52 protein-coding genes (1 of these 52 running past the window's edge) are annotated in these 56623 nt (G+C 66.2%); 19 read left to right on the top strand and 33 right to left on the bottom strand.

Features of this window, described 5'->3' with window-relative positions; all coding sequences use genetic code 11:
- Positions 1-137: 137 nt before the first annotated feature.
- The gene (locus tag KHP16_RS24015) at positions 138-1181 is read right to left on the bottom strand and encodes a rod shape-determining protein (RefSeq protein ID WP_011296266.1); all 1044 of its coding nucleotides are present in this window, start codon (positions 1179-1181) and stop codon (positions 138-140) included.
- A gap of 770 nt (positions 1182-1951) precedes the next feature.
- Between KHP16_RS24015 and gatC the strand changes: the two genes are divergently transcribed.
- The 5 genes from gatC (at position 1952) to gatB (ending at position 6939) form a co-directional block, all read left to right on the top strand.
- A complete protein-coding gene (gatC, locus tag KHP16_RS24010) occupies positions 1952-2251 on the top strand; it encodes an Asp-tRNA(Asn)/Glu-tRNA(Gln) amidotransferase subunit GatC (RefSeq protein ID WP_109582406.1) in 300 nt (99 codons plus the stop codon).
- A gap of 101 nt (positions 2252-2352) precedes the next feature.
- Positions 2353-3858: an Asp-tRNA(Asn)/Glu-tRNA(Gln) amidotransferase subunit GatA gene (gatA, locus tag KHP16_RS24005; RefSeq protein WP_109582407.1), complete on the top strand. Its 1506-nt coding sequence runs from the start codon at positions 2353-2355 to the stop codon at positions 3856-3858.
- Positions 3859-3879: 21 nt separating this feature from the next.
- The gene (locus KHP16_RS24000; protein ID WP_109582408.1) at positions 3880-4341 is read left to right on the top strand and encodes a hypothetical protein; all 462 of its coding nucleotides are present in this window, start codon (positions 3880-3882) and stop codon (positions 4339-4341) included.
- A gap of 8 nt (positions 4342-4349) precedes the next feature.
- Entirely contained in the window at positions 4350-5399 is a 1050-nt protein-coding gene (locus tag KHP16_RS23995; RefSeq protein WP_373561919.1) for a dienelactone hydrolase family protein, read from the top strand.
- Positions 5400-5475: 76 nt separating this feature from the next.
- Positions 5476-6939: an Asp-tRNA(Asn)/Glu-tRNA(Gln) amidotransferase subunit GatB gene (gene gatB, locus KHP16_RS23990; RefSeq protein ID WP_211961281.1), complete on the top strand. Its 1464-nt coding sequence runs from the start codon at positions 5476-5478 to the stop codon at positions 6937-6939.
- A gap of 5 nt (positions 6940-6944) precedes the next feature.
- Here gatB and KHP16_RS23985 read toward each other — a convergent pair whose 3' ends face one another.
- From KHP16_RS23985 to KHP16_RS23935, 11 genes are all read right to left on the bottom strand, one after another.
- Positions 6945-7853 (bottom strand): transglutaminase family protein, encoded by a 909-nt coding sequence (locus tag KHP16_RS23985; RefSeq protein WP_109582411.1) that lies wholly within the window; start codon positions 7851-7853, stop codon positions 6945-6947.
- Entirely contained in the window at positions 7850-10504 is a 2655-nt protein-coding gene (locus KHP16_RS23980) for a circularly permuted type 2 ATP-grasp protein (protein ID WP_211961280.1), read from the bottom strand. The genes KHP16_RS23985 and KHP16_RS23980 overlap by 4 nt, the downstream gene beginning before the upstream one ends.
- The gene (locus KHP16_RS23975) at positions 10488-11168 is read right to left on the bottom strand and encodes a tetratricopeptide repeat protein (RefSeq protein WP_115954102.1); all 681 of its coding nucleotides are present in this window, start codon (positions 11166-11168) and stop codon (positions 10488-10490) included. The genes KHP16_RS23980 and KHP16_RS23975 overlap by 17 nt, the downstream gene beginning before the upstream one ends.
- Positions 11169-11427: 259 nt before the next feature.
- Positions 11428-12123 carry a two-component system response regulator KdpE gene (gene kdpE, locus KHP16_RS23970; RefSeq protein ID WP_109582414.1) on the bottom strand — a complete coding sequence of 232 codons (696 nt, stop codon included), beginning with the start codon at positions 12121-12123 and terminating at the stop codon, positions 11428-11430.
- A 1-nt stretch (position 12124) separates the two neighbouring features.
- On the bottom strand, positions 12125-15118 hold the full coding sequence (locus tag KHP16_RS23965; protein WP_211961279.1) for a sensor histidine kinase: 2994 nt from the start codon (positions 15116-15118) through the stop codon (positions 12125-12127).
- Positions 15119-15213: 95 nt separating this feature from the next.
- Positions 15214-15840 (bottom strand): potassium-transporting ATPase subunit KdpC, encoded by a 627-nt coding sequence (gene kdpC / locus KHP16_RS23960; RefSeq protein ID WP_109582416.1) that lies wholly within the window; start codon positions 15838-15840, stop codon positions 15214-15216.
- Between the two features lie 15 nt (positions 15841-15855).
- Entirely contained in the window at positions 15856-18102 is a 2247-nt protein-coding gene (gene kdpB, locus KHP16_RS23955) for a potassium-transporting ATPase subunit KdpB (RefSeq protein ID WP_415831287.1), read from the bottom strand.
- Positions 18103-18115: 13 nt separating this feature from the next.
- Positions 18116-19945: a potassium-transporting ATPase subunit KdpA gene (gene kdpA / locus KHP16_RS23950; RefSeq protein WP_179593049.1), complete on the bottom strand. Its 1830-nt coding sequence runs from the start codon at positions 19943-19945 to the stop codon at positions 18116-18118.
- 14 nt (positions 19946-19959) lie between these two features.
- The gene (gene kdpF / locus KHP16_RS23945) at positions 19960-20049 is read right to left on the bottom strand and encodes a K(+)-transporting ATPase subunit F (RefSeq protein WP_109582419.1); all 90 of its coding nucleotides are present in this window, start codon (positions 20047-20049) and stop codon (positions 19960-19962) included.
- Positions 20049-20186: a hypothetical protein gene (locus tag KHP16_RS23940; RefSeq protein ID WP_167468472.1), complete on the bottom strand. Its 138-nt coding sequence runs from the start codon at positions 20184-20186 to the stop codon at positions 20049-20051. Before KHP16_RS23940 ends, kdpF begins: the two co-directional genes overlap by 1 nt.
- Before the next feature lie 140 nt (positions 20187-20326).
- The gene (locus tag KHP16_RS23935; protein ID WP_109582420.1) at positions 20327-21298 is read right to left on the bottom strand and encodes a magnesium and cobalt transport protein CorA; all 972 of its coding nucleotides are present in this window, start codon (positions 21296-21298) and stop codon (positions 20327-20329) included.
- 178 nt (positions 21299-21476) lie between these two features.
- Between KHP16_RS23935 and minC the strand changes: the two genes are divergently transcribed.
- The 4 genes from minC (at position 21477) to KHP16_RS23915 (ending at position 24917) form a co-directional block, all read left to right on the top strand.
- A complete protein-coding gene (gene minC, locus KHP16_RS23930; protein ID WP_211961278.1) occupies positions 21477-22301 on the top strand; it encodes a septum site-determining protein MinC in 825 nt (274 codons plus the stop codon).
- Between the two features lie 54 nt (positions 22302-22355).
- Positions 22356-23171, top strand: a complete 816-nt coding sequence (minD, locus tag KHP16_RS23925; RefSeq protein ID WP_109582422.1) for a septum site-determining protein MinD — start codon at positions 22356-22358, stop codon at positions 23169-23171.
- A 13-nt stretch (positions 23172-23184) separates the two neighbouring features.
- Positions 23185-23439, top strand: coding sequence for a cell division topological specificity factor MinE (gene minE / locus KHP16_RS23920; RefSeq protein ID WP_109582423.1), 255 nt, complete (start codon positions 23185-23187; stop codon positions 23437-23439).
- Between the two features lie 401 nt (positions 23440-23840).
- Positions 23841-24917, top strand: coding sequence for a porin (locus tag KHP16_RS23915; protein WP_115953939.1), 1077 nt, complete (start codon positions 23841-23843; stop codon positions 24915-24917).
- Between the two features lie 10 nt (positions 24918-24927).
- Here the strand turns inward: KHP16_RS23915 and KHP16_RS23910 are convergent, their stop codons facing one another.
- Entirely contained in the window at positions 24928-25692 is a 765-nt protein-coding gene (locus tag KHP16_RS23910) for a response regulator transcription factor (RefSeq protein WP_211961277.1), read from the bottom strand.
- Between the two features lie 188 nt (positions 25693-25880).
- On the opposite strand from KHP16_RS23910, the gene KHP16_RS23905 reads away from it, so the two are divergent.
- A complete protein-coding gene (locus KHP16_RS23905; protein ID WP_211961276.1) occupies positions 25881-26621 on the top strand; it encodes a response regulator transcription factor in 741 nt (246 codons plus the stop codon).
- Between the two features lie 59 nt (positions 26622-26680).
- Here KHP16_RS23905 and KHP16_RS23900 read toward each other — a convergent pair whose 3' ends face one another.
- Together KHP16_RS23900 and KHP16_RS23895 are read right to left on the bottom strand one after the other, a co-directional pair.
- A complete protein-coding gene (locus KHP16_RS23900) occupies positions 26681-27697 on the bottom strand; it encodes a Bug family tripartite tricarboxylate transporter substrate binding protein (RefSeq protein WP_211961275.1) in 1017 nt (338 codons plus the stop codon).
- Between the two features lie 85 nt (positions 27698-27782).
- Positions 27783-28091 carry a hypothetical protein gene (locus KHP16_RS23895; RefSeq protein ID WP_109582426.1) on the bottom strand — a complete coding sequence of 103 codons (309 nt, stop codon included), beginning with the start codon at positions 28089-28091 and terminating at the stop codon, positions 27783-27785.
- Positions 28092-28254: 163 nt separating this feature from the next.
- On the opposite strand from KHP16_RS23895, the gene KHP16_RS23890 reads away from it, so the two are divergent.
- Positions 28255-29541 (top strand): M20/M25/M40 family metallo-hydrolase, encoded by a 1287-nt coding sequence (locus tag KHP16_RS23890; RefSeq protein WP_109582427.1) that lies wholly within the window; start codon positions 28255-28257, stop codon positions 29539-29541.
- Between the two features lie 39 nt (positions 29542-29580).
- On the opposite strand, the gene KHP16_RS23885 is transcribed toward KHP16_RS23890, so the two are convergent.
- Positions 29581-30807 carry an MFS transporter gene (locus tag KHP16_RS23885; protein WP_211961274.1) on the bottom strand — a complete coding sequence of 409 codons (1227 nt, stop codon included), beginning with the start codon at positions 30805-30807 and terminating at the stop codon, positions 29581-29583.
- A 113-nt stretch (positions 30808-30920) separates the two neighbouring features.
- On the opposite strand from KHP16_RS23885, the gene KHP16_RS23880 reads away from it, so the two are divergent.
- A complete protein-coding gene (locus tag KHP16_RS23880) occupies positions 30921-31775 on the top strand; it encodes an AraC family transcriptional regulator (protein ID WP_373561920.1) in 855 nt (284 codons plus the stop codon).
- Positions 31776-31807: 32 nt separating this feature from the next.
- Here KHP16_RS23880 and KHP16_RS23875 read toward each other — a convergent pair whose 3' ends face one another.
- The 8 genes from KHP16_RS23875 to KHP16_RS23840 all read right to left on the bottom strand — a co-directional run bounded on the left by KHP16_RS23875 (position 31808) and on the right by KHP16_RS23840 (position 39892).
- Positions 31808-33082 (bottom strand): M20 aminoacylase family protein, encoded by a 1275-nt coding sequence (locus KHP16_RS23875; protein WP_109582430.1) that lies wholly within the window; start codon positions 33080-33082, stop codon positions 31808-31810.
- Between the two features lie 253 nt (positions 33083-33335).
- Positions 33336-34184: a fumarylacetoacetate hydrolase family protein gene (locus KHP16_RS23870; RefSeq protein ID WP_179592647.1), complete on the bottom strand. Its 849-nt coding sequence runs from the start codon at positions 34182-34184 to the stop codon at positions 33336-33338.
- 32 nt (positions 34185-34216) lie between these two features.
- Positions 34217-34849: a glutathione peroxidase gene (locus tag KHP16_RS23865; protein WP_109582432.1), complete on the bottom strand. Its 633-nt coding sequence runs from the start codon at positions 34847-34849 to the stop codon at positions 34217-34219.
- A 76-nt stretch (positions 34850-34925) separates the two neighbouring features.
- Positions 34926-36416: an MDR family MFS transporter gene (locus KHP16_RS23860; protein ID WP_244836003.1), complete on the bottom strand. Its 1491-nt coding sequence runs from the start codon at positions 36414-36416 to the stop codon at positions 34926-34928.
- A gap of 277 nt (positions 36417-36693) precedes the next feature.
- Positions 36694-37134, bottom strand: coding sequence for a CBS domain-containing protein (locus KHP16_RS23855; protein ID WP_109582434.1), 441 nt, complete (start codon positions 37132-37134; stop codon positions 36694-36696).
- 167 nt (positions 37135-37301) lie between these two features.
- On the bottom strand, positions 37302-38696 hold the full coding sequence (gene dbpA, locus KHP16_RS23850; RefSeq protein ID WP_109582435.1) for an ATP-dependent RNA helicase DbpA: 1395 nt from the start codon (positions 38694-38696) through the stop codon (positions 37302-37304).
- Between the two features lie 6 nt (positions 38697-38702).
- Positions 38703-39560, bottom strand: a complete 858-nt coding sequence (locus tag KHP16_RS23845; RefSeq protein WP_211961272.1) for a DUF72 domain-containing protein — start codon at positions 39558-39560, stop codon at positions 38703-38705.
- Between the two features lie 11 nt (positions 39561-39571).
- Positions 39572-39892 carry a nucleotide pyrophosphohydrolase gene (locus tag KHP16_RS23840; RefSeq protein ID WP_109582437.1) on the bottom strand — a complete coding sequence of 107 codons (321 nt, stop codon included), beginning with the start codon at positions 39890-39892 and terminating at the stop codon, positions 39572-39574.
- 85 nt (positions 39893-39977) lie between these two features.
- Between KHP16_RS23840 and KHP16_RS23835 the strand changes: the two genes are divergently transcribed.
- The 4 genes from KHP16_RS23835 to KHP16_RS23820 all read left to right on the top strand — a co-directional run bounded on the left by KHP16_RS23835 (position 39978) and on the right by KHP16_RS23820 (position 43757).
- Positions 39978-40922, top strand: coding sequence for a LysR family transcriptional regulator (locus KHP16_RS23835; protein WP_121492106.1), 945 nt, complete (start codon positions 39978-39980; stop codon positions 40920-40922).
- Between the two features lie 87 nt (positions 40923-41009).
- Complete coding sequence (locus tag KHP16_RS23830) at positions 41010-41789, top strand: aldolase (RefSeq protein ID WP_109582439.1); 780 nt, start codon at positions 41010-41012, stop codon at positions 41787-41789.
- A 34-nt stretch (positions 41790-41823) separates the two neighbouring features.
- On the top strand, positions 41824-43149 hold the full coding sequence (locus KHP16_RS23825) for an MFS transporter (protein WP_109582440.1): 1326 nt from the start codon (positions 41824-41826) through the stop codon (positions 43147-43149).
- The gene (locus KHP16_RS23820) at positions 43146-43757 is read left to right on the top strand and encodes a 2-hydroxychromene-2-carboxylate isomerase (protein WP_109582441.1); all 612 of its coding nucleotides are present in this window, start codon (positions 43146-43148) and stop codon (positions 43755-43757) included. The genes KHP16_RS23825 and KHP16_RS23820 overlap by 4 nt, the downstream gene beginning before the upstream one ends.
- A gap of 63 nt (positions 43758-43820) precedes the next feature.
- Here KHP16_RS23820 and KHP16_RS23815 read toward each other — a convergent pair whose 3' ends face one another.
- From KHP16_RS23815 to KHP16_RS23805, 3 genes are read right to left on the bottom strand one after another with little or no spacing between them, the layout of a single operon-like run.
- Positions 43821-45209 (bottom strand): sensor histidine kinase, encoded by a 1389-nt coding sequence (locus tag KHP16_RS23815; RefSeq protein WP_211961271.1) that lies wholly within the window; start codon positions 45207-45209, stop codon positions 43821-43823.
- Positions 45206-45871 (bottom strand): response regulator transcription factor, encoded by a 666-nt coding sequence (locus tag KHP16_RS23810; protein ID WP_109582443.1) that lies wholly within the window; start codon positions 45869-45871, stop codon positions 45206-45208. The genes KHP16_RS23815 and KHP16_RS23810 overlap by 4 nt, the downstream gene beginning before the upstream one ends.
- Position 45872: 1 nt before the next feature.
- Positions 45873-46316: a PepSY domain-containing protein gene (locus KHP16_RS23805; RefSeq protein WP_244835989.1), complete on the bottom strand. Its 444-nt coding sequence runs from the start codon at positions 46314-46316 to the stop codon at positions 45873-45875.
- A gap of 457 nt (positions 46317-46773) precedes the next feature.
- Here KHP16_RS23805 and KHP16_RS23800 point away from each other — a divergent pair, with 457 nt between their 5' ends.
- The gene (locus KHP16_RS23800; RefSeq protein WP_211961270.1) at positions 46774-47778 is read left to right on the top strand and encodes a DUF3108 domain-containing protein; all 1005 of its coding nucleotides are present in this window, start codon (positions 46774-46776) and stop codon (positions 47776-47778) included.
- A gap of 80 nt (positions 47779-47858) precedes the next feature.
- Here the strand turns inward: KHP16_RS23800 and KHP16_RS23795 are convergent, their stop codons facing one another.
- From KHP16_RS23795 to dnaA, 6 genes are all read right to left on the bottom strand, one after another.
- Positions 47859-48317: a DUF2846 domain-containing protein gene (locus KHP16_RS23795; protein WP_109582445.1), complete on the bottom strand. Its 459-nt coding sequence runs from the start codon at positions 48315-48317 to the stop codon at positions 47859-47861.
- Positions 48314-48715, bottom strand: coding sequence for a hypothetical protein (locus tag KHP16_RS23790; protein ID WP_211961269.1), 402 nt, complete (start codon positions 48713-48715; stop codon positions 48314-48316). The genes KHP16_RS23795 and KHP16_RS23790 overlap by 4 nt, the downstream gene beginning before the upstream one ends.
- Before the next feature lie 70 nt (positions 48716-48785).
- The gene (locus KHP16_RS23785) at positions 48786-49058 is read right to left on the bottom strand and encodes a hypothetical protein (RefSeq protein ID WP_211961268.1); all 273 of its coding nucleotides are present in this window, start codon (positions 49056-49058) and stop codon (positions 48786-48788) included.
- Positions 49059-49530: 472 nt separating this feature from the next.
- On the bottom strand, positions 49531-52056 hold the full coding sequence (gene gyrB / locus KHP16_RS23780) for a DNA topoisomerase (ATP-hydrolyzing) subunit B (RefSeq protein ID WP_109582447.1): 2526 nt from the start codon (positions 52054-52056) through the stop codon (positions 49531-49533).
- Positions 52057-52213: 157 nt separating this feature from the next.
- Entirely contained in the window at positions 52214-53329 is a 1116-nt protein-coding gene (gene dnaN / locus KHP16_RS23775) for a DNA polymerase III subunit beta (RefSeq protein WP_109582448.1), read from the bottom strand.
- A 388-nt stretch (positions 53330-53717) separates the two neighbouring features.
- Positions 53718-55421, bottom strand: coding sequence for a chromosomal replication initiator protein DnaA (gene dnaA / locus KHP16_RS23770; protein WP_109582449.1), 1704 nt, complete (start codon positions 55419-55421; stop codon positions 53718-53720).
- Positions 55422-56240: 819 nt separating this feature from the next.
- Here dnaA and rpmH point away from each other — a divergent pair.
- Positions 56241-56375 (top strand): 50S ribosomal protein L34, encoded by a 135-nt coding sequence (gene rpmH, locus KHP16_RS23765; RefSeq protein WP_008650850.1) that lies wholly within the window; start codon positions 56241-56243, stop codon positions 56373-56375.
- A gap of 154 nt (positions 56376-56529) precedes the next feature.
- A protein-coding gene (rnpA, locus tag KHP16_RS23760) for a ribonuclease P protein component (RefSeq protein WP_208648262.1) crosses the window boundary here: on the top strand, positions 56530-56623 show its 5' portion. The gene runs 293 nt beyond the window's last position; 94 of the gene's 387 nt are visible here — the first part of the coding sequence; it begins with the start codon at positions 56530-56532; the stop codon falls past the right edge of the window.

The raw sequence follows: 56623 nt of genomic DNA, 5'->3' as shown, positions 1-56623 counted from the left end.
GCGGGCACAGCCGGCGGCGAAGGATGGGGTCGTATCGGAGAGCCTGACGGCGAGGAAGACCCGGCGCGGGGGAGACGCCGCCCCCGTCGCAAGCGCCGGCAGGCCGCGTATCGCCACGTCAGGGTCCCCGGCTCGCGTTATTCGTACGAGAAGATGCTGCCGAGCTTGTCCATGCGCTCGAGCGCCATGCCCGAGCCGCGCACCACGCAGGTCAGCGGGTCTTCGGCGACGAGCACCGGCAGGCCCGTTTCTTCGGCCAGCAGACGGTCCAGGTCGCGCAGCAGCGCGCCGCCACCGGTCAGCATCATGCCGCGCTCGGCGATGTCCGCGCCCAGTTCCGGCGGGGTCTGTTCGAGGGCGATCTTCACGGCGGACACGATCTGGTTCAGCGGATCGGTCAGCGCTTCGAGGATTTCATTCGACGACACCGTGAACGCGCGCGGAATGCCCTCGGACAGGTTGCGGCCCTTGACTTCCATTTCGCGGACTTCCGAGCCCGGGAATGCCGAGCCGATTTCCTTCTTGATGGCCTCGGCGGTCTGTTCGCCGATCAGCATGCCGTAGTTGCGGCGGATGTAGTTGACGATCGCCTCGTCGAACTTGTCACCGCCCACGCGGACCGAACCCTTGTAGACCATGCCGCCCAGCGAGATGATGCCCACTTCGGTGGTGCCGCCGCCGATATCCACGACCATCGAGCCGGACGGCTCCGAGACCGGCAGGCCGGCGCCAATCGCGGCCGACATCGGCTCCTCGATCAGGTACACCTGGCTCGCGCCGGCGCCCAGCGCCGATTCACGGATCGCGCGGCGCTCCACCTGGGTGGAGCCGCACGGCACGCAGATGATGATGCGCGGGCTCGGACGCAGCAGCTTCGAGTCGTGCACCATCTTGATGAACTGCTTGAGCATCTGCTCGGTCACGGTGAAGTCGGCGATCACACCGTCCTTCATCGGCCGAATCGCCTCGATATTGCCGGGGACCTTGCCGAGCATCTGCTTGGCTTCCTTGCCGACGGCCTGGATCGTCTTCTTGGCATTGGGGCCGCCTTCCTGACGGATCGCCACCACCGACGGCTCGTCGAGCACGATGCCCTTGTCGCGCATGTAGATCAGCGTGTTGGCCGTGCCCAGGTCGATGGCCAGGTCGTTGGAGAAATAGCTGCGGAGAAATCCGAACATCAGGAATCCTGTCTTCTGTTGGTTCGCGGGTATGCGAAGCGGCCAGCGCCACATGTCGATGCTGCATGCGGCCCGGCCACGAATTTGGTCGTCACGATAGAGGGTTCACGGCCCCCGGGGGCGCGGTAATGGTGCGTCGCACCTGACCTACGGGAACCTTTGATTAGACTCTGCGCGAAAGTTCGCCGGAGACACATGACAGGTCGAAAAATAACCTGACGGTGGCAGAAGCCTAATCGGAGGTACCTGATTGTGACAGCGAAAAATGCGATCAAAACTGGCCGCTAATCCACCGGTGGGACGTGCCGTCGCGTCACCTACCATCGGTGTCGGCCTGCCATCGGTGTCATGCCTGCGGGCCGTCCATCCCTGCCGCGCGGAGAGCGGCGGCGAAGGGGCCGGTCAAACCAGCGGCTGACGTGCACGTTTCATCTCATCCTGCTCCGGCGCGTCGGCACTGGGGAGCGCCTCGGCTGACACATCGGCTGGCACATCGGCTGGCACATCGTTTAGCACATCAATTAGCGCATCGGGGGCAATGTGGAGAAGACGTGGCCGGGGGCCGGCAGCGACGCGTAATGATACCTTATAATTCCCGGTGTTTCGGGGCGTTTGGCCCCGGAAAAACTTGTAACTTTGACGGTAATTTCGGTAACTTCCGGGACACTTCCCGGTGACCTCCCTCCAGCGGACCCGATGGACCGCACAAGGGGCCGCCCACGGCCGCGCACCTCCGCGCGCCTCCGCGGCACCGTCTGTCATTCCACGCCATGGCCCTCGATCTGAACGACGTCAAGCGCATTGCCCATCTGGCCCGCATCGAAACCAGCGATGAAGAGGCCGCGCACATGCTTGGCCAACTGAACAATTTCTTCTCGCTCGTCGAGCAGATGCAGGCGGTGGATACCACCGGCATCACGCCGCTGGCGCACCCGCTGTCCGCCGTGCGCGACATCGCGCAGCGGCTGCGGGAAGACGCGGTCACGGAAACCGACCGCCGCGCCGACTACCAGCGCCCCGCGCCGGCCACCGAGGACGGCCTCTACCTGGTGCCGAAGGTCATCGAGTGAGCGCACGGGCCGCGCCGGTACGGTGACCACACACCGCCCGCGCCGCCCGGACGCCATCGAGCCCACCTTCGCCGCCATTACCAGACGCCCACCCGACCGACATGTCCTTTTCCGCTGAATCCGTGATGTCCCTGCGCCAGATCGCCGATGCCCTCGCGGCACGCACCGTCTCCGCCGAGGAACTCGCGCGCGACTACCTGACCCGTATCGAAGCCGCCGGCGCGCTCAACGCGTTCGTCGATGTCAAACCCGAACTCACGCTCGCGCAGGCGCGCGAGGCCGACGCACGCCGCGCGCGGGGCGACGCCACGCCGCTGACGGGCGTGCCCATCGCGCACAAGGACGTGTTCGTGACGCGCGGCTGGCAATCGACGGCCGGCTCGAAGATGCTCGCGGGCTACGAGAGCCCCTTCGACGCGACCGTCGTGGCGCGCCTTGCCGCCGCCGGCATGGTGACGCTCGGCAAGACCAACATGGACGAGTTCGCGATGGGCTCGTCCAACGAGAACTCGTTCTTCGGCCCCGTGCGCAACCCGTGGGATGCCGCGCGCGTGCCCGGCGGTTCGTCGGGCGGCTCCGCTGCCGCGATCGCGGCCGGCCTCGCGCCTGCCGCCACGGGCACCGATACCGGCGGCTCGATCCGGCAGCCCGCGTCGTTCTCGGGCATCACCGGCATCAAGCCGACGTACGGCCGCGTATCGCGCTACGGCATGATCGCGTTCGCGTCCTCGCTCGATCAGGGCGGCCCGATGGCGCGCAGCGCCGAGGATTGCGCGCTGCTCCTCAACGCGATGGCGGGCTTCGACGAACGGGATTCGACGAGCCTCACGCCCGCGCAGGGCGGCGTCGACGAAGACTTCACGCGCCATCTGGGCCAGCCGCGCCAGGGCGCCAGCGCGGACCGTCCGCTGGCCGGCCTGCGCATCGGCCTGCCGCGCGAGTACTTCGGCAAGGGCCTCTCCGCCGATGTCGAGCAGGCCGTGCGTGCCGCGCTGGCCGAGTACGAGAAGCTCGGCGCGACGCTTGTTGACGTGTCGCTGCCCAAGACCGAGCTGTCGATCCCCGTGTACTACGTGATCGCACCGGCCGAGGCCTCGTCGAACCTGTCGCGCTTCGACGGCGTGCGTTACGGCCATCGCGCGGCCGAGTACCGCGACCTGCTGGACATGTACAAGAAGAGCCGCGCCGAAGGCTTCGGCGCCGAGGTCAAGCGACGCATTCTCGTGGGTACCTACGTCCTCTCCCATGGGTACTACGACGCGTACTACCTGCAGGCACAAAAGATCCGCCGCATCATCGCGGACGACTTCCAGCGCGCGTTCGCGCAGTGCGACGTGATCATGGGCCCGGTGGCGCCGACCGTCGCGTGGAAGCTCGGCGAGAAGAGCGCGGACCCGGTGCAGATGTACCTGGCCGACATCTTCACGCTGTCCACGAGCCTGGCCGGCCTGCCCGGCATGAGCGTGCCGTGCGGCTTCGGCGAGGGCAACATGCCCGTGGGCCTGCAGCTGATCGGCAACTACTTCGACGAAGCGCGGCTGTTGCAGACCGCGCATGCGTTCCAGCAGGCCACGGACTGGCATCTGCGCCGGCCTGCGGCGGCCTGACGGACGAGGGACCCCACACCGATGACACGCAACCGGATGCTGACCCGCGTATTGGCCGCCATGGCACTCGCCCTGACGGTGAGCGGCTGCATCCAGCTGCCGTTCGGACGTCCCACGCCGATCGCGAGCCGCGACATCGACCTGGCGGGCAACTGCCAGCGCACCGAGGAAGACGGCTTTCGCGAGGACGCGCAGCTGAATGTCGACGACAACACCGTGCGGCAACTGTCGTGGAAGCTGTGGGTCGGCAAGCGCGGCTCGTGCAGCTTCGACCTCGCCGACTTCCGGCAGGTCCGCAAGTCGCCGCATATCGAATTGCGCGCCAACGATGGCAGCGGCTGCAAGCTCATGGTCTGGCAGGATCCGCGCCGCGTCACGCTCGCGCATGCCAATTGCCAGCAGCGCTGCACGCCCGGGATCTACGAGCAGGCCTGGCCGGTGATGTTCGATCCGGGCACCGGTGCGTGCGCGGCCACACGATAGTGACAGCCATGGACGACGCCCCACGCCTTGCTCCGCTGGCACAGCCTGCCTGCCCTTCGCGGTACCGGGCCGGCCATGCGCGGCTGGGCGTCAGTCGCCTGCCACGCGCGGCGATGCGGGCGTTGGCTGCGCTCGCCTTCGGCGCCTGCGCGCTGTCGGCCACGGCCGTGCCCGCGATGATGCCGTCGTCGCCTGCGAGCGCGGCGCTGACACCGCCCTCGCCCGCCAGCGCCGCGCTCGCGCAGCCGGCGCCCGCGCAACGCGTGACGGTTCCGGGCGAGCCCGGCATGCCGACGCTGACCGCGTACTGGTTCCTGCCGCGCGAAAGCAGCACGGCGCGCGCGACGGGCATGCCCGTGGTGGTCGCGCTGCACGGCTGCAATGGCCTCGACGAGCCGCGCAAGACGGGCGTGCTGCAAACGCGCTATCGCGAATACGCGCACTGGCTCAACGAACGCGGCTACGCGGTGCTCATGCCCGACAGCTACGGCCCGCGCGGCAAGGAAAGCAGCTGCAACGAAGCGCCGGACGCGCGCACCCTCGACGACAAGACGCGCCGCGCCGACGCGCTGGCCGCGTTACGCTGGCTCGCGGACCAGAGCGGCATCGATATGCGCCGCGTGGTGCTGCTCGGCTGGTCCAACGGCGCGCAGGCCGTGCTCGCGACCATCGACGCCAGCCGGCCGTGGCCCGCCGCCACACCGAACGTCGAGCGCGCGGTGGCGTTCTATCCGGGCTGCCGGCGCGCGGTGCAACAGCATAATTTCCGGCTGCGCTCGCCCCTGCTGGTCATGATCGGCGGCGCCGACGACTGGACGCCCGCCACGCGCTGCGCGATGCTGCAGAGCGCCGTGCAGGCGCGCCAGCCGAACGCGCGCTTCCGCCTCGAGATCTATCCGGGTGCGTATCACGGCTTCGACGGCACGAGCGAACTGCATGTGCGCCGCGACGTCGCTTCCACGCGCCGGGGCGGGCACGTCACCGTGGGCGGCGATGCCGTCGCCCGCGTGGCCGCGCTAACCCAGCTCGATTCGTGGCTGTCCAGCACGGAACCCTGATGCCCGCAGGGACGAACATCGCGAATCACTGCGACACGCAACATACAAGACACGGAACACGTACAGGAATACCGCCATGCAATCCACGCAATGGGAAGTGGTGATCGGCCTGGAGACGCATACGCAGCTCTCCACGGTCTCCAAGATTTTCTCGGGCACCTCCACCGCCTTCGGTGGCGAGCCGAACACGCAGGCCTCGCCGGTGGACCTCGCGCTGCCGGGCGTGCTGCCCGTGCTGAACAAGGGCGCCGTCGAGCGCGCGATCGAGTTCGGCCTGGCGATCGGCGCCACGATCGCGCCGCGCAGCATCTTCGCGCGCAAGAACTACTTCTACCCCGATCTGCCGAAGGGCTACCAGATCAGCCAGTACGAGATTCCGGTCGTGCAGGGCGGCGCCATCACGATTCAGGTGGAAGGCAAGCAGGGCGTGTACGAGAAGACCGTGCAGCTCACGCGCGCGCACCTCGAGGAAGACGCGGGCAAGTCGCTGCATGAGGACTTTGCGGGCATGACGGGCATCGACCTGAACCGTGCCGGCACGCCGCTGCTCGAGATCGTGACCGAACCCGACATGCGCAGCGCCGCCGAAGCCGTGGCCTATGCAAAGGCCCTGCACTCGCTCGTGGTGTGGCTCGGCATCTGCGACGGCAACATGCAGGAAGGCAGCTTCCGGTGCGACGCCAACGTGTCCGTGCGCCCCGTGGGCCAGCAGCAATTCGGCACGCGCCGCGAGATCAAGAACCTGAACTCGTTCCGCTTCCTGCAACAGGCCATCGAATACGAAGTGCAGTGGCAGATCGCGGAGATCGAGGACGGTCGCGACATCGTGCAGGCCACCGTGCTGTTCGACCCGGATACCGGCGAGACGCGCGCGATGCGCACGAAGGAAGACGCGCACGACTACCGCTATTTCCCCGATCCGGACCTGATGCCGCTGGAAATCGACGACGCGTGGATCGAGCGCGTGCGCGAGAGCCTGCCCGAGCTGCCCGCATCCATGCAGGCGCGCTTCGTGTCGCAGTACGGCCTGTCCGCGTACGACGCCAGCACGCTGACCGCGAGCAAGGCGCTCGCCGCTTACTACGAAGCCGTGGTCGGCGAAGTGGGCGCGGCCAGCGCGAAGCCCGCGGCCAACTGGCTCATGGGCGACGTGGCGTCGCAGCTTAACCGCGACGGCATCGCGATCGATGCGGCGCCGGTGAGTCCGGCACAGCTGGCGAAACTGCTTGCGCGCATCGCCGATGGCACCGTGTCGAACAACACCGCCAAGAAGGACGTGTTCCCGGCCATGTGGGCGGGCGAGTCCGGCGGCGACGCGGATGCGATCATCGCGGCCAAGGGCCTCAAGCAGATGTCCGACACCGGCGAACTCGAGAAGATCATCGACGACGTGCTCGCGGCCAACGCGAAATCCGTCGAGGAATTCCGCTCGGGCAAGGAAAAAGCATTCAACGCGCTCGTGGGCCAGGCCATGAAGGCCACCAAGGGCAAGGCGAACCCCTCTCAGGTCAACGAGCTGCTGAAGAAGAAGCTCTCCTAAGCGGATCAGGTCTGGGGCACGACGCTGACCTGCACGTCCACCTCGTGTTCCCCGCCCCCCACGATGACCCCATGCAGCAGCGGAATATCGCTGTAGTCGCGCGCGATGGCGAGGGTCACGTGGCGGGTGTCGGCCAGCACGTCGTTGGTGGGGTCCAGGTCGATCCAGCCCAGCAGCGGGCACCACACGCCCGCCCACGCGTGCGACGCATCCGCGCCTAGCAGCCGCGCCTCGCCCGGAGGCGGGTCGGTCAGCAAATAGCCGCTCACGTAGCGCGACGCAAGGCCGAGCGACCGCAGGCAGCCGATCATCACCTGGGCGAAGTCCTGGCAGACGCCGCTGCGCAGCGCGAAGGCTTCCAGCGCCGGCGTATGCACCTCCGTGGTTTCGCTGCGATACGCGAAGTCCTTGTGGATGCGATGCATCAGGTCGATCGCCCCCGCGGCTACGGTCACGCCCGGACCGAAACTCTCCAGTGCGTAAGCGCGCAAATCCGGATGCAGCGCCACGTTCGGCGACGCGTACACGAACTCGGTCTCGCGATGGAACGGCTGGCCCACCGTGAAGCGCAGGCATTGCGCGGCGTCCTCCCACGGCATGCTGCGCGCCGCGTCGAAGCCTTCCCACCGCGGCAGCACCGTGACGAGGCTCGATGCGGTCAGGCACATCTCCTCGTGCAGGACATCGAGCATGAAATGCAGCACGCGATTGCCGAACGCGTCGGTCCGCATATGCTGGTGCGCGGGCTCCGGCTGGATCGAAATGCTGTGCGCATGCACGGTCTGCCATGGATACGACGACGGCGATGCCACTGCGCGCTGCTGCGCGAGCTCGACGGGCTGCGTGTAGCGATACGTCGTCACGTGCTGAACAGCGAGCGTGGTCAATGTGGCAAGCGCGACGGGCCCGGTCATGACAACTCCCTCCCCGGCGCCGCGCCCGCATGACTGAAATAGCGCGACGCGATCTCCTCCGAGATGCGCGCCATGCGCTCGCCGAGGTGATCGCACAACGCGGCGAGCTTCGCATGGCGGCGTTGTTCGGTCACCCCGGCGTCGGCCTCGACAAGCCGTGTGAGCGACGGCAGCGCGGACGCCGGCGGCAGCATCTCGACGAGCGGCACGCGTGCCTGGCCGCTGCTTCCGGCGGGAATCTGCGCGAGCTTGTCGCGCAGGCGCTCGAGCACGCCATAAAGGCCGCGCGGGTTGGTCGGCTCGATCACGAGCAGTTGCACGAGCGCGGCGAGGTCCGTGCGGCCCGGGTAGCGCGAACGGAACGTCAGCGTGCTGTCGAACAGATGCAGCAGCAGGTCGAAGCCGCCGCGCGTGAGCAGCGCGCCCGTTTCCACGGCGGTTTCCAGCATCGGGGCGAGACCGCCGATGCGTTCGATATGCCGGCCGATGAAGACGAGCCGCCACGCTTCGTCGCGCGTCATGCGGTCCCCCTGCGCGCCGCTGATCGCGCCGAGCTGCATGCTGAGGTAGTCGAGCGCGGCCAGCACGCGCGCGCGGTCGTAGACGACACCGCCATCACCGCTACCAGCGCCGCCACCTTCTGCGGGCGTGACCGCGTCGGCCATGGCCGCGCGGAAATCGTTACGCGCCGCGAGGATCGTGCGCCAGTGATCGTTCGAAAGCCGGTTGCGGATCTGGCTCGCGGCGCGCGCGTGGCCGGCGAGCGCGTACATCACGCCCGAGCGGCCGGAGGGATCGGCCAGCATCATCACGAGGCTGCGCTCGAACGCCGCGAGCGATGCGGGCGAGGACGGCGGTGCCGAGGCGTCAGGCGTCGGCGCGTCTTCCGGCACGAGCCCGAACCATCGCGCGAGGCTGCCGATCATCGCGAGCGCGCCTTCATCGGTTTCCTCATGCCGTTCGATCGAACCGAGAATCTGGCGGCAGAGGCGCACCGTGTTCTCGGCGCGCTCGGCATAGCGGCCGCCCCAGTAAAGATTCTCCGCCGCGCGGCTGGACACCGTGAGCGCCGCCTGCGCCTGCGCGGCGGGCGCGGCAAGGCCCGTGCGCGCCGTCAGCGGCGTGGCGCCGATCGGATGCGTCGATAGGACCCACGTATCGGCGCTGGTGCCGCCCGTGCGCATCGACACCGCGTCCGCGCCGGGGGGAGCCAGCCGCGTGAACCCGCCGGGCATGACCTGCCAGCCGCCATTGCCATCGGACACCGCATAGACGCGCACCATCGCCGCGCGCGAGCGCACGCGGCCATCGGCCGATTCCCAGCAGGGCGTGTGCGAGAGCGCGAGCGGCGCCTGGATCGTGTAACGGTCGGGCATCCCTTCCACGCGCGCGCGCCAGTCGCGCAGCGCCTGTATGCCGCGCTCCTGCCCCGGCACGTAACCCTCGTCGTCCATACCTTCCGCGCCTTCCGCACTGTCCACACTCTGCGGATAAGTCGGCATGACGTACGCCTCGGACAGCGCCTCGAACACCCGCTCCCGCGCGGCCGCTTCGCCGCACCACCACGTGGCCACATCGGGCAGCCGCAGCGGCTCGCCGAGCAATGCCTCCGCGATGCCGGGCAGAAAGCCATGGATCGCCGGCGATTCGATAAATCCGGACCCCGGCATATTGGAGATCAGCACATTGCCCGCGCGCATCGCCTCGAGCAGCCCAGGCACGCCGACCATCGAATCCGCGCGCAGCTCGAGCGGATCGCAAAGGACGTCGTCAACGCGGCGCAGGATGACATCGACGCGTTCGAGGCCGCCGAAGGTCTTCAGGTAGACCACATCATTGCGCACCGTCAGATCGCCGCCCTCGACGAGCGTCACGCCGAGATAGCGCGCAAGAAACGCATGCTCGAAGTACATCGCGCTCGACGGTCCGGGCGTCAGCAGCACGAGATGGCGCTCGCCCGAGATGCCTTCCAGTGGCAGATGCGTCAGCGTGGAGATCAGTTGCGCGAAGGCCGGCGGCAGGCGACGCACATGCTGCGCACGGAACGCCTCGGCCAGTTGCCCCGCCACGATCAGCCGGTTCTCGAGCGCGTATCCCATGCCCGCGGGCGTCTCGGTGCGGTGCGCAAGCACGGTCCAGCCCGCCTCGCCATGAACGAGATCCACCGCGACGATCTGGAGGAAGCTTCCGCCCGGCGGCCGGTAACCCTTGAGCGCGCGCAGATACCCTGGGTGGCCGAACACGAGCCCCGGTGGAAGCAGCCCGCGTTCGAGCAGTGTCTGCGGCCCGTAGATGTCGCCCATGATCGCGTTGGCGAGCACCGCGCGCTGCGTCACGCCCGCTTCGATCGTGGCCCAGTCCTCTTCGGTGATCAGGAACGGCAGCAGTTCGAGCGGCCAGTCGCGCGCGCTGTCGGCTTCCGCATGCACGTTGAAGGTCACGCCATTGTCGCGCACCTGCCGCGCCACGGCTGCCGCGCGCGTGACAAGCGTCTCAGGACCCGGGCATCCGAGCGTCTCGTAGAAATCGCCCCATGCCGCGCGCATCGCACCGTCATCGGCGCGCAGTTCGTCGAAGTGGCCGGCCGGCACGGGCGGCGGCAACAGCGCGTCCGCCACGGATGGACCGTCGGTGCTACATCGCTTTGGCATTGGCTCCCTTGTTGTTGCCATTGGCGCGAACCGTCTCTTCGAGCAGGGACCGCAGCTTGGCCAGCGCGCCCGGATCGCCATGCGCGGCCGAGCGTGCGTACCAGATCTTGGCCTGCTCGATGTCCTTCTCCACGACGCCCGGTTCGCCCCGCTCGTAATAGCTGCCGACGATGTATTGGGCGCCGCCGTCCCCCGCCGTAGCGGCTCGGCTATACCACGTGAACGCCTTGCCGTAGTCCAGATCGACGCCACGACCGGTGAAGTAGTTCGTGGCCAGCGCCATCTGGGCCTGCGTATGGCCGCCCTGCGCGGCCAGCGCGTACCAGCGGTTGGCTTCCGCGAGCGACTTCGGCACGAGGCCGCCGCGCTCGTAGAGATCGCCGAGCGTGTACTGCGCGTGCGTCATCTGGTTATCGGCAGCCTTGCGCAACCACACGAGGGCTTCCTCGGGTTTCGCGGACGTGCCCTCGCCGCGCAACAGCATCATGGCGTAGTTGAATTGCGCGAGCCGGTTGCCCTGCTTCGCCGCGGCCGCAAAGCCTTGTAGCGCGGCGTCGTAACGGCCGGCGTCGTAGTCAGCGACGGCGGCTTGCGTCTGGGACTGAGCGGGGGCGGGCCGCTCCGCGGCCACCGCGCGGGTGGCCGCGGCTGCCGGCAACGCCATGGTTGCGGCGAAGGCGAAGGCGAGCGCCGCGTGCGAGACGCGGGCGCCGGAGGCGCGGCGCGTCAGCACGAGGGAACGCGTAAGGGGTGAGGCAGGCATGGAGGGCTCCGGTTCGCCAGTCACCTGCCAGTGTAGTGGGGAAGGCTTCCCTCCGGCGAGCGCCGGGACGGCCATCGGCGCGCCCTCTTCGATCCATAAACCCGAGAAATAACGTATCGCGCCTATGGCGGACGGTTATTTCTCCGGCATATACCGGAAGCTAGCCGGCGAAGCGATATCCCACGCCCACCTCCGTCAGCAAATGCGCCGGTTGCGCGGGGTCGGCTTCCAGCTTGTGCCGCAGATGGCCCATATAGACGCGCAGATAATGGCTGCTCTCGGAATGCGACGGCCCCCAGACCTCACGCAGCAGTTCGCGGTGCGTCATGACCTTGCCGCGATGCGCGATCAGCACCGCGAGCAGCCGGTATTCGATGGGCGTCAGATGGATTGCCGCCTCGCCGCGCGTCACCCGCCGGTTCGCCAGATCGACCGTCACATCGCCGAACGCGATCTGCGGCGTGCCCTGCGGGTTCGCCTTGGCATGACGGCGCAGCAGCACGCGCACCCGCGCAACCAGCTCGCCGACGCCGAAAGGCTTGGTCAGATAATCGTCCGCGCCCGCATCGAGCGCGGCGATCTTGTCGGACTCCTCGGTGCGCGCGGACAGCACCAGCACGGGCACCTCGGTCCACGTCCGCATCTCGCGGATCAGCGTCATGCCATCGCCGTCGGGCAGGCCGAGGTCGAGGATCACCACATCGGGCTGACGCGTGCCGGCATCGATGAGGCCGCGCTTGAGGGTGTCCGCTTCATGGACGGTGCAGCCCTCCGCCTGCAGCGATTCGCGCACGAACCGGCGGATATGCGGTTCGTCTTCGACGAGCAGAACGGTGGGAGAGTAATCGAAGGGCATGTCAGTGATCGTTGCCGCCGCGCATGGCATGATGCGCGGCGTGGTCTGTGTGCGTGGCGGTGGTGGCGGCGGCAGCAGCAGCGGCAGGAAGCGGAGCGGTATCGGCGGAGTGGGCCGTATCCGCATGGCGTTCCAGCGGTTCCGGTTCGGGTTCGATCGCAGGCGGGTTGCCGCGCGGCAACGCCAGCGTGAAGCGCGCGCCCGCGCCGTCGACCGCGTCGGCCCAGATACGGCCGCCATGCGCCTGCATGATGGCATCGCATACGGCAAGGCCAAGGCCCACGCCGGCCGTCGCCGATTCGCTGTCGCCGCGCACGAATTTTTCGAAAATTTGGCGCTCGCGCCCGCGCGGCACGCCTGGGCCGTCATCCTCGACGACCAGATGCACTTCCTCGCCGACGACGGCGCCCCGCACGCGAATCTCCGTGCCCGCGGGCGTGTACTTGGCCGCGTTCTCGAACAGGTTGCACAGCACGCGCTCCATCAGCACGCCATCGCATTCCACGAGCGGCAGCACCGACAGATCCGCAACGCGCACGCGATGCCCGCCCAGCGCATCGCGCAGCGACGCGAGTGCCGCGCCGACGAGTTCCTCGAGCGACTGCCAGGTGCGTTGCAGCGCAATGTCGTGCCGCTGCAGCCGCGCCATGTCCAGCAGGTTCACGACCATCGTCCGCATGCGCTGCGCCTGGCCGCGCATCGCATCGACGGTGGCGGCCACATCCTCGGGCAGCGGCGGATCGGTGCGGCCCAGGGTCTCCGCCATGCCAATGAGACCCGTCAGCGGCGTGCGCAAATCGTGCGACACCGCCGCCAGCAGCGAACTGCGCAGCCGCTCCGATTCGATCGACAGCAGCGCCTGCTGCGCAACCTCGACGTAGTGCAGCCGCTCGATGGCGATCGCGATGAGCGTCGTGAACACGTCCGCCTGACGGCGCAGATCCGGCGCGGCGAGGGCACGCCATGCGCGGGGTTCCACCGCAAGCACGCCCCGCGTCTGCATGGGCGCCTTCAGCGGCAGGTAAAGCACCGTGCTGCCGGGCAGCGTATGCGTACCCGTACCAGCGGGCTGACCATGATCGAACACCCATTGGGCGAGCACCTTGTCGATGGCTTCGCCCTTCCGCGGATCCGCGTGCGCGCCACGCGCGGCGTCGCTGCCTTGCGCGATGGTCAGCGGCTCGAGGCGGCCATTCGCGCCGACCACGAAGAACGTGGCATGCGCATCGAATGCGGCGCGTAGAAAGCGGCTGCCGATCTCGCCGATCTGTTCGATCGTCAATGCGGCCGACAGCTCGCGTGCCAGCTCGTACAGCGTGCGCGCATCGGTCTCGCGACGGACCGCGACATGCGCCTGTTCGCGCAGGCCCGCCGTCAGCTGGCCGATCACGAGGCCGACCGTCAGCATCACGACGAAGGTCAGCAGATACTGCACGTCGCTCACCGCGAACGAGAGGCGCGGTGGCACGAAGAAGTAATCGAAGGCGCCAACGGCCAACACCGACGTGAACGCGGCGGGCCCACGGCCATGGCGCAGCGCCACGCCGACGACCGCGGCGAGGAACAGCATCGCGATATTGACGAGGTCGAACCACGGGCGCGCGAGCGTGGATAACACCGAGGCCGCGCCGCACCACAGCGCCGCCCAGCCGTAGTCGTACAGCCGCTTCCGGCGGATTTCGGCCGCGGCGGCCTCCTCCTCGGCGATTCGCGCATCGGGGCCCGATGCCAACCCGGCGGGGGTGCTTGCGCGCGGGCGCTGGTCCGCGCGTGTCATGTCGGCCGCCACGCGGATCACGTCGATCTCGGGACAACCCGCGGCGAGGGCATCGGCAAACGTCTGCCGCCCGATCAGGCGATTACCGACGCCGAGCGCCGGCGCCATGACGCGCGCCAGCCAGGCGCGACCGCGATCGAGCCAGTCGTCCTCGCGCGGCCATTCCGCGCGCGCGCGGCCGACGATCACCTTGGTCAGGTTGTGGCGGCGCACGTACCCGGTGACCGCGCTCACCATGTCGTCACCGGCAAGCGTATCGGTGCGCGCGCCGAGCTCTTCCGCAAGCTGCATGGCGGCCTGCGTCCGCGCGCGCACGGTATCGGCAAGCGGCGTCAGGCGTGGCGTGGCAATCGTCACCACGTGCCAGTCGCAATCGAGCTGACTCGCGAGCCGCCGCGCGCTGCGCACGACCTGTTCCGCGTCGTCCCCGCTGCCGATGCAGGCGAGCACCGCTTCGCGCGTGCGCCAGACTGGCGCGATCGCGCGCGCATCGCGGTAGGCGCGCACGTCGTCATCGACACGATCGGCCGTGCGGCGCAGCGCGAGTTCGCGCAGCGCCATCAGGTTGCCCTTGCGGAAGAAATTGCGCGCGGCCTGATGCGCCTGCTCGGCCAGATAGACCTTGCCCTCGCGCAGGCGCCTCAACAGTTCGTCCGCGGGCAGGTCGACCAGCACGACTTCATCCGCGCCATCGAACACCGCATCGGGAACGGTTTCCCACACGCGCACGCCCGTGATGCCGCCAACCGCCTGATTGAGGCTGTCGAGGTGCTGCACATTGACGGTGGTCCAGACGTCGATGCCCGCAGCCTGGAGTTCCTGAATGTCCTGCCAGCGCTTGGGATGCCGGCTGCCCGCCGCATTGGAGTGCGCGAGCTCGTCCACGAGCACAAGCGCGGGACGCCGCGCCAGCGCGCCATCGAGATCGAATTCCTGAAGCACCCGATCGCGATACGGCACGGACCGCATGGGCAATCGTTCGAGGCCCTCGAGCAGCGCCTCCGTTTCCGCGCGGCCATGCGTCTCGACGATGCCGATGACGACGTCGGTGCCCTGCATGCGCAACGCGCGCGCGGCGTTGAGCATCGCAAAGGTCTTGCCCACGCCGGCCGACGCGCCGAAGTACACGCGCAGCTTGCCGCGCGCGGCACGCGCGCCTTCCGCCTGCACGCGCTGGAGCAGGTCATCCGGATCGGGGCGGGCGACGGGTTCGGTCATCGGGAAATGGGGCGGGATGGCTGCGATTCTGCCACGACCCTCACCGGAGCGGTCGTCGACATGGCGCGTCGCGGCCATCCGCCGCCGTCATTGCATTATGGCTTCATCGCGTCCAGCGCGAGATTCAGCTTCAGCACATTGACGCCGGGCTCGCCAAAGATGTCGAGGCCGGGGCTGCGCGTGTTCTCGGCGATCAGCGCTTCCACCTTCGCGACGGGCACCCCACGCAGGCGCGCCACGCGCGCGGCCTGGTACTGCGCGGCCGCCGGGCTGATATGCGGATCGAGACCGCTGCCCGATGCCGTAACCAGGTCCACCGGCACGGGCTTGTCGTTGCCCGGGTCCGCTTCACGCAGTGCATCGATGCGCGCCTTCGCGGCATCGGTCAGCGCGGGGTTGGTCGGACCGAGGTTCGAGCCCACCGACGCGGCCGCGTTGTACGGCATCGGCGCGGTCGCCGACAGGCGGCCCCAGAAGTACTTCGGATCGGAGAACGGCTGGCCGATAAGTTCGGAGCCGACCACCTTGCCGTCCTTGACGATGAGCGAGCCCGCGGCTTCGTGTGGGAACACCGTGCGCGCGATGCCCGTCACCAGGCCCGGATACAGCAGGCCCGTGACGATCGAGAGCGCGACGAACAGCGTCAGCGCGGGGCGCAGCATGCCCTGCTGCAAGGGGGGCTGCGGAGCCGCAGCGTGCGTCGTCTTCAGTTGCGTTTGCATGTTCGTACTCCTTGATCAGATCCAGCCAAACATCACGAGCAGCATGTCGATCAGCTTGATGCCCACGAATGGCACCAGGATGCCGCCCAAGCCATAGATCAGCAGGTTGCGGCGGAGCAGCGTGGCGGCACCGAGGGGGCGGTAGACCACACCGCGCAGCGCGAGCGGGATCAGCGCGACGATGATCAGCGCGTTGAAGATCACCGCGGACATGATGGCCGAGGCAGGCGTGGCGAGGCCCATCACGTTGAGCATGTTCAGCTGCGGATAGGTGCTGGCGAATGCGGCCGGGATGATCGCGAAATACTTCGCGACGTCGTTGGCCACGGAGAACGTCGTCAGCGAGCCGCGCGTCATCAGCATCTGCTTGCCGATCTCGACGATCTCGATCAGCTTGGTCGGATTGCTGTCGAGGTCGACCATGTTGCCGGCCTCGCGCGCGGCCTGCGTGCCGCTGTTCATCGCCACCGCCACGTCGGCCTGCGCCAGCGCGGGGGCATCGTTGGTGCCGTCGCCCGTCATCGCCACCAGGCGGCCCTCGCGCTGGAAGTCGCGGATCATCGCGAGCTTCGCTTCGGGCGTGGCTTCGGCAAGGAAGTCATCGACGCCGGCTTCCGCGGCGATCGATGCGGCCGTCAGGCGGTTGTCGCCCGTGATCATCACGGTGCGGATGCCCATCTTGCGCAGTTCGCCGAAGCGTTCCTTGATGCCGGTCTTGACGATGTCCTTGAGCTCGATGACGCCGAGCACGCGCACGCTGTCTTCCGTACCCACGCTGATCGCCTCCGCCACGACGAGCGGCGTGCTGCCCGCGCGCGCGATGTCGTCGACCGCATTGACCACGGCCTCCGGGAACTTGCCCGCGCGCTCCGTCACGTAGCGGCGCACCGCTTCGGCGGCGCCCTTGCGCACGCTACGCACCTGGTTGCCCTGCGTGACGTCGACCCCGCTCATGCGCGTCTGCGCGCTGAATGGGACGAACACGGGCGCGGCCATGCTGCGGTTGCCGAGTTCCGGCGCCGCGGCGCCCGGCTGCTGGCGCGCCAGCGCGACGATGCTGCGGCCTTCGGGGGTCTCGTCCGCCAGCGACGACAGCCATGCCGCTTCGGCCAGCTGGCGCTCGGTCACGCCGGGCGCGCACACGAAGCGCGAGGCCTGGCGGTTGCCGTGCGTGATCGTGCCGGTCTTGTCGAGCAGCAGCACATCGACGTCACCGGCGGCTTCCACCGCGCGGCCCGACGTCGCAATCACGTTCGCTTCCATCATGCGGCTCATGCCGGCCACGCCGATCGCCGACAGCAGGCCGCCGATCGTCGTCGGGATCAGGCAGACGAGCAGCGCGACCAGCACCGTCACCGAGACCGGCACGCCGAGCTTCGTCACGAGCACCGCATACAGCGAGAACGGTTGCAGCGTGGCGGTGGCCAGCAGCAGCACGAGGGTGAGGCCCACGAGCAGGATCGTCAGCGCGAGTTCGTTCGGCGTCTTCTGGCGCTTGGCGCCTTCGACCATGCCGATCATGCGGTCGATGAAGCTTTCCCCGGGGTTGGTGGTGATCTGCACCACGATCCAGTCCGAGAGCACGCGCGTGCCGCCCGTCACCGACGAGAAATCGCCACCTGACTCGCGGATGACGGGAGCCGACTCGCCCGTGATGGCCGACTCGTCGACCGAGGCCACGCCTTCGATGACCTCGCCGTCGCCGGGAATCGTGTCGCCCGCTTCCACGAGCACGATGTCGCCCTTGCGGAGCGCGGTCGCCTGACGCGGCTCTGTGGCGCCCAGCGCCCGATAGTCCTTGCGGCCCGCGCGCACGACGCGCGCGGTGACCGTGGTCTTGAGTCCGCGCAGCGCGGCCGCCTGCTGCTTGCTGCGGCCCTCGGCGAGCGCTTCCGCGAAGTTCGCGAACAGCACCGTGAACCAGAGCCATACGGTGACGGCGAGAATGAAGCCGGCCGATTCCCCTTCGCTGGGTTGCACGAGCGCGCGCAGGAACAGGATCGTCGTGAGGATGCTGCCCGCGTAGACGACGAACATCACCGGGTTGCGCAACTGGTCGCGCGGCGCGAGCTTCCGGAACGCATCGGCGATGGCCGGCTTGACGAGCTCGGGCGCGAACATGCTGCGCGCGCCGCGCTGCTGCGTCGCGCGGCCGGGTTGAACCACCGAGGTCCTGCCGACCCCTTGCGTGTTGTCGGTGGCGCCGCCAGTGCCATTTCCATTGACCTTGGCCGTGCGCTTTACCGTGGAATCTTGTTGCATATGAAGCTCCGAATTAACGGGAGGCGGCGACGGGCGCCGCGGGCTGCAGGGACTGCAGCTGTTCTGCCACCGGGCCGAGCGCGAGCGCCGGCACATAGGTCAGCGCGCCAACGAGCAGCACCGACCCCACCAGCAGCACGACGAACAACGGACCATGGGTGGGCATCGTGCCGGCCGTGACCGGCGTGCGCTTCTTGGCCGCGAGCGAGCCGGCCATGGCGAGCACCGGCACGATGATCCAGAAGCGGCCGAACCACATGGCGGCGGCGAGCAGCACGTTGTAGAACGGCGTGTTGGCGGAGAGACCCGCGAACGCGCTGCCGTTGTTGTTGGCGGCCGAAGAGAGCGCGTACAGGATCTCGGAGAAGCCATGCGTGCCCGGGTTGAACACGCCCGCGCGGCCCGGCTCGGCCAGCACCGCGATGGCGGTACCGACAAGCACCAGCAGCGGCGTGACGAGAATGGCCACGGCGGTCATCTTCATCTCGTACGTCTCGATCTTCTTGCCGAGGTACTCCGGCGTGCGGCCGATCATCAGGCCCGCGATGAACACCGCCAGCACCGCGTACACGAGCATGCCGTACAGGCCCGAGCCCACGCCGCCGAATACCACTTCGCCCAGTTGCATCAGCAGCATCGGGACAAGGCCGCCGATCGCCGTGAACGAGTCGTGCATCGCGTTCACGGCGCCGCACGAGGCTGCGGTCGTGATCGTCGCGAACAATGCGCTGGCGGAGATCCCGAAGCGCACCTCCTTGCCCTCCATGTTGCCGCCGGCCTGCAGCGCGGACGCCGCGTGGTCGATCGGCAGTTGCGAGAGCGCGGCCGTGATCTGGACTTCCGAGGCCATCGCGGCGAGCGCCATCACGACGAAGATCACCGTCATCGATGCAATGACGGCCACACCCTGGCGGCGGTCGCGCACCATCTCGCCGAACGTGAAGCACAGCGCGGCGGGAATCAGGAAGATCGCCAGCATCTCCAGCAGGTTGGAGAACGGCGTCGGGTTCTCGAACGGATGCGCGGAGTTCGCGTTGAAGAAGCCGCCACCGTTGGTGCCGAGCATCTTGATGGCTTCCTGCGACGCCACGGGGCCCATCGCGAGCTGCTGCGTGGACGTCCTGGCCGCCTCGGTCACGGGCTTGCCTTCCTTGTCGAGCACGGGCTGGCCCGCCGCATCGACCTTCGGCTGCGTGTATTCGACTTCGGTGACGAGCGACACGTCCTTGTACGCGTCGAAGTTCTGGATCACGCCCTGGCCCACCAGCGCCACGGCCATGACGACCGACAGCGGCAGCAGGATATAGAGCGTGCTGCGCACCATGTCGGTCCAGAAGTTGCCGATGGTCCGCGACGTATGACGCGCGAAGCCGCGGATCAGCGCGAACACCACGGCGATGCCGGTCGCGGCGGACACGAAGTTCTGCACCGTCAGCGCGAGCATCTGCGTGAGGTAGCTCATCGTGGACTCGCCGGCATAGCCCTGCCAGTTCGTGTTGGCCACGAAGCTGATGGCGGTGTTGAACGACGAGTCGGGCGTCACCGCGCCGAAGCCCTGCGGGTTCAGCGGCAGCATGCCCTGCAGGCGCTGCAGGGCGTACACGGCGATCACGCCGAGCACGTTGAAGACGATCAGGGCGATCGTGTATTGCTTCCAGCCCATCTCGGCGTCGGCGCGCACGCCGCCGATGCGGTAGATCAGGCGTTCGAGGGGACGGCCCCATGCCGTCAGCGTGTAATTGCCCTCCTCCATCGCGCGGCGCATGTAGCGGCCGAGGAACGGCCCCACGACGAACAGAATTGCGAGGAAGAGCGCGAGCAGCCCCAGGAACTGGGGCGTAATCGAATGGGAAGACATCAGAATTTCTCCGGCCGGAACAGCGCTACGAGCAGGTAGATGAAGATGGCGACGGCCAGGCCGCCGCTCAGCAGGTCGGTCCAGTTCATCAGCGCCCCCGCTCGTCGGCGCCGGTCTTCCCGCCCGGCTCGGAGGGCGGCTGCGCGCCCAGCGCGGCGCAAAGCGCCAGCAGCGCGCCCGTTAGCGCGCCAAACCCCAACAACACGATGAAATAGATCCCGTCCATGGCAACTGCCTACGTGAGTGATTCACGGATGGGAGGTTAGGGATTGGGGGGTAAAAAGGGGGTAGAGAGGCCGGAGGGGGGTGTAAACAAGATATAAAGACGCGCGGGAAGGCCCGGGGGAAGGCCCGCGGAAGGGCCCGTCAGAGCCACCCGGCCTTATGCAGCTTCCGCCAGAGCCCGCCGCAGGCGACGGCGGTAATCCCGATGACGATCGGGTAGGCGTAGTGGAACTTGAGTTCCGGCATCCATTCGAAGTTCATCCCGTACAGGCTGAACACGACGGTCGGAATCGCCAGGATGGCGCCCCAGCCGGCCAGCCGCTTGACCACTTCGTTCTGCGCGACCGTCACCAGCGCGAGGTTGACCTGCACCGCCGTGGTCAGCATTTCGCGCACCACGTCGAGCGTGCGCACGAGCCGGCTCGCATGGTCCTCGATATCGCGGAAGTAGGCGCGCAGGTCCTTCGGCACGAGGTCCTCGTGCAGGCGGATCAACTGACTGCAGATGTCCTCGACGGGGAACACCGCATTCCGCAGCCGCAGCACCTGGCTCTTGATGCGGTAGAGCCGCTCCAGTGCCGCGCGGTCGAATTCGTCGCGGAAGATGTTCTGCTCGAGCTTTTCGAAGGTGTCTTCGAGCCGGTTGACGATGGGCATGTAGTGGTCGACCACGAAGTCCATCAGCGCGTAGAGCACATAGCCGGGGCCGTGGGCCAGCCCCTGTGGGTCCTGTTCGCAGCGCTCGCGCACGGGGGTGTAGGTGCTGCTGGCCCCATGGCGCACGGAGACCACGTATCGCGGGCCGACGAAGATATGCGTCTCGCCGACGATCACCTCCTCGTCCACGAGCTGCGCGGTGTTCAGCACGATGAAGACCGAGTCGCCGTAGGTTTCGATCTTCGGCCGCTGGTGCGCGTCCAGGGCATCCTCCACCGCCAGGTCATGCAGGCCGAATTCGCGCTGCACCTTGCGCAGCAGGGCCAGGTCCGGTTCGTGCAGCCCCAGCCAGACGAACGTCCCGTCCTCCGACAACACGTCAGAAATCGCGTCGACATCGACCGAGCCGAGCTTCTTGCCATCGCGATAGGCCACGCAATTGACCACTGCACCCATGGGGACTCCCTTTTGCGGATGCGGCATCCTAGCAAGAGTCCGGGACCGGCGTGCATCGGCGTCACTCCGACATCGCGGGGATGGCGACCATCGGGCACCTGTGGCCGGGAACTGGCGAATTGTTACAGTTCGCCGCGGAGACGACGTTAGAATGTCGCATTTCCACGGTCACCCGACTATGTCCCAGAAGAAATCGCCACGCTTCGAGCTGCGTAGCGGCAACGTCGACGCCCTCCTTCTCGCTCTCAAGACCGCGGACACCGAGGCCCTGCGGGACGACCTCCTCTCCCGTTTCGAAGCGACCCCCGATTTCTTCTCCAACGACGTCATCGCCCTGGACCTGCGCCGCCTCGAAGGCGACGAGCGGGTCGGCATCGACCGCCTGATCGAGACGCTGGACTCGCTGCGTGCCCGCGCGATCGGCGTGGTCGCCCGCGCGGACCAGCGCGAATGGGCGGAAGCCTATGGGCTGCCGCTGCTGGATAGTCAGGGCCGCCATGGGGGCCGCGAGGGCCGCGAGGAGGCCGACACCGCCCCGGGGGCCGTACCTGCCGCTGCGCCCGAAGCCGTCCCCTCGCCCGCCGACAGCCCTGACACCTCGGCCACGGCCGTCGCACCCGTCGCGGATATGGCGGGCATCGTGGCCGCCGCCACCGCGGCGCGCACGGTGCCGACCATGCTGATCGACAAGCCGCTGCGCTCGGGCCAGCAGGTCTACGCGCAGGGCGACGTAGTCATCCTGGACCTCGTCAGCTACGGCGCCGAGGTTATCGCCGAAGGCAACATCCACATCTACGCCCCGCTGCGCGGCCGCGCGCTGGCGGGCGTCAAGGGCAACCACGACGCGCGCATCTTCTGCACGTGCCTGGAGCCCGAACTGATTTCCATCGCCGGCATCTATCGGACCGCGGAGCAAACGCTCCCGGCCAATGTGCTCGGCAAATCCGCCCAGGTTCGCCTGGCCGACGAAAAACTGATCCTCGAGCCGCTGCGGATGAAGTGACCCGCGCAAGACCGGGGACCGATCTATCAAGCACCCTTACTGGACCAAAGAGCCATGGCAAAAATCATCGTAGTGACCTCCGGCAAGGGAGGCGTCGGCAAGACCACCACCAGCGCCAGCTTTGCCGCTGGCCTGGCCCTGCGTGGCCATAAGACCGTCGTGATCGACTTCGACGTCGGCCTGCGCAACCTCGACCTGATCATGGGCTGCGAGCGTCGCGTGGTGTACGACCTGATCAACGTCGTGCAGGGTGAAGCCAACCTCCATCAGGCGCTGATCAAGGACAAGAAGTGCGAGAACCTGTTCATCCTGCCCGCCTCGCAGACGCGCGACAAGGAAGCGCTGACGCGTGACGGCGTGGAGAAGGTCATCAACGGCCTGAAGGACCAGGGCTTCGAGTACATCGTGTGCGATTCGCCCGCGGGCATCGAGACCGGGGCGCTGATGGCCATGTACTTCGCCGACGAGGCACTCGTGGTGACCAATCCCGAAGTGTCGTCGGTGCGCGATTCCGACCGCATCCTCGGCATCCTGGCCTCGAAGACCAAGCGCGCCAGCGAAGGCGGCGAGCCGATCAAGGAGCACCTGCTGATCACGCGCTACAACCCGAAGCGAGTGCATGGCGGAGAAATGTTGTCGCTTCAGGATATTCAGGAGATCCTGCGCATCAAACTCATCGGCGTGGTGCCGGAATCCGAGGCGGTGCTGCACGCTTCCAACCAGGGGACGCCCGCGATCCATCTGGAAGGCACCGACGTGGCCGATGCCTACGGCGACATCGTGGACCGCTTCCTCGGCAAGGAAAAACCCATGCGTTTTACCGACTACCAGAAGCCGGGGCTGCTCTCGCGCATCTTCGGCAACAAGTAAGGAGGACTCATCCATGTCGATCCTGTCCTTCCTGCTGGGGGAGAAGAAAAAGTCCGCTTCGGTCGCCAAGGAGCGCCTGCAGATCATTCTTGCCCACGAACGCCACGGCCATTCGGCGCCCGCCGACTATCTGCCCGCGCTCCAGCGCGAGCTGGTGGCCGTGATTTCGAAGTATGTGAAGATCAGCGACCAGGATCTGCGCGTGAACCTCGAGCGTCAGGACAATCTCGAGGTGCTCGACATCAAGATCGAGATTCCGCAAAACTGACCCTCCGCGATCGACGTTGCGGAGGCGGCGCACGCCGTCTCCGCGCTGTCTCCGCGCTGTCTCCGTACTAACCCTTCCCTCCTTGGTAGGGGTTTCCGCACTGCAACATGCAGCCCCTGCATGCGTTGCACCCTCTGTCCCGTTCCCTTCCTGCATACCCGCTGCCGGCCGGCCCGCACCAAGTTGGCGCTTGCCGCATTGCACCATCACGTCGCCCTCGTGACAGGGTGTAGCGGCAAACCAACGGATTTGCACCAAATGTCTCCCTGAGGGCGGCCTCGACTTCAGTTTTATGTCGAAAAGTTCCGCCTTTTGTTAAATTTTCGCGGCGTTTACAGGAAACGTAGACCAAGTCGCGCCGTGATCCGGCTGCGAACACCACAAGACAGAAAAGGAGCACCATGAAGAAATCGCTACTGACTCTCGCTATCGGCTCGCTGTGCGCTGGCAGCGCCTTCGCCCAGACGTCGGTGACGCTGTACGGTATCGTCGATCAGAGCATCCGCTACCAAACCAACGCGGACGCAGGCAACCACAGCCAGACCCAGGTGACCAACGGCGCCATCACGAACAGCCGCTGGGGCCTGAAGGGCGCGGAAGCCCTCGGTAACAACCTGAAGGCAATCTTCCAGCTGGAAAACGGTTTCGATCCGGATACCGGCCGTGCCAACCAGGGCGGTTCGCTGTTCGGTCGTCAAGCCTACGTGGGTCTCTCGGGTGATTTCGGTGCCGTCAAGCTGGGCCGTCAGTACACCGAAGGCTTCAACTTCTTCGGCGACTACGATCCGCTGACCATCGGCAACTACGACAACAATGCGTGGCCGTTCTTCCTGACCCAGTTCCGTAACAACAACGTCATCAGCTACTCGGGCGCGTTCAGCGGCCTGAGCGTTGGCGCCAGCTACGGCTTCGGCGAAGTGCCGGGCAGCCAGACGAAGAACCAGTACTGGGGCACCCGTGCCGCGTACGAGTTCGGACCGTTCGGCATCGGCGGCGTTTATCAGGAAATCAAGGACATCAACAGCAACAAGCAGCAAATGTGGGGCGTTGCTGGTAAGTACACGATCGGACCGGCAAAGCTGTTCCTGGGCTACCTGGGCGGCAAGGACCGTACCGGCCTGATCGACGCCAACTTCTTCACGCCGGCCAACTCGGCCAACCCGATCCCGGCTGGCGGCAGCGCGCAGGCTAACCCGCGCAAGGACGCCATCGGCTACGCAGGCGTGACCTATCAGGTCACCCCGGCACTGGCCGTGACGGGCGTGTTCTACGGCGACCACATCAAGAACGCCTACGGCGTCGCCGACAACAGCGGCAACCGTTACACGGGCGTGCTGCTGGCCGAGTACTCGCTGTCGAAGCGTACGCAGGTGTACGGCACCGTGGACTACAACAAGGTCACCGGTGGCGCACAAGCGCAACTGCCCGGCAAGAACAACCAGACCGGCGTCGCAGCTGGTATCCGCCACATCTTCTGATGGCGGCCGATCATTCGATCGGTGTGTTGACGGAAAAGGCGCCTTCGGGCGCCTTTTTTGTTGCTGGCCCCGGCTCCGCGACGTCGAACAGTTCGAGCCGGTAGCCATGCGTGAAGACGGGCGCGAGGCGCGCGCCCCGCGACGCGACCAGCCCGAGCTTGGTCCGCACGCGCGAGATATGCGTATCGATCGTGCGCGACATCGGTGCGAGGTCGTGGCCCCATACCGCGGCGACCATATGCTCGCGCGATACCACGCGGCCTTCGTACCGGAAGAGCAGCATCGCGAGATCGAACTCCTTGGGCGTGAGCAGGATCTCCACCCCCTCGCGCGTGACCATGCGCGCGGCGCCGTCGAACACGAAGGCGCCACGGGCGACGATCGACCCGACGGGCAGGCTCTCCGGATACGCGCGGCGCACGAGCGCGTGGATGCGCGCCATCAGTTCGGCGGGACGGATCGGCTTGACCATGTAGTCGTCCGCGCCCGCCATGAGGACGTCGACGATATCGTCCTCCGCATCGCGCACGGTCACGAACATCACCGGCAGGCGCGGATCCAGATGCGCGCGCGCCCATGCCAGTACGTCACGGCCCGACACGCCCGCCACACTCCACTCGATCAGCAGCATGTCGTAGCCCGTCGCGCGCAGGGCGCGCAGCATCTGGCAACCGCGTGTGAAGGTCGTGCACGCATGCCCCGCCGCCGCGGCGGTCTCGCGGATCAGCGCCGCGTCCGAGAGGTCGTCTTCGAGCGAAGCAATCGTAATTCCCATCGTTGTCTCTGTGCGCGCTATGGAATATCCAACCAGCGCCCCAGCGGCTATTAGAGACGTGGATGGCGCCGTTGCACATGAGACGATGCTCATTTTGCGGTCCGCAACAAACGTTTACTTCGCCGCCGTGGCACGCCCTCCTACCATGGAGCCCTGCCAGAGACGATGCCGGGGGAGGATCCGCTGCCGTGGACATTGCCGTGCTCGACGAGAATCCGACGCGTGTGCTCATGCTCGAGCGCGCGCTGGGCCGCGGCGCGCACCGGTGCACGCGGTTCCGCCACGGCACGGCGCTGATCGATGCGATGCGCCACCGAAGCTTCGACGCGCTGCTGCTGGACCGGGACAACCACGGCACCGACGTGCGCGAACTGGTGCGCATCGTGCGGCGATCGTTCGGCCATGGCGTGCCGCTGATGGTGCTATCGGACGCGTGTGAGGAAGCGGACGTCGTCGGATGCCTGCGCGACGGCGCCGATGCGTGCCTGCGCAAACCCGTGCGCGATCGCGAGCTCGTGGCGCGTGTGGCGGCCCTCGCGCGGCGCGCGGCGGCCCCATTCCGGCAGGCGGGGAAGCTGGAGGCGGAAAGCGCGGGCGGTACGTGCCGGTTGCCCGGGGACGATCTTCCGCCGCTGATCTATGGCCGCTACCGGTTCGACATCGGCGAACGCCGCGCATGGTTGCGCGATTGCTGCGTGACGCTGACACCGAAGGAGTTTGCGCTGGCGCTGCTGCTGTTCCGCCATCTCGGCGCGCTGGTCACGCGGCGCCTGATGGCCGATCAGGTCTGGCGGGGCGCGGTCCGGGAGGATGCGCGCACGATCGACAGTCACCTGTCGCGCGTGCGCGGCAAGCTCGCGCTATGGCCGCACAACGGCGTGGCCCTGCACAGGATGCGCGGCCTCGGATGGCGGCTCGATCCGGTGTAGCGACGCGGGGTGGCGATGCTGTGCAGTGACGCCGTGCAGGGACGCTGGACGGGCCGCGCTCAATCCGCCTTGATGCCCGCTTCCTTCACGATGCGCGCATTGTCGTCGTACTCCGCGTGGATCGACGCCGCGAACTGCGCGGCCGTGCCGCCGGTCGGCACCTCGCCGTCGCGCAGCAGGCGCTCGCGCACCTCCGGCGAGGCCAGCGCCCTGTTCAGCTCGGCGTTGAGCCGGTTCACGATGGCGGGCGGGGTCTTGCCCGGCGCGAACACGCCGAACGTCGACGTCAGGTTCGCCTTCGGATAGCCGAGCTCGGCCATCGTCGGCACGTTCGGCAGGCTCTCGATACGCTTCGGCGCGCCCACGGCGATCGCGCGCAGCTTGCCGGCCTGCATCTGTCCCGTCAGCTGCGGGCTCGCGTTGGTGCTCATCACCTCGAACTGGCCGCCGAGCGCGTCGTTCATCTGCTGGCCGCCGCCCTTGTACGGGATCAGCGTCACGTCGGCCTTCGCCTTGGCCTTGACCTGCTCGAGCATCACGTGGCCGACCGTGCCGAGGCCCGACGTCGCCCAGCGCACCGAGCCCGGCCTGGCGCGCGATTGGCCAATCAGGTCCGCGAACGACTGGCCCGTGAACGCCTGCGTCGCCACGACGAGCACCGGCGAATACATGACGCTCATGACGGGCGCGATATCGCGGCGCGGGTCGTAATTGACCCGGCCGACGTGCGGGTTGAGCGTGAGCGGGCTCGTCGACGCGAAGCCGATCGTGTAACCGTCAGGCGCCGCCTTGGCAACCGCGTCGATCCCGATGCTGCCGCCCGCGCCCGCGCGGTTCTCCACGACCACCGATGCACCCATCTGCGCGGTCAGCTGGTCCGCCAGCGCGCGCGCCACGGTATCGCTGATGCCGCCGGTCGGATAGGCGACGATCAGCCGGATCGGACGGCTCGGGTACGTGTCGGCGGGCGCGGCCTGCGCGGCGGAGGCCGCGCTCAGGCCCGTGGCAAGGGCGAGGGCCGCGAGGATCGGCGTGCTGATAGGCGTGCTGATGAGCGTGCGGAAGCGAGAAACCATGATGAGAAGCTGAGGGTCGGCAGAAGTGTTGGAACGGGGTGAGGCTGCCCGGAAATGGGTCGTTCGCCGGTCTGGCGCACTGCAATCACGCACCGGCGCCCGGCGCCGGCGGGGCCGGCATCGTCAACGGATGCTCGGGGACCCAGGAGACGAACAGCTCGTTGGCGCGATCATAGAGCCGCCACGCGGTCCCGCACTCGCGGCACGTGAACGACATCATGCTGTACGGCACGCCGGCCGCGCTCTGGCTGACGAGCGGCGCGGTGCTGCGCAGGGCGAGGCATGCGTGCGGCTCCCGCCGGCGCGAATCGGCGGCTAGCGCAAGGCAGTGCGCGCAGGCGGGACGCCCGGAGGCGGGGGAAGACGGGGATACGGCGGACTTCATGACCGCCATGATGCCGCAAAACGCATGCCCGGATCGAGGAAACATTTCACCGCGATGATCACCGCCATCATCACCGCGCCGGTGCGTGCACAAAAAACACTTTACGCGGCGCGCCAGCGTCGCCAAGATTTTGCCTCGCATCACCCTACCCACAACAACAGGAGCATCCGACATGCCACACCCCGCCCTGCGGCCGCTTTCCCTCTCTTTCGCGCTCGCCATGGCCACGCTGGCCGGCGCGGCCCACGCCGCCCCGGTCGAGCCGGCGTACCAGCTGGCCCAGCAGGAGAAGCCCGCGCTGATCGAAACGATGAAGGACCTCGTGTCGATCGAATCGGGCAGCAAGGACCTCGAAGGCCTGGACCGCATCGCCAACCTGATCCGCGACCGACTGGCCGCGCTCGGCGGCGACGCGAAGCTCGTGGAGCCGACGGAGGTCTACCGCATGGAAGACACGCCCGAAAAGGTCGGCAAGATGGTGCTCGCGCAGTTCAAGGGCACCGGCAAGCGCAAGATCATGCTGATCGCCCACATGGACACCGTCTACCTGCGCGGCATGCTCGCCCAGCAGCCGTTCCGCGTCGAGGGTGACCGCGCCTACGGCCTCGGCATCGCCGACGACAAGAATGGCGTCGCGGTGATCCTCCATACCGTGGCCATCCTGCAGAAGATGAACTTCAAGGACTACGGCACGCTGACGGTCCTGATCAACGGCGACGAGGAGATCAGCTCGCCGGGCGCGCGCGCGACGATGACGAAGCTCGGCGCCGAGCAGGACGCCGTGTTCTCGTGCGAGGCCACGCGCATCAACGGCGACCGCCTGTCGCTCGCCACGAGCGGTATCGGGGCGATCGCCCTGAAGGTGGACGGCAAGTCGTCGCACGCGGGCAGCTCGCCCGAACTGGGCCGCAATGCGTTCTACGAGATGGCGCACCAGGTGCTGCAGATGCGCGACCTGTCGAATCCCGACACGGGCCTGAAGGTCAACTGGACGATCGCCAGCGCGGGCACCAACCGCAACGTGATTCCGGCGGTCGCCACGGCGCAGGCGGACGTGCGCGTGCTGCGCACCGCCGACTACGATGGCCTGGAAAAGACGCTGCAGGAACGGATTCAGAAGAAGCTGATTCCGGATACGAAGGTCGAGGTGAAGTTCGAACGCCGCCGCCCGCCGCTCGAGGTCACGCCAGCGGCGCGCAAGCTCGCCGCGCATGCTCAGGGAATTTACGCGGAAATCGGCGAGAAGCTGGCCGTGTACGACACGGCGGAAGGCGGCGGCACCGATGCCGCGTTCGCGGCGGCCGGCACCAAGGCGCCCGTGATCGAGCGCTTCGGCCTGCGCGGCTTCGGCGCGCATTCGAACGACGCGGAGTACGTGGACCTGAACTCGGTCACGCCGCGCCTGTACCTGCTGACACGCATGATCATGGACGTGTCGCAGGACAAGGCCGGGAAGTAACGGGGGCTGACGCCGACCCGGGCGCGAGGCAGGCGGGCGTCAGCCCGCGATGCCTCGCTTGCGGAGGTCAGGCAGGAACACCGCCAGCAGGCCGAGCAGCGGCAGGTAGGCGCAGAGGCGGTACACCGCGGTGATGCCATGCGTATCGGCGAGATTGCCCAGCACCGCGGCGCCGATGCCGCCCATGCCGAACGCGAAGCCGAAGAACAGCCCGGACACCATGCCCACCTTGCCGGGAATCAGTTCCTGCGCGAACACGAGGATGGCCGAGAACGCCGAGGCGAGGATGAAGCCGATCACCACGGTCAGCACGCCGGTCCAGAACAGGTTGGCATGCGGCAGCAGCAGCGTGAACGGCGCCACGCCCAGGATCGAGGCCCAGATCACCTGCTTGCGGCCCACGCGGTCGCCGATCGGGCCGCCGAGGATCGTGCCCGCGGCCACCGCGAACAGGAACAGGAACAGATAGACCTGCGACGCCTGGCGCGTCAGGCCGAACTTCTCCATGAGGTAGAACGTGTAGTACGTGTTCAGGCTCGCCATGTAGAAATACTTGGAGAAGATCAGCAGCAGCAGCACGGCAATCGCGCGCACGACCGTGGAGGTCGGCAGCCTCACCGCCGCGGCCGCGGCCTTCTTCTTGCCCGCGCGCTCGGCCAGATGGCGGCCATACCAGCCGCCGATCTGCCACAGCACGGCGATGGCGACGACCGCCGCCACCGAGAACCACGCGAGGTTGCCCTGCGTATGGACGATCCATGCGGCCAGCAGCGGGCCCATCGCGCTGCCGCCGTTACCGCCGACCTGGAAGATCGACTGCGCAAGGCCGTGCTTGCCGCCCGAGGCCAGACGCGCCACGCGCGAGGACTCCGGGTGGAAGATCGACGAGCCCGTGCCCACGAGCGCCGCCGCGATCAGCAGCACGCCATAGGTCGGCGCCACCGACAGCAGCAGCAGGCCGCCGAGCGTGAAGCCCATGCCGATGGCCAGCGAATGCGGCTTCGGATGCTTGTCGGTGTACAGGCCCACGATGGGCTGCAGGAGCGACGCGGTGATCTGATAGGTCAGCGTCAGCAGGCCGATCTGCGTGAAGCTCAGGTTGAAGCCACCCTTGAGCATCGGGTAGATCGCCAGGATCAGCGACTGGATCATGTCGTTGAGGAAGTGCGCGAAGCTGATCGCGTACAACACGCGGAAGCGTGTGCCCTCCTCCTTCTGCTGCGCCGCGCCGGCCGGCGCCTGGGCGGTATGAACGGTGGTGGTCATGGTGCGGGGGCACATTGGCCCGGTTGTCTCTTTTGGGAATCTGCCCGGCCATGCTAAATGGCAAAACAACGCCTGTCCTGCGAGAATGGGGGCGCGACCTTGGAGAAAAGGACATGCCCAGGACCAAAGGGATGCCGAATGCGGCCTTCGTGATACCCGGCGAACACATCGAGCGGCCCGCCGCGCCGCGCGCGGACTCCCACGCGCCCTCGCCCGCTTATCTGCAATTCGACCGCAGTCCGATGCCCGTCGCCGCGATGGCGGCCGACTACGCCCAGGGCCACGAGACCAAGCCCCACCAGCATCCGAACGCGCAACTGGTCCATGCGGTGCATGGCGTGATGGTCGTCAACACCGCCCAGGGCCAGTGGCTGGTGCCGCCGACGCGCGGCATGTGGATGCCCGCCAATACCACGCACTGGATTCGCATGGCCAGCCGCGTGCAGATGCGGACCGCGTATATCCGCCCCGATGCCGCGCCCGAACTGCTCACGCAATGCACGGTGCTGGGCATCTCGCCGCTGCTGCGTGAACTGATCCTCGCAGCGATCGATATCCCCCTGCCTTACGCCGCCGATTCGCGCGATGGGCGGCTGATGCGGCTGCTGCTCGACGAGGTACTGCGCGTGCCAACGCTGCCGCTGCACCTGCCGCGGCCCGACGATGCGGGGCTACGCGAGATCTGCGAGGAAATCGTGGACACGCCCGACTCCGACCTCACGCTAGCGGACTGGGGCGCGCGGCTAGGGGTGGATCCCAAGACGATCCAGCGCCGGTTCGCGCGCGAGACGGGGATGACGTTCGGACAGTGGCGCCAGCAGGCGCGGCTGCTCGCGGCGCTGGAAAAACTGGCCGCGGGCGAGAAGGTGGTGGATGTCGCGCTGGACCTTGGCTACGACAGCCCCAGCGCGTTTGCGACGATGTTCAAGCGGCAGTTCGGCATGCCGCCCAGCGCGTTTTTCCGCTGAACACGTTTTTCCGCTAAACCTTCCGACGCAGCTTACGACTGCTCCGAAAGGTACCGCTCGACGAGTCGGGTCCAATACGCGGCCCCCACGGTCAGGTTCTCGTCATTGAAGTCATAGCCCGCGTTATGCAGCAACGGCTGATTCGCGCCATTGCCCATGCGCACGAAACAGCCCGGCCGCTGCTGCAGGAAGTACGCAAAATCCTCGCTGCCCGCGATGCGATGGAAATTGCCGATCGCACGTTCCGGCCCCACGAGTTCCTCGGCGACCTGTTGGGCGAACGCCGTCTCGCGCTCGCTGTTGACGAGCACCGGATAGCCCCGCACGTAGTCGATCTCGACCGTCGCGCCATAGCCCTCGGCATGCGCGGTGGCCAGCTGGCGGATGCGCGCCTCCATCGACGCCCTCACCTCCGCGCTGAACGACCGCACGCTGATTTCCATGCGCGCGCTATCGGGGATCACGTTCGGCGCATGACCCGCGTGCAGCGTACCGATGGTGACCACCGCGGTTTCGTTCGGATCGACGTTACGCGCCACGACCGATTGCAGCGCCATCACGAGGCTGCCCGCCACCAGAATCGGATCGATCGCCTGGTGCGGACGCGCCGCGTGGCCGCCCTTGCCACGGATCGTGATCGCTACCGTATCGCACGCGGCCATGAACGGCCCCGCGCGGAACATGAACGTGCCCGCTTCCACGCCCGGATGGTTGTGCAGGCCGAAGATCGCGTCGCACGGGAACCGTTCGAACAGGCCATCGGCCAGCATGCGCTCCGCGCCGCCGCCCGCGCCGATCTCCTCGGCCGGCTGGAAAATCAGGTTCACCGTGCCGTCGAAATTCCGCGTCCGCGCAAGCTGCCGCGCCGCGCCGAGCAGCACCGTGGTGTGGCCATCGTGGCCGCACGCGTGCATCTTGCCTTCGTGCACGCTCGCGTAGGGCAGCCCCGAGCGCTCGTGGATGGGCAGCGCGTCCATATCGGCGCGGATGCCGACGCTGCGGGGGCTCTTGCCGTTGCGGAGCGTGCCGACGACGCCCGTACCGCCAACGCCTCGCGTCACCTCGTAGCCCCACCCTTCCAGCCGGCTGGCGACGAGTTCCGCGGTGTGGACCTCGTTGAACGCGAGTTCGGGATGCTGGTGGATGTGCCGCCGGATGTCCTGCAGCTCGGCACGGCTATCCAGCGTGTCGTGCAGCGTGCAGAAGTGGCGCGTGGGCTTGAAGTGGCGGTCCTGCGTGTCTGTATCGGCAGCGTCGGTGGCGACGGTCTTCAATATCGATTCGATCTCAGGGGCGTGTTCGGACATGGCGTGGGCTCTCTCGTATTTCGTGACAGCGTGCATTCAGTGTGTCACGCGAAATCCCGAGATAAAACCCTGATTGCGGATTTCGTGCGGATGCGCCCCAAAACTGCGGAAAACTGTTGCCCGCACGGAACGCTTTGCAAGGAAACGCGACGCTTTGTATGAAGACGTTTCAGCGGGGAACCTCGTTGACAGACATTCCCCGCACACCATGTCGGTGCACGCCCGACAGACAGCCGGGCGCAATGCGCGTCGGTTAGCGCTCGCCGTAGGGCACGACGAGCTGGGTCTGCACGCCGAGCCCCTCGATATGCAGGCGCATCGTGTCGCCCGCGTTCAGGTAACGCGGCGGCTTGAACCCCATGCCCACACCCGGCGGCGTACCGGTCGCGATCAGGTCGCCGGGCATCAACGTCATGAAGCGACTCACGTAGCTGACCACGGTGGCCACGTCGAACACCATCGTCGCGGTGGAACCCTTCTGCATCCGCTCACCGTTCACGTCGAGCCACATCGACAGCTTCTGCGGGTCCGGGACTTCGTCGCGCGTGACGAGCCACGGGCCGACGGGACAGAACGTGTCGCAGCCCTTGCCCTTGTCCCAGGTACCGCCGCGTTCCAGCTGGAACTCGCGTTCGGACACGTCGTTGACCACGCAGTATCCGGCCACGTGGTCGAGCGCCGATTCGCGCGACACGTTGCGCGCGGTCGTGCCGATGACCACGCCGAGTTCCACTTCCCAGTCGCTCTTCTCGGAGCCGAACGGCAGCATCACGGGATCGTCCGGACCGTTCAGCGAGGTGGTGGCCTTGAGGAACACGATCGGCTCCGCGGGCAGCGCCATGCCGGCCTCCGCGGCGTGGTCCGCGTAGTTGAGACCGATCGCGATGATCTTGCCGATGCCGGTCCAGGGCACCCCGTGTCGCTGGCTGTCCACGAGCGGCAGGCTCGCCGGATCGATCTTGCCCAGCTTCGCGAGCGATGCGGGCGAGAGTTCCTGCGGACCGATGTCTCCAATCACGCCCGACAGGTCGCGGACGCGGCCGTCGCCGTCGACGAGGCCCGGGCGCTCCGCACCGGGATTCCCAACACGTACGAGCTTCATTGTTTTCCTTTCGCGATGGATGAGGACCGCGCTCAGCGCGCGCCCAGGAGTTGCTCGATCCGGCCGACGAGCTGCTTGTCGTCAGGCTTCGTCCTGCTGTCGTAGCTGCCGACCACCTGCCCGTTCCGGTCGATCAGATACTTGTAGAAGTTCCACTTCGGCGCGGTGCCGGTCTCCTTCGCCAGCAGCGCGTACATCGGGTTCGCCTCGCCGCCGCGCACGTGGGTCTTGCCCAGCATCGGAAACTTGACGCCATACGTGTTGTAGCAGAAGTCGGAGATTTCCTTCTCCGAGCCGGGCTCCTGCGAGAAGTCGTTCGAGGGAAAGCCGAGCACGACGAGGCCGCGCTCGCGATACTTCGCATACAGCTGCTCCAGGCCCTCGTACTGCGGCGTGAATCCGCAATAGCTGGCGGTGTTGACCACGAGCACGACCTTGCCCGCGTACTGGCAGAGATTCTGCGGCGCTTCGTCCTGCAGACGCGGGAACTTGAAGTTGAGCGACGCCGGGCACGCGCCGGCCGCCGTGGCCGCGGTCCCCAACGTGCCCGCTGTGGCGGCGTTAGTTGCAGGTTTATCGGCGGCCCGCGCGGGCATGACGGCCATCGAGGCGGCGGCCGCCAGCGCGGCGGCTCCAGATAGCGTGGCGGATAGCGTACGGATCATGGCGGCTTGTCTCCGGGTTCGAAAATCCTCGGGTGCGGGATCGCGCCAAGTGTACTGTTCCTGCGGCCGATCCGCCTCAGTCCATCATCGCGGTCTTGGCGTGCTCGGTCACGCTGCCGCGCAGTTCGAGGTCCGGCATGCGGCGCGTGATCGCGAGCGCGACGATCGCCGCCACCGCGCCCGCCGCAAAGATCAGGTGGAAGCCCGATTCCACGCCGCCCGCGAGCGCCTGGCGCGCGACGGGCGACAGATGCGCCATGGCCTCGCTGCCATGGCGCAGCGCGCCGAGGTCGAGCGACTCGGTGATGCCCGCGCGCATCATCGCCGCGCGGAACTCGAGCGCCAGCAGCGTTCCGGCCAGCGCACCGCCGATAGCGCTGCCGAGCGAGCGGATCACGAGCAGCGCGCCCGTGCCCGAGCCCATGTCGCGCGCCTCGAGCGCATTCTGTACCCCGATCAGCGTGCCCACCATCGTCATGCCCAGGCCGACACCCGCGATCGTCATGGCGATCAGGACGAACGGCGTCGGCACCGCGGGCGTCGCGGCGGCCATCGCGATCAGTCCGATCGCCGCGGCGATATAGCCGCCGGTCAGGATGCCGCGCATGCGGCCGACGCGCGGCGCGAGCCACGCCACGACGAGGTTGCCGGCGACCGTAGCCAGCAGGAACGGCACCACCAGCAGGCCCGACATCGACGCGTCGGCGCCGCGCACGAGCTGGAACAGCAGCGGCAGCGCGAAGATGCACAGGAAGATATTGAGCGCGGACATCGCCGACGCGCCTACGCCCATCACGTAGGCGCGGTTATGAAACAACCGCGGCGCGAGCATGGGGTCCGGCGCGCGGTGCTCCTGCCACGCGAGCAGGGCCAGCGCGATAGCGGTGACGCCGAGCAGGGCGCCCATTTCGGGGGAGATCCAGTCGAACGCGTCGCCCGCCCAGCTCATCGCGAGCAGGAACGCGACGATCGCGACCGCTAGCAGCAGCGCGCCGAGCCAGTCGACTTTCGGCCTGCCGCCGCGCGGGCGCAGACTGGCCAGGCCGCGGTAGCACATCGTCATGGCTAGCGCGCCCAGCGGCACGTTGATCCAGAACAGCCAGCGCCACGACATATGGTCGGACACCCAGCCGCCGACGAGCGGACCAGCGATCGAGGCCATGGCCCATACCATCGCGAGATAGCCCTGATAGCGGCCGCGCTGACGGGGCGCCACGACGTCGGCGATCGCCGCCTGCGCGAGGGACATCAGCCCACCGCCCCCCACGCCCTGCAATGCGCGGAACAGGATCAGCTGCGACAGCGACTGCGCGAGCGCGCATGCGACGGACGCGGCGATGAACAGCGAGATCGCAACCATCAGCAGCCGGCGCCGGCCGAAACTATCGGAGAGCTTGCCGTAGAGCGGCGTGGTGACCGTCGAGACGATCAGATAGGCGGTGACGATCCACGACAGGTGTCCAAACCCGTTCAAGTCGTTGGCAATCGCCGGCACGGCCGGGATGACCACGGTCTGGTCGAGCGCCGCGAGCAGGATGCACAGCACGATGCCGCCGATCACCCGCATGATCGCGCGATGGTCGTGGACTGCCGGGGAATGCGAAGACGAGACGCCAGCCTCTGCGGTGGGCTGTGCGGTGGATGCGGACACGGGCGGGGACATCAGGCGCGGCCTTATTCAGTAATCGCATAATTATATGCGTCTACCGAACTTCGGCGGCGCCTGCTTTCTCCAATCAATTTCGCCCGGAGATAGCTTGCGGCTATCTGGCACGCCGGGCGTGCTATCTGGTACGCCGGGCGCGATGCACGCGCGTCAGTGCACCGGTTTCAATGCACCGGTTTCAATGCACGTTGCCGGAAATGTAATGCTCCAGCTGTTCGATGATGAATTTCTGCTCGGAGATGATGTCCTTCACGAGGTCGCCGATCGACAGCATGCCGACCAGTTCGTCGCCGTCCATGACGGGCAGGTGGCGCAGCCGGTGGCGCGTCATCAGCGCCATGCAGTCGTCGGTGCTCTGGTCCGCGCGGACGTAGATCACCGAACTGGTCATGATTTCGCGCACGAGCGTTTCGCGCGAGGTGCGCTGCATCAGGATCACCTTGCGCGCGTAGTCGCGCTCGCTCAGGATGCCGACGATCTTGTTTTGCTCCATGACGAGCAACGCGCCGATCCCTTTCTCCGCCATCAGCTGCAGCGCGGCATAGACCGTCGCTACCGGCGGGATGCTGAAGATGGCTTGCGTTGGCTTCGATTCCAGAACCTGCCGTGCGGTTTTCATACCCACTCCTCGTTCGGTCTCTTGCGTCTGGGTCACCCGTGCGGCGCCGCATGATGCAGCGCGGAACGCCACCGGCCTGTCTTCAGAGTAGCAAAGGATCGGCGGCGCTCACAGGGTGACTTGTACGAATCTTGTTACCGAACACGCGCTTCTCGAAGGCGTGGAGGTCACTCCGTCAGCATGCGGACCTTGACCTTGCGGCCCTTGACCTTGACCTCGTTGAGCTTCCGCACCGCCTCGCGGCCGATGGCGCGATCGACAGCGATGTACGTGGACATCTCCATCACATTGATCTTGCCGATCTGTTCCTTGGCGAAGCCGGCTTCGCCGGTGAGGGCGCCGAGCAAGTCGCCCGGACGGTACTTTTCCTTGCGGCCGCCCAGCATCTGCAGCGTGACCATCGGCGGCAGCAATCGCTCGGTGCTGGTGGGCAGCAATTCGGCCACGGCGTGCCATTCGAACTCGCCGCCATGGTGCTGCTCCAGATTTCCCACGCGGCCCATCTCGTTCATGCTGACGAGGGTGAAAGCCCAGCCTTCCGCGTCGGCGCGTCCGGTGCGGCCCACGCGGTGCACGTGGACCTCGGGGTCCGGCGTGACATCGACGTTGATCACGGCTTCCAGCTGCGCGATATCGAGGCCGCGCGCGGCGACGTCCGTCGCGACGAGGATCGAGCAGCTGCGGTTGGCAAACTGCACGAGCACCTGGTCGCGGTCTCGCTGGTCGAGTTCGCCGTGCAGGGCCAGGGCCTGATAGCCCTGCGCGCGCAGCAGGTCGACGAGGTCGCGGCAGCGCGCCTTCGTGTTGCAGAACGCAAGCGTGCTCGCCGGGCGGTAATGTTCGAGAAGCTTCGCCACGGTGTTCAATCGCTGGCCTTCCTCGATCTCGTAGAAGCGCTGGCGGATCTTTTCGGGGGCGTGCTGCTCGGCCACCTTGATCTCGCGCGGCTTGCGCATGAACTGATGGGCCAGCCTGGCGATGCCCTCGGGATAGGTCGCCGAGAACAGCAGCGTCTGGCGTTCCTTCGGGCAATGGCGCGCGACAAAGGCGATATCGTCGAAGAACCCCATGTCGAGCATGCGGTCGGCCTCGTCGAGCACGAGCGTATTGATCGCGCGCATATCGAGGCTGCCGCGCTCGATATGGTCCATCAGCCGGCCAGGGGTGCCCACGACGATGTGCGCGCCGTGGATCAGGCTATCGACCTGCGGCCGCATCGGCGAGCCGCCGCAGAGGGTGAGCACCTTGATGTTTTCCTCGGCGCGCGCGAGGCGTCGAATCTCCTGCGTGACCTGATCGGCGAGCTCGCGGGTGGGGCACATGACGAGCGCCTGCACATCGAAGCGGCGCGCATCGAGCCGATGGAGCAGGGCGAGCGCGAACGCGGCGGTCTTGCCGCTGCCCGTGCGGGCCTGCGCGATCAGATCCTCGCCAGCGAGTGCCGCGGGCAGGCTCGCCGCCTGGATCGGCGTCATGGTGTCGTAGCCAAGCTGCGCGAGGGTGGCCAGCGTGCCGGCGGACAGGGGCAGGGTGGAGAAAAGGGGTTCGGATGCGGAAGTCATGCCGGATTATAGGTTGTCATCCGTCGCGGGCCGCCATCCGAGCTTGCCCAGCAGCGCCTGCGCGGCGGCGGGCGCGCGCTCCTTGGCGCCGTTGATGAAGAACAGGAACACCTCTTTCGCCTTGAGCCGCCCATCGCTATCGCTCACGCGCGGCAGGTCGTCGGGGGCCTTGCCCTCGCTCCATGCCTGTACCCGCGCCGTCCATTGGTCGAGCGCCTTGGGTCCATACCCCGTGGCCAGTCTGGCGTTGCTCTCCATCAGCCGCGCATACACGAAGTCCGCGGTGAGGTCCGCCATCGAGGGAAACTTCGGCGAATCCGTGAACACCGTCGCCGCCTTGTACTTGCGCGCGAGTTTCACATACGCGTCGCACGCGAAGCTCTCGTGCCGCACCTCGAGCACATGCCGCAGCTTCACGCCCTCGACCGAGGCCGGCAGCAGCGCCAGAAACGCCTCGAAGTCCTCGGCGTCGAACTGCTTGGTCGGCGCGAACTGCCACACGACGGGACCCAGCTTCGCGCCTAGCTCGGCTATCCCGCTGTCGAGGAACCGCGAGATCGAATCCCCGGCTTCGGCCAGCACGCGCCGGTTGGTCGCAAAGCGGTTCGCCTTCACCGAGAACACGAACCCGTCGGGCGTCTCGTCGCGCCATTTCACGAACGACGTGCGCTTCTGGGTGCCGTGATACGTGCTGTTGATCTCGATCGCCGTCAGATGCCGGCTCGCATACCGCAGCTCCTTCGCCTGCGCGAGGCCGGCGGGATAGAAGTTGTCGCGCCACGGCTCGAAGGTCCAGCCACCGATGCCGATATGCACATTCGAAGGATACGAACTGCCGGTACCGCTTTTGCCGCGCGTCGCCATAAGGCTCCTCCCTAGCTTGCCGGATACTTCACCGCATTCATTTCCATCTTGGCCTGGATCGCCGCATCCAGATCCACGCCAAGCGTCGTCACGAGTTGCGCCAGGTAGATCGTGATATCGGCGAGTTCCTGCTCGACATGCGCGCGCTCGTCGGTCGTCATGACGCGCCGCGATTCCTCCTCGGTCTTCCACTGGAAGATCTCGACGAGCTCGGACACTTCGACGCTCAGCGCCATGGCCAGATTCTTCGGACTGTGATACTGGCGCCAGTCGCGCGCGTCGGCGAAGTCCGAAGCGGCCTGCTGCAAGTTGCGGATATCGATAAGAGACATGAACGCGGGACTCCGGTAATAGTGTTGGATTGTATCCTCGCCTTCATGCCCCCATCGGGCATAAACCCTGCTTGAGAACTGCCCCATGGACACCCCCGACCGCCAGCTCCGCAGTTTCCTGCGCATCGCCGAACTCAAGTCGCTGTCGCGCGCCGCGGAGGAACTCGACCAGACGCAGTCGGGCCTGAGCCGGCAACTGGCCGCGCTGGAGACCCATCTGGGCAAGCCGCTGTTCATCCGCACGGGCCGCGGCGTGGAACTCACGGAAGCCGGGCGCAAGCTCCACGACGCGATTCGCGGGCCGTATCGCGCGATCGACCAGGCCGTCGACACCATCCGCGAAAGCCACGGCACCACGCAGGGGACCGTGCGGCTCGCGATCGTGCATCCGGTCAGCTACTACTTCATGGCCGACGTCGTCGCGCGCTTCGTCAGCAGCCATCCCGGCGTGAACCTGTCGCTGATGGGCCGCAGTTCGCCGGAAGTCGTGTCGCTCGTGGAGAGCGGCAAGGCGGACCTCGGCTTTGTCTACGACACCGCGGTCGATACCGCGACCCTCACGTCGCACCCGCTGTTCGAGGACGAGATGTGCCTCGTCACGCGCGAGCCCGCCGCTGGGCAGCAGGAGGGGCGGGAGGAGGGCGAGGCGATCGACCTGCACCGCCGCGAACTGCGGCTCGTGGGTTTCCCGCCCGCCTACGCGCTGCGCCGCATGCTCCAGAGCGCTGGCCTCCAACCGGACTATGTCGCGGAAGCGGAAACCGTCGATGCGATCCTGAAGCTCGTCTCCACCGGCGTCGGCGAATGCATCCTTCCATGCCGGTTACCGGACAAGCTGCTCGCGGATTACGGTCTGCACAAGGTCCGCATTCGCGCGCCGCTGCTGCGCCGCCGCATCGTCGCCATCAGCCATGGCGAACGGCATGCCATGCCCCTGACCGGTGCACTGCTCGAATGCGCGCTACAGGTCGCCCGCAACCTCGGCGAGCACGACGCCACGACGGTGCATGACAAAGGCGTGACGGAATGAGATACCTGCTATGAGCGCAGCTTCATAGCTCGCGCGGGGTGTCGTTTCCATACTGGCTCCGTACCACCCACGGAGAGAGAAGACAGTATGAACGCCCCCCTCAGAGACAAATCGTATTTCGACACGCGCGCCACCACCGAGATGGCCCGGCATCTGCGCAGCAAGCCGCGCACGATGCAGGAGACCATGGCCTACGCGTGCCGCATCCTCGCGATGACCGAGCAGGAAGCCGGCCTCGCGGGCCAGATCAGCGTGCGGTCCGAGCGACCCGGCGCCTACTGGACGCTGCGCTTCGGCCTCGGCTTCGACGAAGCCACGCCGCAGGACTTCATCGAGGTCGATCGCGACCTCAACACGCTCACCGGCGACGGCATGCCCAACCCGGCGACGCGTTTTCACCTGTGGGTGTACGACGCGCGCCCCGACGTCAACGCGATCATCCACACGCACTCGCCATGGGCATCCGCGCTCGCGGCCGCGCGCCAGCCGCTCGTGATCGCGCAGATGGACATGACGCCGCTGCACGACGACTGCGCGTTCCTTGGCGAATGGCCAGGTGTGCCCATCGCCGATCAGGAAGGCGTCATCATCTCCGAAGCGCTGGGCAGCAAGCGCGCCATCATCCTCGCGCATCACGGCTACCTCACCGCCGGCAAGACCTGCGAGGAAGCGACCTACCTGTCGGTGTACCTAGAACGCGCGGCGCGTCTGCAGATTCGCGCGCAGGCCTTCGGTCCGCTGACACCCGTCGATGACGCGCTTGCCCGCGAGGCGCACGATTACCTGCTCAAGCCGTCGATCGTCAACGCGACGTTCGCCTACTGGGCCCGCCAGACGCACGGCGTACCGCCGCTGCCCGCAGCGTGACGCGCTGCCATTCGATCATCCAAGGAGCGTCACGATGAACAGCATTCCCACCACGCGCACACGGCGCGAATACATCACCGCGGGTCTGGCCAGCATGATGGGCACCACCATCGAGTGGTACGACTTTTTTCTCTACGGCACGGCGGCCGCCCTGATCTTCAACAAGATCTTCTTTCCTTCTTTCGACCCGCTGACGGGGACGCTCGCCGCCTTCGCGACCTACTCGGTCGGCTTCTTCGCGCGTCCGCTTGGCGGCATCGTGTTCGGCCATTTCGGCGACAAGGTCGGCCGCAAATCGATGCTGCTGATCACGCTGTTCATGATGGGCATTCCGACGATCCTGATCGGCCTGATCCCTTCGTACGAGAGCATCGGCTACTGGGCAGCGGTCGCGCTCGTGTTGCTGCGCCTGCTGCAAGGGATCGCGGTCGGCGGCGAGTGGGGCGGCGCCGTGCTGATGGCTGTGGAGCATGCGCCCGAAGGCAAGAAGGGCTTCTTCGGCAGCCTGCCGCAGGCTGGCGTGGCGCCGGGGCTCGTGCTGTCGTCGCTGGCGATGGGCATGGTGGCCGCATTGCCCGAGAAGGACATGCTGACGTGGGGCTGGCGCGTGCCATTCCTCGCGAGCGTGATCCTGCTCGCGGTGGGCTGGTTCATTCGCGCGAAGGTCGCCGAGTCGCCCGACTTCGAGCAGATGCAGAAGAAAGGCGAGAAGGTGGAGATGCCTGCCATGGTGGTACTCAAGCGCTATCCGCGCCAGGTGCTCACCGTGGTCGGCGGGCGGCTCGCGGAGGTCACGTGGTTCTATACGGTAGTCACGTTCTCGCTCGCCTACGCCACGGGGACGCTCGGCGTACCGAAGACCGTGATGCTCGACGCCACGGTATGGGGCGCGGCCATCGCGCTGTTCACGATGCCGCTGTTCGGCATCCTCGGGGACCGCGTCGGTTTCAAGTGGGTGTTCATGGCGGGCACGGTCGGTATCCTGATCTTCGCGCCGCAGTTCTTCACGCTGCTGCAGTCGCTGGATCCGAAGAACATCACGATCGCGCTCGCCGTCGCCATCGGCCTGGTCTACGCCTGTCTCTACGGGCCCGAAGGCAGCCTCTTCTCGGCGCAGTTTCCGGCGGAGGTGCGGTACAGCGGCATCTCGATCGCCGTGCAGGTGTCGGGCGCCATCGGCGGTGGCCTCGCGCCGATCGTCGCCACATCTCTGCTCGCGTACGGCAAGGGCAGCCCCACGTACATCGTGTGGTACCTCGGCGCGCTGAGCGTGATCGCCTTCATCAGCGCCGCCTGCATGCGCGACGCGGCATTCGCCAATGTCGCGGTCGCAACCGTTCAGCGAGGGAAGCGCGCATGACCCGCCCGCACATCGACTACTACTTCTGGCTCAACTCGGACTGGGCCTATCTTGGCGCCGATCGGCTCGACGCGCTCGCCCGGCGCATGGATGTCGAGATCCGGCACAAGCCGGTGGACCTGCCGAACGTGTACGCGCGCACCGGCGGCGTGCTGCTGGGCCAGCGCGCGCCGGAGCGTCAGCAGTATCGCGTCACGGAGCTGAAGCGCTGGTGCCGCAAGCTCGGCATCGACGTGAACCCGACGCCGAAATACATGTGCCCAAACGCGGACCTCGCGTCGCGCATCGTGATCGCGGCGGATGCGGCGCACCTGCCCGTGCTCGCGCTGTACAAGGCGATCCTGCGCGCGGAATGGTGCGAGGAGCGCGACATCTCTTCGGCGGAGACGCTGTACGAGATCGTCGATGCGCAAGGGCTGGACGCCGATACGCTGATGGCGCGCGCGCAGGACCCATCGATCGAAGCGCTGTACCGCCGCTACACCGACGAGGCCGTGGCGGCCGGCGTGTTCGGCTCGCCGTCGTACGTGTTCGAGGGAGAACTGTTCTGGGGCCAGGACCGCCTCGACATGCTCGAGGAGACTATCGCGCTGCGGCTCGCGTCGTGACCTGATTTGTGGTGTTCCGTGCAGGACTGTGGCTCCCTTCGGGGAGCCTTTTTTATGGCACGATCACTCGCCGAGGGGGAACCGCAGCCGCGCCGACAACCCGCCCTCGCGCGCCCGATCGAGGCGCAACTCGCCGCCATACAGCGCGCCGATGTCCCGCACGATCGCGAGCCCGAGGCCGCTACCGTCCGCCTGCTCGTCCAGCCGGACGAAGCGCGACATCACCGCTTCGCGCGCATCGTCGGGAATGCCGGGACCGTCGTCGGCGATCTCGATCTCCAGCGCATCGTCGTGCTGCATCACGCGCAACCGCACGCGGTGGCGTGCCCACCGGCAGGCATTGTCGAGGAGGTTGCCGAGCATCTCGATCAGGTCCTGCCGGTCGCCGGGGAACATCCCTTCGCCCTCGGCCTCGATATCGAGCGCGCGGTCCGCGTGGAGGCGGCGCAAGGCGCGCACCAGAGCGTTCGCCACGTCGTGCACGGCGACCAGCCCGGCATCGCGCGTCGCCCCCGCGGCGCGCGCGCGGGCGAGGTGCCGATCCACCTGCCGCCGCATGACATCGAACTGCTCCGCCATGCGCTGCCGCTCGTCGGCAGGCAGGCGGCCGATGTCGTTGGTCAATACGGCCAGCGGCGTCTTCACGGCATGCGCGAGGTCCGCGGCCTGACGGCGAGAACGCGCGACGGCCTCGGCATTGCGCGCGAGCAGCTTGTTGATTTCATCGACGAGCGGAATCACTTCGCTGGGCCACGTGCCGCCGAGCTCGGTCTCGCGTTGCCGGTGCATCGACACCAGCGCTTCACGCAGCCGCTTGAGCGGCAACAGGCCGAAGCTGATCTGCGCGACCACGGCGGCCACGAGCCCCACACCCAGCACGGCGAGCGACAGCCACAGCAGATTGCGAAACGAGCGCTTGGCGGCGCGCAGCTCGGTGCGATCGATCGCGACGCCGATCGTTACAGGCGGCTTTGCCGGTCCTTCCACACCCTCGGCGCCCTCCGCACCCTGCGTTCCCGTGCCTTCCAGCCGCACCGTGCGCGTCATCACCATCAGCGACTGGTCGCGCGGTCCCGTGGCGACGTAAGCGTCGGTCGTCGGCACCTCGCGCTCCATCTTCGTCGGAAACTCGGCGTCCCACAGCGAGCGCGAACGCAATTCGTCCTTGCCCCCGGACACGTGCCAGTAGGCGCCGGAATAGGGGCGTTCATAGCGGGGATCGGCAGGCGTGCGTGTGTTCAGGAGCTTGCCCGCGGGCGTCCATTCGAGCGAACCCGCAAGGCTGGTCACCTCGCGATTGAGTTGGCTCGCATAGGTCTGATCGACATGGCGCTCGAACAGCGCGGAGAGGATGAGCCCGGTGGTGACGAGCGCGCCGATCACCCACAGCGTGGAGACCGCGAACAGCCGCAGCGCGATCGAGCGGGTCGGGGACCGAGGCGATGCCGTCATGCCTGCGCGGACGTCAGTCGATACCCGCGGCCGCGCACGGTTTCGATGCGATCGGTATCGAGCTTCTTGCGCAGGCGGCCGATAAAGACCTCGATCGTATTGCTGTCGCGGTCGAAATCCTGCGCGTAGATATGCTCGGTCAGCGTGGTCTTGCTGACGATCTCGTCCTGATGGTGCATCAGATAGTCGAGCACGCGAAACTCGTGGCTGGTCAGGGATACCACCGCCCCCGCCACCGATACCGTACCCGTGCGTGGATTCAGTTCGATCGGTCCGCATGCGAGCACGGGCGCAAGCTTGCCGGACGCGCGTCGGATCAGCGCGCGGATACGCGCCTGCAGCTCTTCCATGCGGAACGGCTTGGTCAGGTAGTCATCGGCGCCGGCATCGATGCCCTCGACCTTCTCGACCCAGCTGTCGCGCGCGGTGAGGATCAGCACGGGCATTTCCGAGCCGGCTTCGCGCCAGCGGCGCAACACGGAGAGCCCGTCGAGCGACGGCAGGCCAAGATCCAGGATCGCGGCATCGTAGGGATTCTCATGGCCGAGATGCCAGCCATCGAGCCCATCGGCCGCGAGGTCGACGGCAAACCCGGCCGCCACGAGCGACTGCTCGAGCTGCCGCGCCAGTTCGGGTTCGTCCTCGACCACCAGAATCCGCATATCAGGGCGCCTTCCGCGCGCTATCGAGCTTCGCGCCCTTGCTTTTGATCAGCGCAACGGTCCGCGCGTCGTACTTGAGCTTGGCCACACCGCCATCGGGCAGCAGCAGCTTCACCTCGTAGATCCACTGCCCGTCGTCATGATCTAGCTCCACGTCCAGCACGTCGCCGTTGTACGTACGGTTGACGGCGTCGAGCACACGCGCCAGCGGCACGATCTCGCCGGCACGCAACGCGGCCCGCGCGCGGTCGGCATCGGTATCGGCCATGGCGGGCGAGGCGTTGACGGCCAACACGGCGAAGACCGCGGCCATGAGGACCGACGTCGCCGCGCCGCCGATGGGAGCGCCGATGGGAGCGCCGATGGGAGCGCCGATGCGGAGGGCTTTGCGGAGCGCGGTGCGGAAGGCCGGAAGGGACACGGTGCAGAGGGTTTTGTGAGCCATGACGTCATGCTGACGCGCCGAAGCTGAACGCAACCTGAACGCCATGCTCAGCGCCCGTTCAGGTTACGACCCGCATGATGCCTCCATCGACCTATCCACCGAGACAAGCCATGCCGGCCAGCATCCAACGCGGCGTTCATGCCGCCAATACTACCCCAGCCCCACACGCGCCCTCCCCAGCGAAAGACCGCACCGGCCTCCGCGATTCCCTGGGCCTGCTGGCCGCTCTCGCCGGCACGCTAGTCCTCGTCAGCAGTCTCTTCTGGCGCTGACACGCGAATGCGTGTCTGGATGTCTTGAATGTTCTTTGTATCAACAATATCGCATTAAAGCGACAATCCCCCTTCGGTTGGGAGCGCCGCCGCCATCACACCCCTCTACAATCGCCCCCTGATCGCGCCCAAAGAGCCAAAAACGGGCCAATCAAGAAATTCAATAAAAATTGCTAGGGGAAATCATGAAGGGTATGGGCAAGTGGATGGCCAGCTGCGCGCTGGCTGCGATGCTTTGTGCGTGCGGGGGTGGCGGGGATGACGCCGGAAGCTCGCTGAACGTCAGCGCGTCGGGCAGCGCCGCACAGACCGCATCGGTTGGCAGCGGACAAGCGACAACGCTCAACGTGCAGTCGGGCGACTACATCTCGCTCAAGACGAGCGCTCCGGTCAAATGGCAGGCGGTCATCACCAGCAACTTGACCACGCTGACGAACCAGTCGCAGAGCGACACCGCGTGGTCCGGCAACCTGGTCAGCCCGACGGGCGACACCATCCAGCTGACGGCGACGCTGGTCAGCGACGCGAGCAAGGTGTTCAAGCTGAACCTGACGGTGGCACCGCAGCGCTACACGGTACCCGCGCCGAAGGTCGGCACGGTCGCCACGCTCACCGAAACTTCGCTACGCCTCGGTGGTGGCTCCAGCACGCAGCAGGTCGCCTACACGACGACGGCCATCGCCAACGATATCGTGACGGTTGAAAGCGCCGACACCGCCACGAATACGCCTGACGTACGCTACACGCAGAATCTTGACGGCAACCGCCTGACCCGCACGTTCCTCAACAACGGCAACCTGTGCACGTACGCGCCCAAGCGCACCCTGTACAGCTTCCCGATGTACGTCGGCAAGACGTGGACCGACACCTGGAACTACAGCTGTGTCGCTGGCTATCGCGAGACGGCCAACGTGACGGCGACTGTCGTGGGCTACGAGCCGGTCACGGTGGCCGCCGGCACGTACAACGCGCTGCGCGTCAACATGGTGGTCACGTACACGAACTCGAACGACGCCCTGCTGCCGAACGGCAACCTGGGCACGGCAACGTACTCGGAGACCATCACGGGCTGGTGGTCGCCGGATGCCGGCCGCACCGTGAAATGGGTCTCGAACTACGGCTACGCCGCGGGCTTCTCGAACGCGTCGTACACGAAGACGTTCACGCAGGAACTGCTGAGCGTGAAGTAATCGGGCTGCAAGGCTGATCACCGCGAGTACCGCCCACCGAGGGCGGTACTCGCAAACCGCCGCGAACCGCGGCGATAGTCTTACTTCGCCTTAGGCACCTGCATCGTCACGCCGGTATAAGAAAGATCCGCCAGCGCGGTCGTCGCCTGATCGGGCGGCGTCAGTTCCAGCACGACACGCCCCACCACCACGCCGAACGTCGGATACGAGCGAATGTATTTCGTCTCGCCCGCATCGAGCGCAAAGCTGATCGTCTTCTCGGTTTCGGTCGAGGTAGAGGCCACATACTTGCCAGCCGGACGATCCACGAAGAAGAAGCCGCCCGGCTTCGACTCGCCGACCACATCGCCATTAAGACGAATATCCGGCTGAATGGCGGCGCCGAACATCGATGCCGAACGCATGAAATAAACGCGACCCTCGCCTTGCTTCAATGTGGGCAGCGACGCCGCCATTTCACTGTGCTTGACCCCGCTTGCACAACCCGCCATCAACGACACCGCAAAGCCTGCGAGCAGCAGGCGAACTACGCTTTTCATTCTGTTTCTCCCAAAGACAGTGGCACTGCGTTGTTAAGCGGGGTATAGCTCGATTCCCCCGGCAAATAGAAGCCGACTAGCGTTTTCTCATGAACGACTAAATAGGCTTCATGCACCTGCCGGGCCGCGATAGTGAACACGGTCCCGACCGGACGATACACAGTGCCTTGCGACAGACGACCCACAGCCGTCCATTTCCCCGCCGGTACCAGCCGGGTGTACCCGGTATCCAGCTTGATCCGCGCGGTGTCCTTCAACCAGACCGCGCGCGCACCGGCGCTCGACTGGACGGGCTCGATATTCGCGGGCGTCGTTTGTATCATCGGCGCGCAACCGGGGAGCGCGGCGCTCAGCGCGAGCGCTGCAAGGATGGTTTTGACTCGGGAGGAAGGGGACATGTCTCTGACCAGGAGAACGGTGAAATTCGTAAACGGCGACTTCGATCGCCTTTGCAAATTCTACTTAAAATTAAATCGGCGTCATCCCCCCGCAATGGCGGTCGAAGACGCGGGGAAAAAACCGGTCTCTATCGCGCAACCATGACGCAGGCAAATCGCCATTTGCCGCGAGGGCCCGGTATATGTCACGAACCTCCTCTCGGGTCACCATCTTCGCTGAAAGCATCCGCCGCAGCAGTTCATGGCCGTGCATCGTCGGGATATCAAACTCCTTTCCCAACTGATGCATGGCGAGATCATCCGTAACGACCGTAGCTTCTTTGAGCAGTCCAAAAGCTAGCATTCGGCAATCGACGAGGATCGTGAGCCGATAGCGCTTCTGCCCAAATGCGACTCGAGTAGCGGCTTGATGCGCTTGGCAAGTCGCAGGTAGGCATTCGTATCGAGTTAGGTGGGGCGTGTAGACATGAGCGTGGCATCCAGAACTTGAAATCGTCGAAGCACGTATCGAGATTGAGGAACACGAACGTCACCGAGTCCGCAGGGAGCGGATATGCAGGGCATTCTCGTGACGCTGTTTGGCTCCCCACAGCATACCTGCCGACCCGCCTATCCAGCGGGGGGATTACCCCAAAAATCCCGTCGTGCTTTAAGAACTATCGGCCTTTGCGTTCGCCGCTCTGCTGCGGAATTGGCACAGGCAAAAAAAAAGCGACCCTTATCAAGGTCGCCTTTTTTCATTAATCGTGTCACTACTTTTTCAGTAACTTGGCACAGTTTTTTCACTATCCATGTCACCCGACACCAGCAGAACATCAAACATCAATATTCCGCGCCACCAACGCATTGCTTTCAATGAAATTCCGACGCGGTTCTACCTCGTCGCCCATCAGCGTCGTGAAGATCTGGTCCGCGGCGATGGCGTCTTCGATCTGGACCTTTAGCAGGCGGCGTTGCGTCACGTCCAGCGTCGTTTCGAACAGCTGCTCGGGGTTCATTTCGCCGAGGCCCTTGTAGCGTTGGCGCGTGACGCCGCGTTCGGCTTCGCCCAGGAGCCATTGCATGGCCTGGTGGAAGTCGGACACGGTCTGGTCGCGTTGTTTTTCGCCTTCGCCGCGCTTGACCTTCGTGCCTTCGGGGATCAGGCCCTGGAACGTTGCCGCGGCCTTGGCCAGGGCTTCGTAGTCGGCGCCGTGGACGAAGTCCGCGTCGAGGTGCGACAGGCGGACGTTGCCGTGGTGGCGGCGCGCGATCATCAGGCGGTGCTTGTCGGACTTTTCGTCGAACTGTGCGTACACGTCGGCGGTGCCATCGTCGTTGACGGCGGCGCCCAGTAACGTCTTGGCGTGCATTTCGGCGAGCTTGGCCTTGAGGGCCACGGCCGAGGCTTCCGCTGCCGCGGCGCTGTCGAGGTCGAGCGTCACGCCGTCCGCGATCGCGCGCAGCGCGTCGCTATCCACGATGCGCGACAGGCGGCTGATCACGCCTTCCGTCAGCTGATACTGGCGGGCGAGCTCGGTCAGCGCGTCGCCGTTGATCTCGCTGCCGTCCGGACGCACCAGCGACGCCTTCTCCATCGCCAGCTTCAGCAGATATGCATTCAGCTCGTTGTCGTCCTTGATGTAGCGCTCTTCCTTGCCATGCTTGATCTTGTAGAGCGGCGGCTGCGCGATGTACACGTAGCCACGCTCGATGATGTCCGGCATCTGGCGATAGAAGAACGTCAGCAGCAGCGTGCGGATGTGCGAGCCATCCACGTCCGCATCGGTCATGATGATGATGCGGTGGTAACGCAGCTTCTCGAGGTTGTAGTCGTCCTTGCCGATGCCCGTGCCCAGCGCGGTGATCAGCGTCAGCACTTCCTGGCTCGACAGCATCTTGTCGAAACGCGCGCGCTCCACGTTCAGGATCTTGCCCTTCAGCGGCAGAATCGCCTGGAACTTGCGGTCGCGGCCCTGCTTGGCCGAGCCGCCTGCGGAGTCACCCTCCACCAGGAACAGTTCGGACAGCGCCGGATCGCGTTCCTGGCAGTCCGCCAGCTTGCCCGGCAGGCCCATGCCGTCGAACGCGCCCTTGCGTCGCGTCATCTCGCGCGCCTTGCGCGCGGCTTCCCGCGCGCGCGCCGCATCGACGATCTTGCCGCAGATGATCTTCGCATCGGTCGGCGTTTCCAGCAGGAAGTCCGTCAGCGCCTTGCTCACGAGTTCTTCCACCGGCAGACGCACTTCCGACGACACCAGCTTGTCCTTGGTCTGCGAACTGAACTTCGGCTCCGGCACCTTCACCGACAGCACGCACGACAGGCCTTCACGCATGTCGTCGCCCGAGGTCTCCACCTTGGCCTTCTTGGCGATCTCGTTCTCTTCGATGTACTTGTTGATCACGCGCGTCATCGCCGCGCGCAGACCCGTCAGGTGGGTACCGCCATCGCGCTGCGGAATGTTGTTCGTGAAGCAGAGCACCTGCTCGTTGTAGCCGTCGTTCCATTGCATCGCCACTTCCACGGCGATGCCATCCTTCTCCGCGTTCGCGTAGAAGATGTTCGGATGCAGCACGGTCTTCGCGCGGTTGATGTACTCGACGAAACCCTTCACGCCGCCCGAGAACGCAAAGTCCTCTTCCTTGCCCGTGCGCTGGTCCGTGAGCTTGATGTGCACGCCATTGTTCAGGAACGAGAGTTCGCGAATGCGCTTGGACAGCACCTCGTAGTGGAACTCGACGTTCGTGAAGATCTCCTCGTCGGCGAGGAAGTGCACCTCTGTGCCACGCTTGTCGGTCGCGCCGACAATCTTCATCGGCGACACTTCCACGGGCTGGCCGTCCGGGCCTTCCACGGTCTCGACGATGCGGTTCTGCACTTCACCGCGCGCGAACTCGATCAGGTTGACCTGGCCATCGCGGCGCACGGTCAGTCGCAGCCACTTGGAGAGCGCGTTCACGCAGGACACGCCCACGCCGTGCAGGCCGCCCGATACCTTGTAGCTGTTCTGGTTGAACTTGCCGCCGGCATGCAGCTCGGTCATCGCGATTTCCGCGGCGCTGCGCTTCGGTTCGTGCTTGTCGTCGAACTTCACGGCCGGCGGAATGCCGCGGCCGTTATCGACGATCGAAATCGAGTTGTCGCTGTGGATCGTCACCGAGATCTCGGTGCAGTAGCCGGCCAACGCTTCGTCGATCGAGTTGTCCAGCACCTCGAACACGAGGTGGTGCAGACCGGTGCCGTCGGACGTATCGCCGATATACATGCCCGGTCGCTTGCGTACCGCCTCCAGGCCTTCCAGGATCTGGATCGAAGAGGCTCCGTAGGTGTTTTCCTGTTGCGGTTTCTGCTGTTCGGTCATGTTTTCCTACTCACGGCAAATGCGGCGCTCGACGTGCAACGCCAAGGTGGCGCGCCCGGTCGTTCCGCAATAGCGGGTTACTAAAAACGGCAAAAGGGGCGGATCGGCGGGATCCTGCCCCTGAGTGCTGCGTATCTTGTCGTCCTGTTCCGGAGTATCAGATGCGCATCGGCATGACGACGTACTTGAAGTTGTCGTCGTCCGGCACGGTGATCAGCGCACTCGAATTCGAGTCGCCGAGGCTGACCTGTACCTGCTCGCTCTTGAGGTTGCCCAGCACGTCAAGCAGATAGGTCACGTTGAACCCGATGTCGAGCGCATCGCCCGAGTAATCGAGTTCCAGCTCTTCCTGCGCCTCTTCCTGATCGGCGTTGGTGGAGCTGATCTTCAGCGTGTGCGTATCGAGAATGCAGCGCACGCCCTTGAACTTGTCGGTCGTCAGGATCGCGGTACGCTGCAGCGCCTGCTGCAGACGGACACGGTCGATCGCGAACGCATTCTTGTAGCCCTTCGGAATCACGCGCTGGAAGTCCGGGAACTTGCCTTCCACGAGCTTCGAGATCAGTTCGATGTTCGCGAAGCTGAATTTCACCTGGTTCGCGGCCAGCTGCACCTGCACGGGATCGTCGGTGTCCTCGAGCAGGCGTTGCAGTTCGAGGATCGTCTTGCGCGGGATGATGACTTCCTGACGCGAACCGCCACCGGTGGCTTCGGTCTCCAGCTCCACGCCGCAGTAGGCCAGACGGTGACCGTCAGTCGCAACGGCCATCACCTTCTTGCCATCGACCACGAGCAGCATGCCGTTCAGGTAATAGCGGATGTCCTGCTGCGCCATCGCGAAATGGACCATCGCCAGCAGGTGCTTGAACGTCTTCTGCGGCAGGCTCACGCTCGCGTTGAACTCGCTCGCTTCCGCCACGGTCGGGAATTCCTCGGCCGCCAGCGTCTGCAGCGCAAAGCGGCTCTTGCCCGATTGCACGGTCATGCGCTTGTCGTTCAGCGACAGCGCGACGTCGCCGTCGGGCATCGCGCGCAGGATGTCGAGCAGCTTGCGCGCCGCCACGGTCGTGGCCACGTCGTCGCTGCCGACGCCGCATTCCGCGTGCGTGGTGATCTGAATCTCGATGTCGGTCGACAGGAAGGAAACGTTCGAGCCGGACTTGCGAATCAGCAGGTTGGCCAGGATCGGGAGGGTGTGGCGGCGCTCCACGATGCCGCTCACGATTTGCAGCGGACGCAGCAGATTGTCTCGCGAGGTTTTGACCAATTGCATTGAATTTATCCTTCGTCGTTTGTCGTCAGCTCGACCGCAGAATGCGCAAACTCCAAATCGATTCAAATTCACTTATGAATCAAGGAGTTAATGTTGCATTGTACCAAGGATAAGCCGCTGCGGTGAAGCGGGGCGGTTCCGGCAAGCGGCGCGTGTGTGCCCAAAAAGCCACGGCGCGCCCGTCCGCCTTGCAGAACCGTCCCGACTCACCGCAAAGCCTTATCTGAGGCCAATTTCCCGCGGTACAACCGGTTGATCCAGACGCCCGTTTGCCGCCGGGCGCGTAGCCAGTAGTATGCCAGCCCGGCAAGGCCGGCTTGTAAAATCGTCATTCGACGATGAGCGGACGCCGATTCACATCGGCGCCATGCCATCGTGGCACCAGCGGTCAGCCCTTGAGCGTCTGCTCGAGCACGTGCAACTCATGGTTGAGCTGCGCGTCCTTGCTACGCTCGTCGGCGATCTTGCGCACCGCATGCAGCACCGTCGTGTGATCGCGTCCGCCGAACAGCTCGCCGATTTCGGGCAGGCTCTTCTGCGTGAGTTCCTTCGCCAGGTACATCGCGATCTGCCGCGGCCGGGCAATATTCGCCGGCCGCTTTTTCGAGTACATGTCGGCGACCTTGATGTTGTAGAAATCGGCGCAGGTCTTCTGGATGTTCTCGACGGAGATCTGGCGGTTCTGCACGGTCAGCAGGTCCTTCAGCGCTTCGCGCGTGACCTCGATCGTGATGTCCTTGCCGTGGAAGTTCGAGAACGCGAGGATCTTGCGCAGGGCGCCCTCGAGTTCGCGCACGTTGGAGCGCAGATGCTTGGCGACGAAGAATGCGACCTCTTCCGGCACGCTCACGTTCTCCGCGGCGGCCTTCTTCATCAGGATCGCGACGCGCATCTCGAGTTCGGGCGGCTCGATGGCCACGGTCAGGCCCGAGTCGAAACGCGAGATGAGCCGGTCGTCGATCCCAGTGATTTCCTTCGGATAGGTATCGCTGGTGATGATCACCTGCGCACGGTTCGCGATCAGCGCCTCGAACGCGTAGAAGAACTCTTCCTGCGTGCGGTTCTTGCCGGAGAAGAACTGAATATCGTCGATCAGCAGCAGGTCGAGCGAATGGTAGTAGCGCTTGAACTCATCGAACGCTTTTCGCTGATAAGCCTTCACCACGTCGGAAACGTACTGCTCGGCATGGATGTAGCGGATGCGCGCGCGCGGGTTCTCCATCAGCATGAAATTGCCGATGGCATGGATCAAGTGCGTCTTGCCGAGGCCCACGCCGCCGTACAGGTACAGCGGGTTGTAGGACTTGCCGGGGTTGTTCGCCACCTGGATCGCGGCGGCGCGCGCGAGCTGGTTCGCCTTGCCGGTCACGAAGTTGTCGAACGTGAGGATCGGGTTCAGGCGCGAACGCTCATGGACCGTGTCGCTCTGCTGCGGCTGCGCGGGCTGTTGCTGCGGCACGCGGTACGAACGCGCGCTGGCCTCGGCCGGATCCATCTGGGCGACGTCGATCTCGCCCATGTCCGGCACGTGGTTGCCCTGCAACGGGTGGCCCGAGGCAGCGCCGCGGCCGGCGTGCGACGGGTGCGCGCCCGCATGATTCACCGGGGTCGGGTAGGGCGTCTGGGCGGGCGGCTGGGCCGGGTAGTCGAAGCCGCCCGGCGGCTGGTTGCCGTACTGCTGCCCGCCAAACCCCTGCGAGGGCACATGCTGGGCGGCATGCGACGGATGCTGGCCGTGGACGGACTGGCCTGCTACCGGCGACTGCGGATACGTACCCGGTGCTGCGCCATCGGGGCCGGCGCCCTGGGCGCCAGGCGCCATATAGGCGGCCGCGCGCCCCGAGGCGGCGGGATCGAGGACGAAGTGAACGCTGACCTGCGCTTCCCAGTACTCGCACGCGAGGGCCGTGATACGGCCCGAGAATTGGCTCTTGACCCAGTCCAGCTTGAAGCGGTTGGGCGCGGCGATTCTGAGCGCGTGCGCCTCCTCGTCGAAGGCGACGGGCGCCAACGGCTTGATCCAGGTCTTGAACTGTTGCGGCGTCAGTTCGCGCTCGAGTTGCGCGGCTGCCGCCTGCCAGAAATCTTGCATGTGTTCTTGTTGAGTGACCGTACCAGGCGGCTCGGTCGAGCCTCCCGGATACAGCACGAGCGCGGCGACGCCCTCTTCACAATCCGGCCTCGCGCATGGCTCCGATCCGCGTGATCGGGTCAAGACGGCGATACCGCGCCCACGATGCGCGGCGAGGGCATCAGGGGAAGCGGTATACCGATGGCAGAGGACCGGGTTGTACGTGCGCCACGCAGCCCGTGTAGTAGTTGGACCGGGATTGTACCCCCCGGCCCGAGTTATCCACAAAGGATAAGTCTGTGGACAACTTGTGCAAATTCAGTGGATTTGTGTGCACAAGTCGACTCGGCGCGGGTGGCGAAAGGCACGCTTGACGCTATTTTTCCTCGCCGCATCAATAACTTGATGGCGCTTTGATGGCCCCGTGGCCACCATCTGGGTCCATGCACGTTACCCACTGATAGGTGTGGACAATGGGCCGGAGGCGGCCGATTGGGACATGCGGTTTTGCAGGTTGCCCACATCGGTTTCCTTGACACTGCTGACGAAAATCGGTTAAATGGCGGGTTCTGCGATTCGGCAGGGGATCACGCGTGTCGTGCGGGACGTAAACCCCGTGATGGACTGCCCCCGATCCTTGCCAGTTTCCGCGTTGTTGGTCAGCGCGGATCGAGACTTCCTCAGCAGTAACTCGATATCGGCTTCGCGACTCCCGTCGTGCGCCAGCGCATCAACGCGCCGGGGCAAGGGAATGCGAACCCTAGTGCGAACCATACGCGGCGGCCACGGCGCCCGGCAGTGCCGGCGTCCGGATAGCCCGGATCAACCAGAGAGTGCAACATGAAACGTACTTACCAACCTTCCGTTACCCGCCGCAAGCGTACCCATGGCTTCCGCGTGCGCATGAAGACCCGTGGCGGCCGTGCCGTCATCAACGCTCGCCGCGCCAAGGGCCGCAAGCGCCTGGCAATCTGAGGGCCGGGCGACCGGCCTGAACGGCGAACCGGCGGTTGAGGCCTTCCCCGGAAGGCTCTCCGATCCGACGGATCCCGTTCTTGCCTACCGCCTCGCACTCAGGATGGCCGGGAGCGCAGCCGCCGGGCGCAGCTTTTCGCTAGCTTTGCACAGCGTGTCTACCCATGCCTTTCCCAAAGCCGCGAGGCTCACAAAGACGGATGAGTTTTCATCCGTTTTTGCTTTGCGGCCGCGCCGCCGCAGCCCGC

The sequence above is a fragment of the Cupriavidus plantarum genome, from assembly GCF_905397285.1.
Taxonomy (GTDB): domain Bacteria; phylum Pseudomonadota; class Gammaproteobacteria; order Burkholderiales; family Burkholderiaceae; genus Cupriavidus; species Cupriavidus plantarum.
The sequence above is the reverse complement of the archived record's forward strand: the minus strand, read 5'-3'. Positions and strand labels throughout refer to the sequence as shown.

Coding starts and splice junctions, on each gene's coding strand:
- KHP16_RS24015 (WP_011296266.1), bottom strand. CDS start 1,181: ATGTTCGGATTTCTCCGCAGCTATTTCTCCAACGACCTGGCCATCGAC.
- gatC (WP_109582406.1), top strand. CDS start 1,952: ATGGCCCTCGATCTGAACGACGTCAAGCGCATTGCCCATCTGGCCCGC.
- gatA (WP_109582407.1), top strand. CDS start 2,353: ATGTCCTTTTCCGCTGAATCCGTGATGTCCCTGCGCCAGATCGCCGAT.
- KHP16_RS24000 (WP_109582408.1), top strand. CDS start 3,880: ATGACACGCAACCGGATGCTGACCCGCGTATTGGCCGCCATGGCACTC.
- KHP16_RS23995 (WP_373561919.1), top strand. CDS start 4,350: ATGGACGACGCCCCACGCCTTGCTCCGCTGGCACAGCCTGCCTGCCCT.
- gatB (WP_211961281.1), top strand. CDS start 5,476: ATGCAATCCACGCAATGGGAAGTGGTGATCGGCCTGGAGACGCATACG.
- KHP16_RS23985 (WP_109582411.1), bottom strand. CDS start 7,853: ATGACCGGGCCCGTCGCGCTTGCCACATTGACCACGCTCGCTGTTCAG.
- KHP16_RS23980 (WP_211961280.1), bottom strand. CDS start 10,504: ATGCCAAAGCGATGTAGCACCGACGGTCCATCCGTGGCGGACGCGCTG.
- KHP16_RS23975 (WP_115954102.1), bottom strand. CDS start 11,168: ATGGCGTTGCCGGCAGCCGCGGCCACCCGCGCGGTGGCCGCGGAGCGG.
- kdpE (WP_109582414.1), bottom strand. CDS start 12,123: ATGCCCTTCGATTACTCTCCCACCGTTCTGCTCGTCGAAGACGAACCG.
- KHP16_RS23965 (WP_211961279.1), bottom strand. CDS start 15,118: ATGACCGAACCCGTCGCCCGCCCCGATCCGGATGACCTGCTCCAGCGC.
- kdpC (WP_109582416.1), bottom strand. CDS start 15,840: ATGCAAACGCAACTGAAGACGACGCACGCTGCGGCTCCGCAGCCCCCC.
- kdpB (WP_415831287.1), bottom strand. CDS start 18,102: ATGCAACAAGATTCCACGGTAAAGCGCACGGCCAAGGTCAATGGAAAT.
- kdpF (WP_109582419.1), bottom strand. CDS start 20,049: ATGAACTGGACCGACCTGCTGAGCGGCGGCCTGGCCGTCGCCATCTTC.
- KHP16_RS23940 (WP_167468472.1), bottom strand. CDS start 20,186: ATGGACGGGATCTATTTCATCGTGTTGTTGGGGTTTGGCGCGCTAACG.
- KHP16_RS23935 (WP_109582420.1), bottom strand. CDS start 21,298: ATGGGTGCAGTGGTCAATTGCGTGGCCTATCGCGATGGCAAGAAGCTC.
- minC (WP_211961278.1), top strand. CDS start 21,477: ATGTCCCAGAAGAAATCGCCACGCTTCGAGCTGCGTAGCGGCAACGTC.
- minD (WP_109582422.1), top strand. CDS start 22,356: ATGGCAAAAATCATCGTAGTGACCTCCGGCAAGGGAGGCGTCGGCAAG.
- minE (WP_109582423.1), top strand. CDS start 23,185: ATGTCGATCCTGTCCTTCCTGCTGGGGGAGAAGAAAAAGTCCGCTTCG.
- KHP16_RS23915 (WP_115953939.1), top strand. CDS start 23,841: ATGAAGAAATCGCTACTGACTCTCGCTATCGGCTCGCTGTGCGCTGGC.
- KHP16_RS23910 (WP_211961277.1), bottom strand. CDS start 25,692: ATGGGAATTACGATTGCTTCGCTCGAAGACGACCTCTCGGACGCGGCG.
- KHP16_RS23900 (WP_211961275.1), bottom strand. CDS start 27,697: ATGGTTTCTCGCTTCCGCACGCTCATCAGCACGCCTATCAGCACGCCG.
- KHP16_RS23895 (WP_109582426.1), bottom strand. CDS start 28,091: ATGGCGGTCATGAAGTCCGCCGTATCCCCGTCTTCCCCCGCCTCCGGG.
- KHP16_RS23890 (WP_109582427.1), top strand. CDS start 28,255: ATGCCACACCCCGCCCTGCGGCCGCTTTCCCTCTCTTTCGCGCTCGCC.
- KHP16_RS23885 (WP_211961274.1), bottom strand. CDS start 30,807: ATGACCACCACCGTTCATACCGCCCAGGCGCCGGCCGGCGCGGCGCAG.
- KHP16_RS23880 (WP_373561920.1), top strand. CDS start 30,921: ATGCCCAGGACCAAAGGGATGCCGAATGCGGCCTTCGTGATACCCGGC.
- KHP16_RS23875 (WP_109582430.1), bottom strand. CDS start 33,082: ATGTCCGAACACGCCCCTGAGATCGAATCGATATTGAAGACCGTCGCC.
- KHP16_RS23870 (WP_179592647.1), bottom strand. CDS start 34,184: ATGAAGCTCGTACGTGTTGGGAATCCCGGTGCGGAGCGCCCGGGCCTC.
- KHP16_RS23865 (WP_109582432.1), bottom strand. CDS start 34,849: ATGATCCGTACGCTATCCGCCACGCTATCTGGAGCCGCCGCGCTGGCG.
- KHP16_RS23860 (WP_244836003.1), bottom strand. CDS start 36,416: ATGCGGGTGATCGGCGGCATCGTGCTGTGCATCCTGCTCGCGGCGCTC.
- KHP16_RS23855 (WP_109582434.1), bottom strand. CDS start 37,134: ATGAAAACCGCACGGCAGGTTCTGGAATCGAAGCCAACGCAAGCCATC.
- dbpA (WP_109582435.1), bottom strand. CDS start 38,696: ATGACTTCCGCATCCGAACCCCTTTTCTCCACCCTGCCCCTGTCCGCC.
- KHP16_RS23845 (WP_211961272.1), bottom strand. CDS start 39,560: ATGGCGACGCGCGGCAAAAGCGGTACCGGCAGTTCGTATCCTTCGAAT.
- KHP16_RS23840 (WP_109582437.1), bottom strand. CDS start 39,892: ATGTCTCTTATCGATATCCGCAACTTGCAGCAGGCCGCTTCGGACTTC.
- KHP16_RS23835 (WP_121492106.1), top strand. CDS start 39,978: ATGGACACCCCCGACCGCCAGCTCCGCAGTTTCCTGCGCATCGCCGAA.
- KHP16_RS23830 (WP_109582439.1), top strand. CDS start 41,010: ATGAACGCCCCCCTCAGAGACAAATCGTATTTCGACACGCGCGCCACC.
- KHP16_RS23825 (WP_109582440.1), top strand. CDS start 41,824: ATGAACAGCATTCCCACCACGCGCACACGGCGCGAATACATCACCGCG.
- KHP16_RS23820 (WP_109582441.1), top strand. CDS start 43,146: ATGACCCGCCCGCACATCGACTACTACTTCTGGCTCAACTCGGACTGG.
- KHP16_RS23815 (WP_211961271.1), bottom strand. CDS start 45,209: ATGACGGCATCGCCTCGGTCCCCGACCCGCTCGATCGCGCTGCGGCTG.
- KHP16_RS23810 (WP_109582443.1), bottom strand. CDS start 45,871: ATGCGGATTCTGGTGGTCGAGGACGAACCCGAACTGGCGCGGCAGCTC.
- KHP16_RS23805 (WP_244835989.1), bottom strand. CDS start 46,316: ATGGCTCACAAAACCCTCTGCACCGTGTCCCTTCCGGCCTTCCGCACC.
- KHP16_RS23800 (WP_211961270.1), top strand. CDS start 46,774: ATGAAGGGTATGGGCAAGTGGATGGCCAGCTGCGCGCTGGCTGCGATG.
- KHP16_RS23795 (WP_109582445.1), bottom strand. CDS start 48,317: ATGAAAAGCGTAGTTCGCCTGCTGCTCGCAGGCTTTGCGGTGTCGTTG.
- KHP16_RS23790 (WP_211961269.1), bottom strand. CDS start 48,715: ATGTCCCCTTCCTCCCGAGTCAAAACCATCCTTGCAGCGCTCGCGCTG.
- KHP16_RS23785 (WP_211961268.1), bottom strand. CDS start 49,058: ATGCTAGCTTTTGGACTGCTCAAAGAAGCTACGGTCGTTACGGATGAT.
- gyrB (WP_109582447.1), bottom strand. CDS start 52,056: ATGACCGAACAGCAGAAACCGCAACAGGAAAACACCTACGGAGCCTCT.
- dnaN (WP_109582448.1), bottom strand. CDS start 53,329: ATGCAATTGGTCAAAACCTCGCGAGACAATCTGCTGCGTCCGCTGCAA.
- dnaA (WP_109582449.1), bottom strand. CDS start 55,421: ATGCAAGATTTCTGGCAGGCGGCAGCCGCGCAACTCGAGCGCGAACTG.
- rpmH (WP_008650850.1), top strand. CDS start 56,241: ATGAAACGTACTTACCAACCTTCCGTTACCCGCCGCAAGCGTACCCAT.